General features: G+C 56.5%; 53 protein-coding genes (1 of these 53 running past the window's edge). 27 read left to right on the top strand and 26 right to left on the bottom strand.

All coding sequences use genetic code 11. The features are described from left to right. The 5 genes from lon to bolA all read right to left on the bottom strand — a co-directional run. Positions 1-1,127, bottom strand: partial view of an endopeptidase La gene (gene lon, locus ABLU88_RS13350; protein WP_004099539.1) — the 5' portion only. Its footprint begins 1,228 nt before the window's first position; 1,127 of the gene's 2,355 nt are visible here — the first part of the coding sequence; the start codon lies at positions 1,125-1,127; its stop codon lies beyond the left edge, outside the window. 183 nt (positions 1,128-1,310) lie between these two features. Next, positions 1,311-2,585: an ATP-dependent protease ATP-binding subunit ClpX gene (clpX, locus tag ABLU88_RS13345; RefSeq protein ID WP_004099538.1), complete on the bottom strand. Its 1,275-nt coding sequence runs from the start codon at positions 2,583-2,585 to the stop codon at positions 1,311-1,313. A gap of 132 nt (positions 2,586-2,717) precedes the next feature. After that, positions 2,718-3,341 (bottom strand): ATP-dependent Clp endopeptidase proteolytic subunit ClpP, encoded by a 624-nt coding sequence (clpP, locus tag ABLU88_RS13340; RefSeq protein WP_003021624.1) that lies wholly within the window; start codon positions 3,339-3,341, stop codon positions 2,718-2,720. 315 nt (positions 3,342-3,656) lie between these two features. Beyond that, positions 3,657-4,955, bottom strand: a complete 1,299-nt coding sequence (gene tig, locus ABLU88_RS13335) for a trigger factor (protein ID WP_004848255.1) — start codon at positions 4,953-4,955, stop codon at positions 3,657-3,659. Positions 4,956-5,302: 347 nt separating this feature from the next. Next, positions 5,303-5,620, bottom strand: coding sequence for a transcriptional regulator BolA (bolA, locus tag ABLU88_RS13330; protein WP_004133447.1), 318 nt, complete (start codon positions 5,618-5,620; stop codon positions 5,303-5,305). 305 nt (positions 5,621-5,925) lie between these two features. On the opposite strand from bolA, the gene ABLU88_RS13325 reads away from it, so the two are divergent. The 8 genes from ABLU88_RS13325 (at position 5,926) to ABLU88_RS13290 (ending at position 14,713) form a co-directional block, all read left to right on the top strand. Beyond that, a complete protein-coding gene (locus ABLU88_RS13325; RefSeq protein WP_004848253.1) occupies positions 5,926-6,504 on the top strand; it encodes a lipoprotein in 579 nt (192 codons plus the stop codon). A gap of 45 nt (positions 6,505-6,549) precedes the next feature. Further along, the gene (gene ampG / locus ABLU88_RS13320; protein WP_064357987.1) at positions 6,550-8,025 is read left to right on the top strand and encodes a muropeptide MFS transporter AmpG; all 1,476 of its coding nucleotides are present in this window, start codon (positions 6,550-6,552) and stop codon (positions 8,023-8,025) included. Positions 8,026-8,505: 480 nt separating this feature from the next. Continuing rightward, the gene (gene cyoA, locus ABLU88_RS13315) at positions 8,506-9,453 is read left to right on the top strand and encodes a cytochrome o ubiquinol oxidase subunit II (protein WP_004848249.1); all 948 of its coding nucleotides are present in this window, start codon (positions 8,506-8,508) and stop codon (positions 9,451-9,453) included. A gap of 19 nt (positions 9,454-9,472) precedes the next feature. Then, complete coding sequence (gene cyoB, locus ABLU88_RS13310) at positions 9,473-11,464, top strand: cytochrome o ubiquinol oxidase subunit I (RefSeq protein ID WP_004848247.1); 1,992 nt, start codon at positions 9,473-9,475, stop codon at positions 11,462-11,464. Beyond that, positions 11,454-12,065 (top strand): cytochrome o ubiquinol oxidase subunit III, encoded by a 612-nt coding sequence (locus tag ABLU88_RS13305; RefSeq protein ID WP_004099525.1) that lies wholly within the window; start codon positions 11,454-11,456, stop codon positions 12,063-12,065. The genes cyoB and ABLU88_RS13305 overlap by 11 nt, the downstream gene beginning before the upstream one ends. After that, complete coding sequence (locus ABLU88_RS13300) at positions 12,065-12,394, top strand: cytochrome o ubiquinol oxidase subunit IV (protein ID WP_004099523.1); 330 nt, start codon at positions 12,065-12,067, stop codon at positions 12,392-12,394. The genes ABLU88_RS13305 and ABLU88_RS13300 overlap by 1 nt, the downstream gene beginning before the upstream one ends. An 11-nt stretch (positions 12,395-12,405) precedes the next feature. Next, positions 12,406-13,293, top strand: coding sequence for a heme o synthase (cyoE, locus tag ABLU88_RS13295; protein WP_004129778.1), 888 nt, complete (start codon positions 12,406-12,408; stop codon positions 13,291-13,293). Between the two features lie 1,117 nt (positions 13,294-14,410). Then, positions 14,411-14,713 carry a hypothetical protein gene (locus tag ABLU88_RS13290; protein ID WP_048261420.1) on the top strand — a complete coding sequence of 101 codons (303 nt, stop codon included), beginning with the start codon at positions 14,411-14,413 and terminating at the stop codon, positions 14,711-14,713. Positions 14,714-14,815: 102 nt separating this feature from the next. On the opposite strand, the gene ABLU88_RS13285 is transcribed toward ABLU88_RS13290, so the two are convergent. After that, positions 14,816-15,574: an IclR family transcriptional regulator C-terminal domain-containing protein gene (locus tag ABLU88_RS13285; protein WP_348836705.1), complete on the bottom strand. Its 759-nt coding sequence runs from the start codon at positions 15,572-15,574 to the stop codon at positions 14,816-14,818. 153 nt (positions 15,575-15,727) lie between these two features. Here ABLU88_RS13285 and ABLU88_RS13280 point away from each other — a divergent pair, with 153 nt between their 5' ends. From ABLU88_RS13280 to ABLU88_RS13240, 9 genes are all read left to right on the top strand, one after another. Then, positions 15,728-16,549, top strand: a complete 822-nt coding sequence (locus ABLU88_RS13280) for a shikimate dehydrogenase (protein WP_348836703.1) — start codon at positions 15,728-15,730, stop codon at positions 16,547-16,549. Next, positions 16,546-18,222 (top strand): FAD-dependent oxidoreductase, encoded by a 1,677-nt coding sequence (locus ABLU88_RS13275; protein ID WP_119834563.1) that lies wholly within the window; start codon positions 16,546-16,548, stop codon positions 18,220-18,222. The genes ABLU88_RS13280 and ABLU88_RS13275 overlap by 4 nt, the downstream gene beginning before the upstream one ends. Before the next feature lie 13 nt (positions 18,223-18,235). Then, a complete protein-coding gene (locus ABLU88_RS13270; protein WP_014228174.1) occupies positions 18,236-18,556 on the top strand; it encodes an NIPSNAP family protein in 321 nt (106 codons plus the stop codon). A gap of 10 nt (positions 18,557-18,566) precedes the next feature. Continuing rightward, on the top strand, positions 18,567-20,270 hold the full coding sequence (locus ABLU88_RS13265; protein ID WP_103814802.1) for an FAD-dependent oxidoreductase: 1,704 nt from the start codon (positions 18,567-18,569) through the stop codon (positions 20,268-20,270). Between the two features lie 65 nt (positions 20,271-20,335). Beyond that, a complete protein-coding gene (locus ABLU88_RS13260) occupies positions 20,336-21,154 on the top strand; it encodes a TIM barrel protein (protein WP_025107174.1) in 819 nt (272 codons plus the stop codon). A 10-nt stretch (positions 21,155-21,164) separates the two neighbouring features. Beyond that, positions 21,165-22,529: an aromatic acid/H+ symport family MFS transporter gene (locus ABLU88_RS13255; RefSeq protein WP_128696768.1), complete on the top strand. Its 1,365-nt coding sequence runs from the start codon at positions 21,165-21,167 to the stop codon at positions 22,527-22,529. Positions 22,530-22,936: 407 nt separating this feature from the next. Continuing rightward, the gene (locus ABLU88_RS13250) at positions 22,937-24,337 is read left to right on the top strand and encodes an MFS transporter (protein ID WP_064377631.1); all 1,401 of its coding nucleotides are present in this window, start codon (positions 22,937-22,939) and stop codon (positions 24,335-24,337) included. Between the two features lie 92 nt (positions 24,338-24,429). Continuing rightward, positions 24,430-25,608, top strand: coding sequence for a Gfo/Idh/MocA family oxidoreductase (locus ABLU88_RS13245; RefSeq protein ID WP_047724313.1), 1,179 nt, complete (start codon positions 24,430-24,432; stop codon positions 25,606-25,608). Positions 25,609-25,763: 155 nt separating this feature from the next. Beyond that, entirely contained in the window at positions 25,764-27,128 is a 1,365-nt protein-coding gene (locus ABLU88_RS13240; protein ID WP_341353852.1) for an MFS transporter, read from the top strand. Between the two features lie 103 nt (positions 27,129-27,231). Here the strand turns inward: ABLU88_RS13240 and ABLU88_RS13235 are convergent, their stop codons facing one another. Beyond that, positions 27,232-27,723, bottom strand: coding sequence for a YajQ family cyclic di-GMP-binding protein (locus tag ABLU88_RS13235; RefSeq protein ID WP_004129715.1), 492 nt, complete (start codon positions 27,721-27,723; stop codon positions 27,232-27,234). 142 nt (positions 27,724-27,865) lie between these two features. On the opposite strand from ABLU88_RS13235, the gene panE reads away from it, so the two are divergent. Beyond that, positions 27,866-28,777, top strand: a complete 912-nt coding sequence (gene panE, locus ABLU88_RS13230; RefSeq protein ID WP_004848223.1) for a 2-dehydropantoate 2-reductase — start codon at positions 27,866-27,868, stop codon at positions 28,775-28,777. Next, positions 28,740-29,330, top strand: a complete 591-nt coding sequence (gene yajL / locus ABLU88_RS13225; protein WP_004848222.1) for a protein deglycase YajL — start codon at positions 28,740-28,742, stop codon at positions 29,328-29,330. Before panE ends, yajL begins: the two co-directional genes overlap by 38 nt. Positions 29,331-29,387: 57 nt before the next feature. Here yajL and thiI read toward each other — a convergent pair whose 3' ends face one another. Then, on the bottom strand, positions 29,388-30,836 hold the full coding sequence (thiI, locus tag ABLU88_RS13220) for a tRNA uracil 4-sulfurtransferase ThiI (protein WP_014228166.1): 1,449 nt from the start codon (positions 30,834-30,836) through the stop codon (positions 29,388-29,390). A 198-nt stretch (positions 30,837-31,034) separates the two neighbouring features. Here thiI and xseB point away from each other — a divergent pair, with 198 nt between their 5' ends. The 4 genes from xseB to ABLU88_RS13200 are packed head-to-tail and all read left to right on the top strand — an operon-like array spanning position 31,035 to position 35,093. Beyond that, positions 31,035-31,277 carry an exodeoxyribonuclease VII small subunit gene (gene xseB, locus ABLU88_RS13215; protein ID WP_004099468.1) on the top strand — a complete coding sequence of 81 codons (243 nt, stop codon included), beginning with the start codon at positions 31,035-31,037 and terminating at the stop codon, positions 31,275-31,277. After that, positions 31,278-32,177, top strand: a complete 900-nt coding sequence (gene ispA, locus ABLU88_RS13210) for a (2E,6E)-farnesyl diphosphate synthase (protein ID WP_004848218.1) — start codon at positions 31,278-31,280, stop codon at positions 32,175-32,177. Between the two features lie 18 nt (positions 32,178-32,195). Continuing rightward, positions 32,196-34,058, top strand: coding sequence for a 1-deoxy-D-xylulose-5-phosphate synthase (gene dxs / locus ABLU88_RS13205; RefSeq protein WP_025107179.1), 1,863 nt, complete (start codon positions 32,196-32,198; stop codon positions 34,056-34,058). A gap of 60 nt (positions 34,059-34,118) precedes the next feature. Beyond that, positions 34,119-35,093: an aldo/keto reductase gene (locus ABLU88_RS13200; protein ID WP_014228165.1), complete on the top strand. Its 975-nt coding sequence runs from the start codon at positions 34,119-34,121 to the stop codon at positions 35,091-35,093. 152 nt (positions 35,094-35,245) lie between these two features. Here the strand turns inward: ABLU88_RS13200 and pgpA are convergent, their stop codons facing one another. The 6 genes from pgpA to nrdR form a co-directional block, all read right to left on the bottom strand. After that, positions 35,246-35,752, bottom strand: coding sequence for a phosphatidylglycerophosphatase A (gene pgpA / locus ABLU88_RS13195; RefSeq protein WP_004133926.1), 507 nt, complete (start codon positions 35,750-35,752; stop codon positions 35,246-35,248). After that, a complete protein-coding gene (gene thiL, locus ABLU88_RS13190; RefSeq protein ID WP_047724315.1) occupies positions 35,742-36,716 on the bottom strand; it encodes a thiamine-phosphate kinase in 975 nt (324 codons plus the stop codon). Before thiL ends, pgpA begins: the two co-directional genes overlap by 11 nt. A gap of 75 nt (positions 36,717-36,791) precedes the next feature. Then, positions 36,792-37,211: a transcription antitermination factor NusB gene (gene nusB, locus ABLU88_RS13185; RefSeq protein ID WP_004099457.1), complete on the bottom strand. Its 420-nt coding sequence runs from the start codon at positions 37,209-37,211 to the stop codon at positions 36,792-36,794. Positions 37,212-37,230: 19 nt separating this feature from the next. Then, complete coding sequence (ribE, locus tag ABLU88_RS13180) at positions 37,231-37,701, bottom strand: 6,7-dimethyl-8-ribityllumazine synthase (protein WP_004129690.1); 471 nt, start codon at positions 37,699-37,701, stop codon at positions 37,231-37,233. Between the two features lie 93 nt (positions 37,702-37,794). Next, on the bottom strand, positions 37,795-38,898 hold the full coding sequence (ribD, locus tag ABLU88_RS13175) for a bifunctional diaminohydroxyphosphoribosylaminopyrimidine deaminase/5-amino-6-(5-phosphoribosylamino)uracil reductase RibD (protein WP_025107180.1): 1,104 nt from the start codon (positions 38,896-38,898) through the stop codon (positions 37,795-37,797). Positions 38,899-38,902: 4 nt separating this feature from the next. Continuing rightward, positions 38,903-39,352 (bottom strand): transcriptional regulator NrdR, encoded by a 450-nt coding sequence (gene nrdR / locus ABLU88_RS13170; RefSeq protein ID WP_014228162.1) that lies wholly within the window; start codon positions 39,350-39,352, stop codon positions 38,903-38,905. A 147-nt stretch (positions 39,353-39,499) separates the two neighbouring features. Here nrdR and ABLU88_RS13165 point away from each other — a divergent pair, with 147 nt between their 5' ends. Both ABLU88_RS13165 and ABLU88_RS13160 read left to right on the top strand, forming a co-directional pair. Further along, positions 39,500-40,042, top strand: coding sequence for a DUF3251 domain-containing protein (locus tag ABLU88_RS13165; protein ID WP_004848204.1), 543 nt, complete (start codon positions 39,500-39,502; stop codon positions 40,040-40,042). Positions 40,043-40,338: 296 nt separating this feature from the next. Next, entirely contained in the window at positions 40,339-41,223 is an 885-nt protein-coding gene (locus ABLU88_RS13160; RefSeq protein WP_348836697.1) for a nucleoside-specific channel-forming protein Tsx, read from the top strand. 43 nt (positions 41,224-41,266) lie between these two features. On the opposite strand, the gene ABLU88_RS13155 is transcribed toward ABLU88_RS13160, so the two are convergent. From ABLU88_RS13155 to queA, 8 genes are all read right to left on the bottom strand, one after another. Beyond that, positions 41,267-41,956 carry a YafY family protein gene (locus ABLU88_RS13155; protein ID WP_014228161.1) on the bottom strand — a complete coding sequence of 230 codons (690 nt, stop codon included), beginning with the start codon at positions 41,954-41,956 and terminating at the stop codon, positions 41,267-41,269. Positions 41,957-41,970: 14 nt separating this feature from the next. Beyond that, a complete protein-coding gene (locus ABLU88_RS13150) occupies positions 41,971-42,336 on the bottom strand; it encodes a VOC family protein (protein WP_348836696.1) in 366 nt (121 codons plus the stop codon). Positions 42,337-42,400: 64 nt separating this feature from the next. Next, a complete protein-coding gene (locus ABLU88_RS13145) occupies positions 42,401-43,792 on the bottom strand; it encodes a M24 family metallopeptidase (protein ID WP_048261401.1) in 1,392 nt (463 codons plus the stop codon). Positions 43,793-43,908: 116 nt separating this feature from the next. Next, positions 43,909-44,880 (bottom strand): protein translocase subunit SecF, encoded by a 972-nt coding sequence (gene secF, locus ABLU88_RS13140; RefSeq protein WP_004848195.1) that lies wholly within the window; start codon positions 44,878-44,880, stop codon positions 43,909-43,911. Positions 44,881-44,890: 10 nt separating this feature from the next. Beyond that, a complete protein-coding gene (gene secD, locus ABLU88_RS13135; protein WP_348836694.1) occupies positions 44,891-46,738 on the bottom strand; it encodes a protein translocase subunit SecD in 1,848 nt (615 codons plus the stop codon). Between the two features lie 27 nt (positions 46,739-46,765). Next, positions 46,766-47,098: a preprotein translocase subunit YajC gene (yajC, locus tag ABLU88_RS13130; protein ID WP_004099423.1), complete on the bottom strand. Its 333-nt coding sequence runs from the start codon at positions 47,096-47,098 to the stop codon at positions 46,766-46,768. Between the two features lie 22 nt (positions 47,099-47,120). Then, a complete protein-coding gene (gene tgt / locus ABLU88_RS13125; RefSeq protein ID WP_004129667.1) occupies positions 47,121-48,248 on the bottom strand; it encodes a tRNA guanosine(34) transglycosylase Tgt in 1,128 nt (375 codons plus the stop codon). 109 nt (positions 48,249-48,357) lie between these two features. Then, positions 48,358-49,422 carry a tRNA preQ1(34) S-adenosylmethionine ribosyltransferase-isomerase QueA gene (queA, locus tag ABLU88_RS13120; protein ID WP_032694142.1) on the bottom strand — a complete coding sequence of 355 codons (1,065 nt, stop codon included), beginning with the start codon at positions 49,420-49,422 and terminating at the stop codon, positions 48,358-48,360. 91 nt (positions 49,423-49,513) lie between these two features. Between queA and acpH the strand changes: the two genes are divergently transcribed. Together acpH and ABLU88_RS13110 are read left to right on the top strand one after the other, a co-directional pair. Next, complete coding sequence (gene acpH / locus ABLU88_RS13115) at positions 49,514-50,095, top strand: ACP phosphodiesterase (protein ID WP_014228156.1); 582 nt, start codon at positions 49,514-49,516, stop codon at positions 50,093-50,095. Positions 50,096-50,265: 170 nt separating this feature from the next. Further along, a complete protein-coding gene (locus tag ABLU88_RS13110) occupies positions 50,266-50,868 on the top strand; it encodes a peroxiredoxin (RefSeq protein WP_004099418.1) in 603 nt (200 codons plus the stop codon). Positions 50,869-50,915: 47 nt separating this feature from the next. Here ABLU88_RS13110 and ABLU88_RS13105 read toward each other — a convergent pair whose 3' ends face one another. The 4 genes from ABLU88_RS13105 to ABLU88_RS13090 form a co-directional block, all read right to left on the bottom strand. Further along, entirely contained in the window at positions 50,916-52,310 is a 1,395-nt protein-coding gene (locus tag ABLU88_RS13105; protein WP_348836691.1) for a DUF3999 domain-containing protein, read from the bottom strand. Next, positions 52,307-54,964: a DUF2339 domain-containing protein gene (locus ABLU88_RS13100; protein ID WP_046877007.1), complete on the bottom strand. Its 2,658-nt coding sequence runs from the start codon at positions 54,962-54,964 to the stop codon at positions 52,307-52,309. The genes ABLU88_RS13105 and ABLU88_RS13100 overlap by 4 nt, the downstream gene beginning before the upstream one ends. Positions 54,965-55,100: 136 nt before the next feature. Further along, positions 55,101-56,969 (bottom strand): amidohydrolase, encoded by a 1,869-nt coding sequence (locus ABLU88_RS13095; RefSeq protein WP_014228153.1) that lies wholly within the window; start codon positions 56,967-56,969, stop codon positions 55,101-55,103. Positions 56,970-56,993: 24 nt separating this feature from the next. Continuing rightward, positions 56,994-57,539, bottom strand: a complete 546-nt coding sequence (locus tag ABLU88_RS13090) for an antibiotic biosynthesis monooxygenase (RefSeq protein ID WP_004129650.1) — start codon at positions 57,537-57,539, stop codon at positions 56,994-56,996. Positions 57,540-57,671: the final 132 nt, after the last annotated feature.

Raw genomic sequence — 57,671 nt, 5'->3', positions numbered from 1 at the left:
TTACGTCCGGTGGCTTTGGCGATGGACTGGCCGAGAGAGGTTTTACCGACCCCCGGAGGCCCAACCAGGCACAGGATCGGCCCTTTGAGCTTGTTAACACGGCTCTGCACCGCGAGGTACTCAAGAATACGATCCTTCACGCGCTCGAGGCCGTAGTGGTCGGTGTCGAGGATCTCCTGAGCCTGACGCAGGTCTTTTTTGACCTTGCTGCGGGCGTTCCACGGTACCTGCACCATCCAGTCGATGTAGCCGCGAACGACGGTCGCTTCCGCCGACATCGGGGACATCATTTTCAGCTTCTGCAGTTCCGCTTCGGTTTTCTCTTTTGCCTCTTTCGGCATTTTCGCCGCGTCGATCTTACGCTTCAGCGCTTCGTTCTCGTCCGGGGCGTCGTCCATCTCGCCGAGCTCTTTTTGAATGGCTTTCATTTGCTCATTCAGATAGTACTCGCGCTGAGATTTCTCCATCTGTTTTTTCACGCGGTTGCGAATGCGCTTCTCAACCTGCAGCAGATCGATTTCCGACTCCATCATCGCCATCAGATATTCCAGACGTTCGTTAACGTCGGACATCTCCAGCACGGACTGTTTGTCCGCCAGCTTCAGCGGCATATGCGCAGCGATGGTATCCGCCAGGCGCGCCGGATCGTCAATGCTATTCAGCGACGTCAGCACTTCCGGTGGGATTTTCTTGTTCAGCTTGATGTAGCCTTCAAACTGGCTGATGGCCGTACGAACCAGCACTTCCTGCTCGCGTTCGTCAATGGCCGGCGATTCAAGATATTCAGCCTTCGCCGAAAAATGCTCGCCATTATCAGACAGCGCAGAGATGCGCGCGCGCTGCAAACCTTCGACCAGCACTTTGACAGTACCGTCCGGTAGCTTCAGCATTTGCAAAATAGACGCCACGGTCCCGACGGTGAAAAGATCGTTTACACCCGGCTCATCCGTCGAGGCTTCTTTCTGCGCAACCAGCATGATTTTTTTATCATGATCCATGGCTGCTTCGAGGCAACGGATAGATTTTTCCCGCCCTACAAACAGGGGTATGACCATGTGCGGATAAACCACCACATCGCGCAACGGCAATACGGGGATTTCAATGCGTTCAGAACGCTCAGGATTCATAGAGCTCTCTCTTAGTTTAAAGTCCGCCAGGTAGCCGACGACGCAACTCAACGACGCGTCGCCGTTAATATGTAAACCAGTATATGGGGATGTATTCCATACATTCAACGGCGGGAATGCAGGAAAAATAAAAGGGGAGATAAAATCCCCCCTTTTTGTTAACTGCTTGAGCAAAATGGTTAATTATTCACCAGATGCCTGCTGCGCTTCCGGTTTGCCGTAAATCAGCAGCGGCTTGCTCTGGCCATCGATAACCGAAGCGTCAATGACCACTTTTTCTACGTCTTCCATTGACGGAAGATCGTACATGGTATCAAGCAGCGCGGCTTCAACGATAGAACGCAGACCGCGAGCCCCGGTTTTACGCGCCATCGCTTTCTTAGCGATAGCGTCCAGCGCTTCGTCGCGGAATTCCAGCTCAGCGCCTTCCAGGCTGAACAGCGCCTGATACTGCTTGGTCAGGGCGTTTTTCGGCTCTTTGAGGATCTGAATCAGCGCTTCTTCGCTCAGCTCGCTCAGGGTCGCCACAACCGGCAGACGACCGATGAACTCAGGAATCAGGCCAAACTTGATCAGATCTTCCGGCTCAACCTGAGACAGCAGCTCGCCTTCGCTGGCTTTGTCAGACTTCGCCTTGACCGTCGCGCCGAAACCAATACCTGAACCGGTTTCAACACGGTGGGAAATGACCTTATCCAGACCGGCAAAGGCGCCGCCGCAGATGAACAGGATCTTAGAGGTATCAACCTGCAGGAACTCCTGCTGCGGATGCTTACGCCCGCCCTGCGGCGGAACCGCGGCAACGGTACCTTCAATAAGCTTCAGCAGCGCCTGCTGCACGCCTTCGCCGGAAACATCGCGAGTGATCGACGGGTTATCCGATTTACGGGAAATTTTGTCGATTTCATCAATGTAGACGATACCGCGCTGGGCTTTCTGTACGTCGTAGTCGCACTTCTGCAGCAGCTTCTGGATGATGTTCTCAACGTCTTCACCCACGTAGCCGGCTTCGGTCAGGGTGGTGGCATCCGCCATGGTGAAAGGCACATCCAGCAGGCGCGCGAGCGTTTCCGCCAGCAGCGTTTTACCGGAACCGGTCGGCCCGATCAGCAGAATGTTACTTTTGCCCAGTTCAACGCCGTTGCTGGTGTCGCCATTGCGCAGACGTTTGTAGTGATTGTATACCGCCACCGCCAGCACTTTTTTCGCCGGCTCCTGGCCGATAACGTAATCGTCCAGATGGTGGCGAATTTCGTGCGGCGTCGGCAGCGCGCTGCGCTCGCGATGCGGCGCGACTTCTTTAATTTCTTCGCGAATGATGTCGTTACATAAATCAACGCATTCGTCGCAGATATACACGGATGGCCCGGCGATTAGCTTACGCACTTCATGCTGGCTTTTGCCGCAAAAAGAGCAGTACAACAGTTTGCCCGAACCATCTTTGCGTTTATCTGTCATGAGTCCAAACCTCTTATTAAGTTCTTTGTGCCGCACACGACGACGCAAATGCCATTCTCAGGCGCAAACCGCTGTGAAGCGTTGTGCCGCCCTCTTTCAAACAAGTATAGCGGCACCCTTGCGCCTGGGGCATCAATTACGATGAGTCAAAATAGAGTCAACGAGGCCGTATTCCACTGCTTCTGAGGCAGACAGGAAGCGATCGCGCTCGGTATCGCGCTCGATCTGCTCAAGGGATTGACCCGTATGATGTGCCATCAGTTCATTCATGCGACCTTTCACTTTCAGGATTTCGCGGGCGTGGATTTCGATATCCGTCGCCTGGCCCTGGTAGCCGCCCAGCGGCTGGTGAATCATCACGCGGGAGTTCGGCAGGCAGAAACGCTTGCCTTTCGCCCCGGCGGTCAGCAGGAACGCGCCCATTGAGGCCGCCTGGCCCATACAAATGGTGCTCACGTCAGGCTTGATGAACTGCATGGTGTCATAGATAGACATCCCGGCGGTAATCACCCCGCCCGGAGAGTTAATGTACAGATAGATATCTTTTTCCGGGTTTTCCGCTTCCAGAAACAGCATCTGCGCCACGATCAGGTTAGCCATGTGGTCTTCTACCTGGCCGGTCAGAAAAATGACGCGCTCCTTGAGCAGACGGGAGTAAATATCAAATGAACGTTCGCCGCGTGAGGTCTGTTCAATGACCATCGGCACCAGGGCCATATGGGGTGCAAAGTTGTCTCGTTCGCCACTGTATGACATTTCCGTCTCCTGGATTAATTTGAAAAAAACCGCTGCACTGATTGTAACCTTACGGACGGATTATCAGCCAGAATTTCTGCCGTCGGGCAGAAGTGCATAGATGCACGCTTCATTACGGCGCATGATTATGCCAATGCAGTTACGTCTCCCGGTTATGGGGATGACGTCGCCATAATTCAAGCATAACAATCTTTTGTCGTAACGCTATCACTGAAATCGCCTTTTCGCACTCATCCTAAGGCTATCATTGCAATAAAAAAACCCGCAGCCTTTCGGCAACGGGTTTTTGCTCAAACCTTAAACCTTGGGGCGAAATTACGCCTGCTGGTTCATCAGTTCGCTGAAGGAAGTGGCTTTTTCAGACACTTTAGCTTTCGCCAGCACGGCTTCAACGGCCTGCTCTTCCAGCGCGACGTTGCGCATGTTGTCCATCAGCTCTTTGTTTTTGCTGTAGAACTCAACCACTTCTTTCGGATCTTCGTAAGCAGAAGCCATCTCTTCGATCAGGCCTTTAACGCGATCTTCGTCAGCTTTCAGCTCGTTGGTACGAATCACTTCGCCCAGCAGCAGGCCAACAACAACGCGGCGTTTAGCCTGCTCTTCGAACAGCTCACGCGGCAGCTCCAGAGCCTGTTTCTCGTTACCGCCGAAACGCTGAGCAGCCTGACGACGCAGAACGTCGATTTCACTGTCGATCAGCGCAGCCGGAACGTCGATATCGTTAGCTTTAACCAGACCTTCGATAGCCTGAGATTTAACGCGGTTACGCACGGCGCCTTTCAGCTCGCGCTCCATGTTTTTACGCACTTCAGCGCGCAGCCCGGCTACGGAACCATCTTCAACGCCGAAACGTTTGATGAACTCTTCAGTCAGCTCTGGCAGTTCACGTTCTTCAACTTTCTTCAGGTTGATAACGAACTTGGCCGCTTTACCTTTCAGGTTTTCAGCGTGGTACTCTTCCGGGAAGGTCACGTCGATGGTGAACTCTTCGCCAGCCTTGTGACCTTTGATACCGTCTTCAAAGCCCGGGATCATACGGCCCTGGCCCATCGCCAGTACGAAGTCAGAGGCTTTGCCGCCTTCGAACTCTTCGCCGTCAACGGAACCGGTGAAATCAACGGTAACGCGATCTTCTGCATCAACAGCGCCGTCTTTGTCTTTCCAGTTCGCCTGCTGCTTGCGCAGAGTATCCAGCATGGTGTCAACGTCAGCATCGGTCACTTCAACAACCGGTTTTTCAACTTCGATCGCTTCCAGACCCTGCAGTTCAACTTCCGGATAAACTTCGAACTCTACCGCGTAGGTGAAGTCTTCACCCAGCTTGTATTCGCCCGGAACGTAGTTCGGCGCGCCGGCCGGATTAATTTTTTCTTTGATGATCGCGTCAACGAAGTTACGGCTCATCAGGTCACCCAGCACGTCCTGGCGAACAGATGCGCCATAACGCTGAGCAACAACATTCATCGGCACTTTGCCTTTACGGAAGCCGTCAATGCGAACTTTTTTCGCTACGTTGACCAGCTCGCTTTTGACAGCATTCTCGATGCTGTCAGCGGCGATAGTAATCGTTACACGGCGCCCAAGGCCCTGAGTGGTTTCAACTGAAACTTGCATCTTGTTACCTCAAAAAAATCACAGTGCTCGGTCAACTCTGGAAGCGCGAACAGGTTGCTTCGCAGAACCGGGATGCCCTCTTCAAATCAGAAACACATTCCCTGTCGTCAGAATCATCCCGAAGACATTCATAATAAAAGACGCGGCATTATAGCGGCATCACTTTTGTGAGTCGAGAACGGTTGTCGCCCACTGCTGCGGCTTTTTTCACATTTCCCGAGCAAATTTGCCTGTAAATATGCGTGAATTGCACATTTTTCAGGCAAAACAAAACGGCCCGCAGGCCGTTTTCTCATAAATCTTCACGCAACATACTGGAAAAGCTCCAGCGGTTGCAAATGCGATTTCTACGCGATACTTCCAGCCCCGCGACAAGGAGGAGAAGCAAAGACGGTATCCTGTAGCCCTTCCCACTCTTTGATTGTATAGGTATGCAACGCCAGAGCGTGCACGGTGCTTGATAGTTCCTCAGTCAACGTTCCGTAAATCATACGGTGACGATTAAGAAAACGCTCGCCAAGGAAGCGATCGCTCACCAACACCACTTTAAAATGACTTTCAGAGCCCGCAGGAACGTTGTGGCGATAGCTTTCATCCACGACTTCAAGATACACCGGGTCGAACGCTGCCCTAAGTTTTGCTTCGATCTGTTCACGTATCATCATGAATTTTCTCCTCCGACAACGCTGTATTGCCGCCATTCCCTTTAAATGTTAGCCGCTTTTACCGCTTCCATTGGGCGAAAACAACAAAAAATTAGCATTCCTCTGATATTTTCATGCAAAAGTATCGGCTTTAGTGGTTCGGTGTCCTGAAAGCCCTGCCTGCGTTGCGATAAGAGATGCAGTCAGGACAGAAAACGCACAAGGCGATGAATTTACATGCGTTGCCACTTCCCCTTGCCGTTGGCGATGTTATGATGGCGGGAATTTTCCTCATTACCACTCCACCATGCGTTGAGACCCTGAACATGTTTAAGAAAATTCTTTTTCCTTTGGTCGCGCTGTTTATGCTGGCCGGATGCGCCACTCCGCCGACCACCATTGATGTTTCACCGAAAATCACCCTGCCGCAGCAGGATCCCAGCCTGATGGGCGTGACCGTCAGCATTAACGGCGCCGATCAGCGTCCGGATCAGGCGCTGGCGAAAGTCACCCGCGATAACCAACAGGTTACGCTCACCGCCTCCCGCGACCTGCGCTTCCTGTTGCAGGAAGTGCTCGAGAAACAGATGACCTCGCGTGGCTATATGATTGGCCCGAACGGCGCCGTGGATCTGCAAATCATTGTGAATAAACTGTACGCCGACGTTTCTCAGGGCAACGTGCGTTACAACATTGCGACTAAAGCCGATATTGCGATCGTTGCCACTGCCGCTAACGGCAATAAGATGACGAAAAACTATCGTGCCAGCTACTCTGTTGAAGGCGCCTTCCAGGCCTCGAATAAAAATATCGCCGATGCGGTTAATAGCGTCATGACCGATACCATTAGCGATATGGCGCAGGACACCAGCATTCACGATTTCATCAAGCAAAACGCGCGTTAATTTAAGTCGCAGACCCGGCCTCGCGCCGGGTCTGCACGACATGCCATGTCTAATCATTACTTACGCATTTTCACGCAGCCAAAATCAGCTATCCTGCTGATCCTCGGTTTTGCCTCGGGATTACCGCTCGCCCTCACCTCCGGTACGCTGCAGGCGTGGATGACCGTTGAAAACATCGATCTGAAAACTATCGGTTTTTTCTCGCTCGTCGGCCAGGCCTACGTCTTTAAGTTCCTCTGGTCGCCGGTGATGGACCGCTATACGCCGCCGTTTCTCGGCCGTCGTCGCGGCTGGCTGCTGGCGACCCAGTTTCTGCTCCTTATCGCCATTGCGGCGATGGGTTTCCTTGAACCGTCCACGCAGCTGCGCTGGATGGCGGCGCTGGCGGTGGTCATCGCCTTTTGTTCCGCCTCTCAGGATATCGTATTTGACGCGTGGAAAACTGACGTGCTGGCCGCGGAAGAGCGAGGCACCGGAGCGGCAATCAGCGTGCTGGGCTATCGTCTGGGGATGCTGGTCTCCGGCGGGCTGGCGCTCTGGCTGGCCGATCGCTGGCTGGGTTGGCAGGGGATGTACTGGCTGATGGCCGCGCTGCTGATCCCCTGCATTATCGCCACGCTGCTGGCGCCGGAACCCAGCGACGTTATTCCGGTGCCGAAGACGCTGGAGCAGGCCGTCGCCGCACCGCTGCGCGACTTCTTCTGCCGCAATAATGCCTGGCTTATTCTGCTGCTGATCGTCCTTTATAAGCTTGGCGACGCGTTTGCCATGAGCCTGACCACCACGTTCCTGATTCGCGGCGTCGGTTTCGATGCGGGTGAAGTGGGAATGGTGAATAAAACGCTCGGCCTGTTCGCCACGATTATCGGCGCGCTTTACGGCGGCGTGCTCATGCAGCGCCTGACGTTGTTCCGCGCGCTGCTGATTTTCGGCCTGTTGCAGGGGGTATCCAACGCCGGATACTGGCTGCTCTCAATTACCGATAAACACCTTTTCTCCATGGCGACGGCGGTGTTTTTCGAAAATCTGTGCGGCGGGATGGGCACCGCGGCGTTCGTCGCGCTGCTGATGACGCTGTGCAATAAATCGTTTTCAGCCACCCAGTTTGCCCTGCTCTCAGCGCTCTCTGCCGTTGGGCGCGTGTACGTTGGGCCTATCGCCGGCTGGTTTGTTGAAGCCCACGGCTGGCCTACCTTCTATCTCTTTTCCGTCGTCGCCGCGGTGCCGGGGATTTTGCTGCTGTTAATTTGCCGGCGTACGCTGGAACACACTCAGCGCTCAGAAAGCTTTATGCCGCGCACGCGCTTTCCGCAGACCTACGGGCTGGCATTAATTATTCTGGCTGCTGGCTGCCTGATGCTGGCGATTTGGCTGCTGCTGCTGGCGCTCAACGCGCTGGATTACACCAACTTCTCCTTCCTTGCCGGCCTGCTTGAGATCGCCGTACTCACCGCCGTCGCGGGTATTTTACTCGGCGCCTTCCTTGACTATCTGGCATTACGTAAAACCGAGCTGATTTAAATCAGCGCAGAAACGTACGTGGACGTTGTAATTACTAAACGTAATTATAACGTCTTATTAACGATTTTATATTCATCGTAGCCGATTTGTTGTTTTGTGCGTTTTAGATTTCTGGAAATTATTGACAATTTTCATGCGAATCTTTAAATAATTTAACCGATTCAGCTCTGCAGGTTTTATTTTCCGCTTTTACGATGTCTTTTATTTGATAATTAATTGTTAATTATTTGTGTTGTTTTGCGGGTAGTTATGCTCATTCTCTTATAAAGCCTTTCGTTCTTATCCCTTTCGTTATCAATCCCGCCTAAATCAAGGTTTGCAAGCGATAATGTCACACTCCGTAACATATGTGACAGGGCAAGCAGAAGCCGCTAACATAGAGCAGACACAGCTCCAACTATGTTTACAGTAATGCAACCTTCCCGTAAAATGCCCGTACACTTTAAGCGCCACCAGATTCCGTGGAATTGAGGTCGTTCAATGAGACTTAGGAAATACAATAAAAGTTTGGGATGGATGTCATTAATCGCAGGCACTGTATTACTCAGTGGTTGTGATTCTGCACTCCTCGACCCAAAAGGACAGATTGGACTGGAGCAACGCTCTCTGATTCTGACGGCCTTCGGCCTGATGATGATCGTCGTTATACCAGCCGTCTTGATGGCAGTAGGATTTGCCTGGAAGTATCGTGCGAGCAATAAAGATGCGAAGTATAGCCCGAACTGGTCACACTCCAACAAAGTGGAAGCTGTGGTCTGGACGGTTCCTATCCTGATCATCCTGTTCCTGGCCGTTCTGACCTGGAAAACCACTCACGCATTAGAGCCGAGCAAACCGCTTGCTCACGATGAAAAACCTATCACTATCGAAGTCGTTTCGATGGACTGGAAATGGTTCTTCATCTATCCGGAACAAGGCATTGCTACCGTCAACGAAATCGCCTTCCCGGCGAACGTACCGGTACACTTCAAAGTGACCTCCAACTCCGTGATGAACTCGTTCTTTATCCCACGTTTAGGTAGCCAGATTTACGCAATGGCCGGGATGCAGACTCAGCTGCACCTCATCGCGAACGAAGCTGGTACTTACGACGGTATCTCCGCCAGCTATAGCGGCCCGGGCTTCTCAGGAATGAAGTTCAAAGCTATCGCCACGCCGGATCGTGCAACCTTCGATCAGTGGGTAGCGAAAGCCAAACAGTCTGCGAACGCCATGGACTCCATGGAAACGTTCGACAAACTGGCTGCGCCTAGCGAATACAACAAAGTGGAATACTTCTCTAACGTGAAACCAGATTTGTTTAAAGATGTTGTTAACAAATTTATGTCTCACGGTAAGAGCATGGATATGACCCAGCCTGAGGGCGAGCACGCAGCGCACGAAGGAATGGAAGGCATGGACATGAGCCACGCGGAAACCGCTCACTAAGGGGCCGAGGAAGAAAACGATGTTCGGAAAACTTACACTGGATGCAGTGCCCTACCATGAACCCATTATTGTGGTTACGGTGGCTGCAATTATCATTGGGGGACTGGCGCTTCTGGCGGCCATCACTTACTTCGGTAAGTGGTCCTACCTTTGGAATGAGTGGCTGACTTCGGTTGACCACAAACGTCTCGGTATCATGTACGTTATCGTAGCAATCGTCATGTTGCTGCGTGGCTTCGCTGACGCCGTTATGATGCGTAGCCAGCAGGTGCTGGCCTCGGCCGGGGAAGCAGGCTTCCTGCCGCCTCACCACTACGATCAGATCTTTACCGCCCACGGCGTTATCATGATCTTCTTCGTAGCGATGCCGTTTGTTATCGGTCTGATGAACCTGGTGGTTCCGCTGCAGATCGGCGCGCGCGACGTTGCCTTCCCATTCCTTAACAACCTGAGCTTCTGGTTCACCGTTGTGGGCGTGATTCTGGTTAACCTCTCTCTGGGCGTCGGTGAATTCGCGCAGACCGGTTGGCTGGCCTATCCGCCGCTCTCGGGAATTGAGTACAGTCCGGGCGTCGGGGTCGATTACTGGATCTGGGCTCTCCAGCTATCCGGTATTGGTACAACGCTCACCGGTATTAACTTCTTCGTAACGATTATCAAGATGCGTGCCCCTGGCATGACCATGTTCAAGATGCCGGTGTTTAGCTGGGCATCTCTGTGCGCCAACATCCTGATTATCGCCTCCTTCCCAATTCTGACCGTCACCGTCGCGCTGCTGACCCTGGACCGCTACCTGGGCACCCATTTCTTTACCAACGATATGGGTGGCAACATGATGATGTACATCAACCTGATTTGGGCCTGGGGTCACCCGGAAGTGTACATTCTGGTTCTGCCGGTATTCGGTGTCTTCTCCGAAATCGCCGCAACCTTCTCGCGTAAGCGTCTGTTTGGCTACACCTCGCTGGTATGGGCAACAGTGTGTATTACCGTTCTGTCGTTCATCGTTTGGCTGCACCACTTCTTTACTATGGGTGCGGGCGCGAACGTAAACGCCTTCTTCGGTATTACGACCATGATTATCGCTATCCCGACCGGGGTTAAGATCTTCAACTGGCTGTTTACCATGTACCAGGGCCGTATCGTCTTCAACTCAGCAATGCTGTGGACGATTGGCTTTATCGTAACCTTCTCCGTAGGGGGTATGACCGGCGTACTGCTGGCGGTACCGGGCGCAGACTTCGTGCTGCACAACAGCCTGTTCCTGATCGCGCACTTCCATAACGTCATCATCGGCGGCGTGGTGTTCGGTTGCTTCGCAGGTCTGACCTACTGGTGGCCGAAAGCCTTTGGCTTCACCCTGAACGAAACCTGGGGCAAACGCGCTTTCTGGTTCTGGATCATCGGCTTCTTCGTCGCGTTTATGCCGCTGTACGTACTGGGCTTCATGGGCATGACCCGTCGCCTGAGCCAGCAGATTGACCCGCAGTTCCACCCGATGCTGGTTGTTGCAGCCTGCGGTGCGGCGCTGATCGCTTGCGGTATTCTCTGCCAGCTGATTCAGTTCTACGTGTCTATCCGCGATCGCGAGCAGAACCGTGACCTGACCGGCGACCCTTGGGGCGGCCGTACGCTGGAGTGGGCAACCTCTTCTCCTCCGCCGTTCTACAACTTTGCTATCGTTCCTGTCGTTCACGAGCGTGACGCGTTCTGGGAAATGAAAGAAAAAGGCGACGCGTATAAGAAACCGGCTGGCTATGAAGAGATTCATATGCCGAAAAACAGCGGCGCGGGCATCGTGATTGCTGCTTTCGCAACGGTGTTTGGTTTCGCAATGATCTGGCATATCTGGTGGATGGCGATTGCAAGCTTCGTCGGTATCCTGGTGACCTGGATTATTAAGAGCTTTGACGAGGACGTGGATTACTACGTGCCGGTTGCAGTAGTCGAAAAACTGGAAAATCAGCATTTCGATGAGATTAACAAAGCAGGGCTGAAAAATGGCAACTGATACTCTTGCGCATAACGCCCACGCGCACGAACACGGGCACCATGATACAGGACCGATGAAGGTATTCGGTTTCTGGATCTACCTGATGAGCGACTGCATTATCTTCGCCACTCTGTTCGCTACCTATGCCGTTCTGGTGAACGGCACGGCGGGCGGTCCGACCGGTAAAGATATTTTTGAACTGCCGTTCGTTCTGGTTGAAACCGCGCTGCTGCTGTTCAGCTCCATCACCTACGGCATGGCGGCTATCGCCATGTACAAAAACAACAAGAGCCAGGTGGTTTCCTGGCTGGCGCTGACCTTCCTCTTCGGGGCTGGGTTCATCGCGATGGAACTCTATGAATTCCATCACCTGATTGTTGAAGGTATGGGCCCGGATCGCAGCGGCTTCCTGTCAGCGTTCTTCGCGCTGGTCGGCACCCACGGTCTGCACGTGACCTCTGGTCTGATCTGGATGGCGGTGCTGATGGTTCAGGTTTCTCGTCGCGGCCTGACCAGCACGAACCGCACCCGTATCATGTGCCTGAGCCTGTTCTGGCACTTCCTGGACGTCGTGTGGATCTGCGTGTTCTCTGTTGTTTATCTGATGGGGGCGATGTAATGAGTCATTCTACCGATCATAGCGGCGCTTCTCACGGCAGCGTGAAGAGCTACATGACAGGTTTCATCCTGTCGATCATTCTGACGGTTATCCCGTTTGCAATGGTGATGAGTGGATCTGCATCGCATGCGGCTATTCTGGGAACCATCCTGGTCACTGCGGTTGTGCAGATTGTGGTACACCTCGTGTACTTCCTGCACATGAACAGTAAATCGGACGAAGGTTGGAACCTGACCGCATTTATCTTCACCGTAATCATCATTGCTATCGTAGTTGTCGGCTCCATCTGGATTATGTGGAACCTGAACTACAACATGATGATGCACTAAGAGCGGCGAGTATGTTTAAGCAATACCTGCAAGTAACGAAACCAGGCATTATTTTTGGCAACCTGATCTCCGTGATTGGCGGTTTCCTGCTGGCCTCCAAGGGCCACATCGACTATCCGCTTTTTATCTGGACGCTCCTCGGAGTATCCCTGGTGGTCGCCTCGGGTTGTGTTTTCAACAACTATATCGACCGTGATATCGATCGTAAGATGGAACGGACGAAAAACCGGGTGCTGGTCAAAGGGCTGATCTCGCCAGAAGCTTCGCTGGTATACGCCACCCTGCTGGGTATTGCTGGCTTCATGCTCCTGTGGTTTGGCGCGAATCCCCTGGCCTGCTGGCTGGGGGTGATGGGGTTCGTGGTTTATGTCGGCGTTTACAGCCTGTACATGAAGCGCCACTCCGTCTACGGCACGCTGATTGGTTCTCTCTCCGGCGCTGCGCCGCCGGTGATTGGCTACTGCGCGGTTACCGGTGATTTTGACAGCGGTGCCGCGATTCTGCTGGCGATTTTCAGCCTGTGGCAGATGCCTCACTCTTACGCTATCGCGATTTTCCGCTTCAAGGATTATCAGGCAGCGAACATTCCGGTACTGCCGGTAGTGAAAGGCATTTCGGTAGCGAAAAACCATATCACCGTTTACATCATCGCTTTCGCCGTTGCCACGCTGATGCTCTCCCTGGGCGGCTACGCTGGATATAAATATCTGGTTGTCGCTGCGGCGGTGAGCGTCTGGTGGCTCGGAATGGCGCTGCGCGGTTATAAAGTGGCGGATGATAAAGTCTGGGCGCGTAAGCTGTTCGTCTTTTCCATCGTAGCCATTACCGCGCTGTCGGTGATGATGTCCGTCGACTTTATGGTGCCGGATTCACACAACCTGCTGACCATGGTCAGATAGTGTCTCTCAATGGCGTATCGCACGATACGCCATTACTTATTTCCCCCTGTTAATCTCGCATCGCCGATGGTTGTAAATCATTCTCCCCACCCTATTATTCTGAGATTGTGCCCTCAACCCTCTCAACGCTTTCTCTGCCCCTGGCTAAATTCCGCTTCAGCGTCCTCGATCAAAGACGCCCCCCGTACATGCCTTTCTCCGCTTACTGCCGGAACGCGTTTAGCCATACTGATGCGATAATAGTCACGCAGTACTGCCAATTCGTTTCGACAAATAGCCGCATCAGATTCATCAGCAGCAATTCATTATCCTGCAGCCATCGTTTATTTAGATGAATTAAAATTGGTTTTAACGCTGGTACTGTCAATAAAATGAGCACTATATACCGGCTAATGATTCCGTTGTTTAACGAATCATCGCTAAGCACGGTTTTCCCACTGCGGTCGGCAATGGTATCTTTGAGATATGAATCCCGCCGCCGCGCTACCCCGTACGGCGCCGAGTGGTTTAGCTGCATATATACGGTAAATAAATTTATTGTGCGCAAAATAGTATAAGAGATATATCGCGAAATTTTTGTTTCGTCGAACGCTGACGTCATTCGGGTTAGCAAACCATAGACAGGCTCTCGTTCATTCAGCGGGCTGCGCTTCCTTCATTCCCGGTGGGCGAATGTGAAATCGAAAATTAACATATTAACGTGAGGTATGGTGCCAGGGTGATGTTCTCATGCCCTCCCCTCCTCCGCACGAACAGGCGGTCTTTTGCCATGAATATTTTTCTCTCCGGTTCATATAGCATCTCTATTGAACAATAGTAAAGTTTTCAATGAAAAAAAAGCTGTCCGTCTTATTTCCGCCTGCAACCACTTTCAGCGCGTTTTTCTTTATAAGGCCCTCATGCAATTTCACATTAAAGCCAGATGTGCCGAATAAAAAATTCATACTCATGGCTTACGCCGTTATCTCTGAAGAAAACTTCATTTTATTAAATTTGTATGAAATTGAATATTTCACATATTAATACTCTGGATTAACATAATTTAAGAGTGTTAGTATTTCTTCCGTGGGTAAGAGACCCACTAATAAAAATTAATCAAACTTAACAAGGAATACCAATGAAAGAATTAACTATTGGCGAAATGGAATCTATTTCTGGTGGTTTTAATGTGTTCGGCAGCATTGCTAACAGCATTTCCAGCATTATTAATAATACAGCAAGCCATCTGAGCGATTTTATTACCTCCGCAGGTGCTACCATCGCCAATGCCATCGTTAACGATACCATTGCGTTCGGTGATTACCTGAGCGGCACATCTACGTGGCAGGATTTCGTTGCCTCAAGCAACGAAAACTGGAGCAATTCTGTGCACGACCTGTCGGGCGAGTGGAACACTTTCACTAACAGCATCACCGCCTAATATCGGTTCGTCATTCTCAGGGCAGGATTCTTCCTGCCCTTTTTTTTGCCTACCGTAAGCTCTCTCGGCACGAGGATGAGTGAATCGTCTGCGCCTTTGGTTTTAACCCACCAGCATCGCCTGAGCGCTATAGAGCAAATCCAGATGATCGCGGCATAGTGCCTCAATCGAGGTTCTTGACTGATGGCTGGTTAAACTCAGCGCTCCCCAGTAAAGCCCTTCCCGATCTGACAGCGGCACGGCCAGGACCAGCATGCCAATTTCAAACTCCTGCTCAATCGCGGCGTATCCCTGGCGACGAACCTGAGCGATCTTTTCCATTAACGCCGCCACGTCCGTCACCGTATAGGGCGTACGCTGCTCGCGGCGGATCCGCTGCAAAACGGTTTCACACTCGGTTTCCACTAAGGAAGCCAGCCATAGTCGCCCTCCGGCGGTACAGTAAATCGGCACTCTCTCCCCCAGACGCACTGAAGTCGAGTTAAACGGCGTGTGTTTACTGCGGGCGATATACACCAGCTCGTCATCATCTATCACGCCGACCGAAGCGTGCTCTTCCGTCCGACTGGCGATGTACTCCACGATCGGTCGTACCATGCGTGGGAACTGCGCCGAATCGACATACGCCTGCCCCAGCCTTAACGCTTTAGGCGTTAGCCAGTAATGACGTCCGTCGGTTTGCAGATAGCGCTCGTGCAGCAGGGTAAGGAAAAAGCGCCGCGCGGCGCTTTGCGTCAGGCCGCTCATTTTCGCCGCCTGCGGCACGGTGAGCCGGGGGAACTCTTTTGAAAATAGCTGGATCAGCGCCAGCCCTTTTTGCAGGCCGACGATCAGATCGCGGGTATGAATCTGGTTTTGCATACTTGTTCACACTTTCGCAACAATACAATCAGTTTAGCGCGATTATCGCAGTGGTAGTGCGATTAACAACCAGTATGGCCGAATTCTGCGTTGTCGCTCTCAGCTTCCGCTGAAATACTTTCACAACATTCATTTAACAAAATGAGGTTTGAAATGGTCAGTGGATTCACTCAGGTCGTCGCCGTCATCGGCCACCCGATTACCCAGGTTAAGTCGCCGGAGAATTTCAACCGCTTCTTTGCTGACCAGCAGTTGGACAGCGTGATGATCCCGGTTGATATCGCCCCCGAAGCCGTTGCTGACTTTCTGCAGGCCCTGCGCGGCTGGCACAACATGAGCGGCGTCCTGGTCACCGTTCCGCACAAACAGCGGGCCGCCGCCCTGGTCGACGAGTTAACCCCGCGAGCTCAGCACCTCAATGCCATTAACGTCATCCGTAAGCTGGCCGATGGCCGTTTACAGGGCGATATGCTAGACGGCGTCGGTTTTCAGCTTGCCGCAGAGGCGCACGGCTTTAGCGCCGCCGGTAAAAAGGGGCTGCTCTCCGGCTGCGGCGGTGTGGGCAGCGCTATCGCGTGGGGGCTTTGCGAAGCGGGTATCCGCCAGCTGGCCCTTTATGATCAGAATCCCGCCCCCCTTCAGCTGCTGCATAACCGGCTGGCCACCCATTTTCCGCACGTTCATCTCGTCGACCTGCCCGCTACGCTTGCCGGCCTGGATTTGCTGGTGAATGGTTCCCCGGCGGGAATGGCCGGTTTCGAGCCGTTGCCGCTGCCGCAGACGCTGCTGGAAACCCTTCCGCTATCCACGCATGTCGCTGACGTGGTGACCGCCCCGATCATCACCCCGCTCCTCGCCTTCGCCCGGGATCGCGGCTGCGCGATCCAGACCGGGCCGGAGATGGCGCTGGCGCAGATGAAACTGATGGGGCAATTCATCGGCGCCATTGCGCTGGAACAAGGAGCGGCGGCATGAAAGGCTGGGATGTCATCGTTATCGGCAGCGGCGCCGCAGGCTTTGCCGCGGCGGTGACCGCCAGCTGTAAGGGACTGTCGGTACTGATGCTGGAAAAAGCCCCGCAGTTTGGCGGCACCTCCGCCATTTCCGGCGGCGCGGTGTGGATCCACGATAGCGATCAGGCGCGGAAAATGGCCGTGGGCGGCAGCCCGCAGGCTATCGAAACCTATCTGCGGACGATTATCGGTGAGCCTCATTATCGTCAGGATCTGGTGGATGCCTTTATCGCTTCAGGGCGTGAGGCGCTGGCGTTTCTTGAAAAAGAGGGCGCGGTGAAATATAGCCTGCGCCCGCTCTCTCCGGATTATTACCCGGATGAGCCCGGCGCCGTCGATGTCGGGCGGGCGCTGGAGGTGGTGGAGTTTGACGGACGGGAACTGGGTGCGCATTTTCGCGACCTCCGCTCTCCCCCACCGGGAATGCTGTTGTTTGGCGGGATGATGGTTAACCGGGTTGATATCCAGCACTTTCTCGATATGCGCCGCTCCCCGCGCTCGTTCGCGCACTGCTGCAGACTGCTGCTGCGCTTCGGTCGCGATCGCCTGCGGTACCCTCGCGGTACCCGCCTGGCGATGGGCAACGCGCTGATCGCCCGCATGGCGACGCTCGCCTTTCGCAAAGGTATGCAGCTCAGGCTCAACGTCAACGTGCTTTCGCTGAGCGAACGCAATGGCGAGGTGACCGGTGTAGTAATTGAGCGCGAGGGTCAAAAGCAGGCTCTTGAAGCCCGCTGCGGGGTGGTACTGGCAGCGGGTGGTTTTGCCGCAGGTAGGCTGGCTGAACGCTATCGCCCCCAGACCCGCGAGCACTACACCATGTCCCCCGCCGCCAACGACGGCGCCGCGCTGCGCCTTGCCGCCGCGGTCAATGCCCGGGAAGGGGCTGACCTGCCGTCTAACTTTTTCTGGGCGCCGGTCTCGGTTTTACAGCATCCCGACGGCACGCAAGAGCGCTTCCCTCACCTGGTCACCGATCGCGCCAAACCCGGGGTGATTGCCGTCAACCAGCGCGCGGTGCGCTTCGTGAACGAATCTAACTCTTATCACCACTTCGCCAGCGCCATGCAAAGCCGGGCAGAAAATGCGCCCTGCTTTCTGATTTGCGACGCCCTGGCCATGAAGCGCTACGGCCTCGGCCTGGCGCGCCCTGCCCCGGTCAATAACGACGCGCTGGTGAAAGCGGGCTATCTGCATAAGGCCGATACGCTGCCTGAACTGGCGCAGCGGCTCGGCCTGGATCCGCAGACGCTCGCTGACACGGTGGCACGCTACAACCGCGATGCCGCTCAGGGCCTCGATCCGGCGTTCACCAAAGGCGGCAACAGCTATAACCGCGCGATGGGCGACCCCGGCCACCGGCCAAACGCCTGTAACGCTCCGCTGACCCGCGCGCCGTTTTATGCCGTCACCCTCTATACCGGCGATCTCGGTACCTCGCGCGGCCTGGTCACTACCGCCGATGCTCAGGTCATTAACCAGCACGGTGAGCCGATCAAAGGCCTCTATGCCGTGGGTAATGATATGGATTCGATGATGGCCGGAACCTACCCCGGCCCAGGTATTACGCTCGGTCCGGCGCTCACCTTCGGCTATCTCTCAGCCAGCCATATGGCGCAACAACACGCACTATAAACAGGAGAAAATCATGATCTATGAAAAACGCACCTACACCATCAATCCGCTGAAAATGGCCGACTGGCTGGCGCTGTACAAAAGCGATGCTTACGCCGTGCAAACCGAGCACCTCGGTAAGCTCATCGGCTTCTTCTTTACCGAAATTGGCGTGGTCAATCAGGTGGTGCATATCTGGGCCTATGAAAGTCTGGACGATCGCCTGGCGCGTCGGGCGCGCATGACGCAGGACGAACGCTGGCTGACGTTCTCGCGCAAAAACCGCGAGCTGGCCGCCGTCGAGCGCCTGGAGTCGGTGCTTCTGCGCCCCACTGATTTTTCACCACTGCAATAAGGAGAGGGTCATGAGCGGGCAGATGAACGTGGATGTTCTGGTCGTCGGCTCCGGCGCGGCGGGGCTCTCTGCCGCCGTCACCGCCGCGCTCGGCGGCGCCAGCGTACTGGTTGCGGAGAAAGAGTCGGTCATTGGCGGCACCAGCGCCTGGTCCGGCGGCTGGCTGTGGATCCCGCGTAACCCGCTGGCTCGTGAAGAAGGGATTGAAGAAGAGCCCGGCGCGCCGCTCGCTTATTTACGCCATGAAATGGACGGTGAGCCTGCCGATGCGCGTCTGCTTGCCTTCTTACAGTACGGACCGGAGATGATCGACTTTTTCCGCCGCCGTACCGCCGTGCAGTTTCTTTCCGGCAGCAAAATGCCCGATTTTCACGCTTCACCGGGCGCTGCGCTGGGCGGCCGCTCGGTCACGGCGCAGCCTTTTGACGGACGGCTGCTGGGCGACTGGCTGCATCGCCTGCGGCCTCCGCTGGAGACCATCAGCCTTGCGGGTATGGGCATTGCCGGCGGCACGGACATGGCGCACTTTTTCAACGCGACCCGCTCACCGGGCTCGGCGCTGTATGCGACCCGCCGCCTGCTGCGTCACGGCTGGCAGCGGCTGCGCGCCGGTCGCGGACAGCATCTGGTTAACGGCAACGCGCTGGTCGCTCGCCTGCTGCGTTCGGCGCTGGATGCGGGGGTTAATTTTCAGCTTAACGCGCCGGTAGAACGTCTGCTTGCCGACAACAACGGCGTTGCAGGCGCGATATTACGCAGCGACGGCGGCGCGCTGGAGGTTCGCGCCGGCGCGGTGATCCTCGCCTGCGGAGGCTTTCCTCACGACAGGCAGCGTCTGGCCGAAAATGTGCCGCACGCCGCCAGCGGCTACGGCCACTTCTCCGCCGCGCCCCCGGGCAATCAGGGGGATGGCATTCGGCTCGGCGAAACGGTCGGCGGCCAGTTTGATACCTCACTCAGGCACGCCATGGCCTGGGCGCCGGTGTCGCGCGTTACCCTCGCCAGCGGACTGCAGCTGCCGTTCCCGCATCTGGTTGAGCGCGCCAAGCCCGGCTTTATTGCCGTGTTGCCCAACGGTAAACGCTTCACCAATGAAGCCGACTCTTATCATGATTTTATTGCCGCGCTGCTGGACGCGACGCCGCCGGACGAAACGCCGCAGGCGTGGCTAATTGCCGACGGCCGTGCGCTGCGGCGCTACGGATTGGGCCATGCTCGCCCCTTCCCGTTTACCCCCGAGGCCTGGCGACGGACCGGCTATCTGTACGTCGGTGAGACGCCGGAAGCGCTGGCGAAAACATGCGCCATCAATCCGCAGCAGCTAACGGAAACGATCGCCCGGTTTAACGGCTTTGTAGACCAGGGAGAGGATAAGGATTTTCAGCGCGGCGCCTCGGCCTATAACCGCGCGCAGGGTGACGCCAGCCGCTCGCCCCACCCCACGCTCGGGAAACTCAGCCATGGGCCTTTTTATGCGGTACGTATATTGCCCGGCTCGCTGGGTTCCTTCAGTGGACTAATCACCGATGAAAATGCCCGTGTTCTCAACGCGCAGCGGCAGCCGATCCAGGGGCTTTTCGCCATCGGCAACGATATGTCGAGCGTGATGCGGGGATTCTATCCCAGCGGCGGTATCACGCTGGGTCCGGCCATGACTTTTGGCTATCTGGTCGGAAAAAACCTGGCAGAAAATCTCAATAAAACAACGCAGTAAAAGCATTCCACCAGGGACGGCAATACGCATAACAACAATCACCTGCAACTGTACTGGAGTCCTTTATGAACATGCGAACCCTCTCACTCGCCGCGCTTACCCTCCTCGACGTTCCGCCGCCGGAACAGGTACGCATTGCGGCCCAGACCGGATTCACCCACGTTGGTCTGCGCCTGCTTCCCGCAACCCCGTCAGATCCGGATTACGACATGCTCGGCGACACCGCCGCCGTACGCGATACCCTGGCGGCGCTGATGGAAACCGGCGTTCGCGTTTCGGACGTTGAGATCGTCCGCCTGACGCCCGATTTTTCAGTGGACGCTCGTTTGCAGCTTTTTCTTACTACCGCCGCGCGCCTTGGCGCAAAGCAGGTTTTAGTGGCAGGAAACGATGATAACCGCGCGCGCAGCGCGGGAAATCTCGCCCGGCTTGCCGAAGCCGGCCAGGAGCATGGATTAACCATGAACCTGGAGCCCATGCCCTGGACCCACCTGCGCACCATTGCCGAAGCCCGGGCGCTCATCACCGCCAGCGGCCGCAGCGATATCGGTATTTTGATTGACGCTATTCACTTCTGGCGGGCCGGCGAATCCCTGTCCACGATCGCGGCGCTACCGCAAAATTGCCTCAACTATATGCAGCTTTGCGATGCCTCACCGCAACCCCCCGCTGACGAGCAGGAGCTGATTTACCAGGCCCGCGCCGCGCGCCAGGTCCCCGGCGAAGGCGGACTCGACCTGCACGGTCTGATGGCGGCGCTTCCGGCCACGCTGCCGGTATCCATCGAGGTCCCGCTAAGCGGCGATCGGGGTGCGCTGCCGCCGCTCGCTCGCGCTCAGCTGCTGTTTAACGCCGCGCAGTCCTACCTGCGCCCTTGCGCATAAGGAGAGTCCCATGACACAGACTCAACGCCTGGACGTCAGGGAGTTAATCAACGCCAATCCGCTAAGCCGCTTTCAGAAGCTGGTGGTGTTTTTAGGCTTCTGCGTTATCGCGCTGGACGGCTTTGATATCGCCATCATGGGATTTATCGCCCCGACGCTGAAGCAGGAATGGGGAGTAAGCAATCACCAACTCGGTTTTGTCATCAGCGCCGCGCTGATAGGCCTGGCGCTGGGGGCCATTTTCTCCGGGCCGCTCGCCGACTGGCTGGGACGGAAAAAAATTATCATTAATAGCGTCTTCTTCTTCGGCTTCTGGACCATCGCCACCGCCCTTTCACAAAATATTGAGCAGATGATGGTTTTCCGCTTCCTGACCGGGCTGGGATTAGGCGCCGCCATGCCGAATATCGGCACCCTGGTGTCAGAGTATGCGCCGGAGCGCCAGCGCTCGTTCCTGATTACGATTATTTTTTGCGGCTTCACCTTTGGCGCGGCGGCGGGCGGTTTCTCCGCATCCTGGCTAATCCCGCAGTTTGGCTGGCACTCGCTGATGCTGCTTGGCGGGATCCTCCCGCTGCTGTTCGCTCCGGTCCTGATCTGGCTGTTACCGGAATCGGTGCGTTTTCTGGTCGTTAAGCGCGCGCCTGCCGAACGTATTCGGCGGATTATGCAACGCCTCTATCCGGGACAAATCCCCGATGAGGCCGAGTTCAGCCTCCCGGCCCAGCCCGTCCAGGCAAATGCCATGCGCATCGTTCTCTCCCGCCAGTATCGCTTCGGTTCGATGATGCTCTGGCTGGTTTACTTTATGGGGCTTTTTTTGGTTTACCTCCTCGGCAGCTGGCTACCGACGCTGGTAAAAGAGGTGGGCTTAACGGTCGGCCAGGCGGCGGTAATGACCGCAATGTACCAGGCTGGGGGAACCCTTGGCTCGCTGTTTGCGGGCTGGCTAATGGACCGGATCAACCCACATCGGGCGCTCGGGCTGATTTACGCGGTTGGCGGCCTGTTTACGATGGCGATGGGCTATGCCGCGGCAAGCTTTGCGCTCATCTGCCTGCTGGCGTTTATCAGCGGAGCCTGCTTAAACGGCGCCAATACCGGCATGAACGCGCTCTCCGCCCGCTACTATCCTACCGAAGCACGGGCTACCGGCTCCAGCTGGATGCACGGCGTTGGCCGCATGGGCGCGATCCTGAGCGCCTTTGCCGGGGCGGAGATGCTGGCGCTGAATATCAGCTTCGAAAGCGTTTTCCTGATCCTTGGCATTCCCGCCGCGATAACCGTCGCCGGGCTGGCGGCCAAAGGTATTTTCGCGGCTGTCCCGTCGGCAAGGGCCACCGCGTCAACCGCGCCCGTCAGAAGTACATTTTAAACGTTGACGCTAAGGCAGGCGTGTTTCAAAAACACGCCTGCCCAAAAAAGAAAAATTAATTTCATTTAAATGAATAATGAAAAAGAAAAATGCCATGCAGTATCGATTCACTTCACAAAACCACAGTGCAAAATCATTAAATACATACAAGAAACAAATCAAACGTCGCCCAGAAAAACACTTAATAACCTTATCAATCAGAATGGCTTGATAGCTGTAACCAAAAAATTTACGGCTCAATTTTTACGGTTTTTCGATCCGCCTCGCATATACAGAAATTAAATTCCAAACAAACATTGAAATGAAATAAATATTTCCTTATGTTCTGGCTGATATTCAGGATAAGGTCGTGCCGGTGGAACTGGCGCAGAGGTCCTGACTTGTCCTTCCAGACAAAGGAATTGACCATGAGTGAACAGCAGATTCTTCTCTCTCCCGCGGCAGCACGCGGCGATAAGCTAAGCTGGGCTACCCGAATCGCTTACGGCGGCGGCGATACCGCTTGTAACGTCGTGTTCGGCATGATCGGCACGGTTTTAACCCTGTTTTATACCGACTATGTCGGCATCAGCATCGCCACCGTTGGCCTGGTGATGCTGATCTCACGTCTGTTTGACGGCGTTTCCGATGTCATCATGGGCCTGATGGTGGAACGCACGAACTCTCGCTGGGGTAAATCACGCCCCTGGCTGCTGTGGATGAGCGTGCCCTACGCCGTATCGGCAATTTTACTGTTCACCGTCCCGCAGACCACCGGCACGCTGCAGTTTCTCTATCTGCTGGTCGCCTATAACTTCTGCACCACCGTGTGCTATACCGCCATCAACCTCCCCTACGGCAGCCTCTCTGCGATGATGACCCGCGCCTCCTGGGAAAGGGATATGCTCAGCATCACCCGAATGTCGATGTCGCCTTTTGGTCGTATTCTCGCCGTTGCCTGCACTTTGCCGCTGGTGAAGTACTTTGGCGACGATCAGGCCGCGTGGATCAAAACCATGTCTATTTGGGCTTTTCTGGCGCTGCTGCTGTTGCTGTTTTGCTTTTATAAATGTGAAGAGAAGGTGGTCATCAAAGCGCGAGAGAAACAGGGAAACGTACCGGTAAAAACCCAGCTTTCCGCGCTTTTTCGTAACCAGTACTTCTGGGCCAGCGCCCTCCTGTGGACCGCGCAAAGCGTGTACTATACCGTGGTAGGGATCGCGCTGCCTTACTACTGCCGCTACGTGCTCGGCGACGATACCTTCTATAGCTCCATTTTCGTTGCCGAAACCGCCTGCATTATTATTTTCACCTTCCTGAGCTCCGTGCCCATCCGCAAATACGGTAAACGCAACGTTGCCCTCTGCGGTATCGTGCTGGCGACCATCGGCCAGGTGCTGTTTATGTTTAACTCTGATGATTACCACTGGGCGCTGGCAAACGCGATTATTCGCGGTATTGGCTTCGCCCCGCTGAACGCCGTGCTGTTCGGCTTCTGCGGCGATGCCGTCGAATTCGGCCAGTGGAAAACGCGCGTCAGACAGGAAGGGATGATCTTCTCCGCCGGTTCCGTTGGGACGAAACTCGGCGCAGGTATTGCCGCCGCGGTTATCTCCGGCCTGCTGAGCATGGCGGGTTACGTCAGCTCCAGCAGCGGATCCGGCGTTCAGCCGCAAAGCGCTATCGACATGATTAACCACGTTTATCTCTACGGCTCTTTCTTCCTGTGGATCGTGGTCATTATCACCCTGCTGTTTTATCGCCTGGATAAGCAATACCCGCAGATCATGCATGACCTGAAAGAACGCGAAGCCCGTGGCGAGATGTAAAACCTTAGAACCAGGCCCGCGCTCGGCGAGCGCGGGTACACAGAAGAACATCTGAAATCCGTAGGATCTCTATCATTGAGGAGTGCACCATCATGTTAAACGGCATGAAACCCTTATCCCGCTCCCTGCGCTGGGGCATGGTCGGCGGCGGCGGCACCAGCCAGATTGGCTACAGCCACCGCTGTGCGGCGCTTCGCGACAACGTCTTTACTCTGCTCGCCGGCGCGCTTGATATCGATGCCGAGCGCGGTCGTCAATTCGGCGAGCAGCTCGGCATCGCTCCTGAACGCTGCTACGCCGATTACCAAACGCTGTTCGCGGAGGAGGCCAAACGCCCTGACGGCATTGAAGCCGTATCGGTAACGACGCCGAACAATACTCACTTCGCTATCACTAAAGCGGCGCTTGAAGCCGGGCTGCACGTGATTTGCGAAAAACCGCTGTGCTTTACCGCCGACGAAGCGCGCGAGCTGCTGGCGCTAAGCAAAAAGCAGAATAAAATTATCGGCGTCACGTACGGCTATGCCGGGCACCAGATGATCCAGCAGGCGCGACAGATGATAGCGGAAGGGATGCTCGGCGAGATCCGCATTATTAATATGCAGTTCGCCCACGGTTTTCATAATGAAGCCGTTGAGCTGCAGGCTGAATCCACCCGCTGGCGGGTAACGCCCAAATATGCCGGCCCTAGCTATGTGCTGGGGGATCTGGCGACCCATCCGCTATTTATTGCCGAGACGATGGTGCCGAACCTGAACATCACCCGCCTGATGTGCGCGCGTCAAAGCTTCGTCAAATCTCGCGCGCCGCTGGAAGATAACGCCTTTGTGCTGATGGAATATAACAACGGCGCCGTTGGCTCACTATGGACCAGCGCGGTCAACAGCGGCGCGATGCACTCGCAAAAAGTCCGCGTCATTGGCGAAAAAGCCAGCATCGAATGGTGGGATGAGCGTCCAAATCAGCTCAGCTATGAGGTACAGGGCGAACCGGCCCGCGTCCTCGAGCGCGGGATGCCCTATCTCAGCCAGCAGGCGCTGGCGGACGACCGCATTGGCGGCGGTCACCCTGAAGGGCTGTTCGAGGCGTGGGCCAACCTCTATCGCCGCTACGCTATCGCCATCGACGCGATGGATCGCGGGGACCAGGCGTTCCTGGAGACCTTCTGGTATCCGGACGTCGAAGCCGGTCTTCACGGCGTTTACTGGGTTGAGCAGTGCGTCAAATCCGCCGACGCAGGCGGCCAGTGGGTTGACTTTAACTGCCAATAACCGCTGAACACCAGTGGAGGCCCCTCCACTGGTTTTTTCTTTCTACCGTACTCACCTCATCATGCAACACAGTCGTAATATCTGTTAAACAAACATTTATTTACGCTTCTGTTTCCCCCCACTACACTATGCGCAGTTTTTATATTGAGGTGGTAATGAACGATAATAAAATGACGCCAGGCGAACTGCGTGCGACCTGGGGTTTGGGGACCGTATTCTCTTTGCGCATGCTCGGCATGTTTATGGTCCTGCCGGTTCTGACCACTTACGGCATGGCGTTACAGGGCGCAAGCGAAGCCCTTATCGGACTGGCAATTGGTATTTACGGGCTGGCCCAGGCGCTATTCCAGATACCTTTAGGGCTGCTTTCTGACCGCATTGGCCGTAAGCCGCTGATCGTCGGCGGCCTGTTAATCTTCGTTCTCGGCAGCGTTATCGCCGCGCTTTCTGACTCTATCTGGGGCATTATTCTTGGCCGCGCGCTGCAGGGTTCCGGGGCGATTGCCGCCGCGGTCATGGCGCTGCTTTCCGATTTAACCCGCGAGCAAAACCGCACTAAAGCCATGGCGTTTATCGGCGTCAGCTTTGGCGTCACCTTTGCTATTGCTATGGTTCTCGGGCCTGTCGTTACCCACCAGCTCGGCCTGCACGCCCTGTTCTGGATGATTGCTGTCCTGGCGACGCTCGGCATCCTGCTGACGCTATGGGTGGTGCCGAACAGCCAGAATCACGTGCTGAACCGCGAGTCCGGTATGGTGAAAGGCTGCTTCAGCAAAGTTCTTGCCGAGCCAAAACTCCTGAAGCTCAATTTCGGCATTATGTGCCTGCATATCATGCTGATGTCCACGTTTGTCGCCCTGCCGGGCCAGCTTGAGGCCGCCGGTTTCCCCGCCGCCGAGCACTGGAAAATCTATCTGGTCACCATGCTGGTCTCATTTGTCGCGGTGGTGCCGTTTATTATCTACGCCGAAGTGAAGCGCAAAATGAAGCGCGTCTTTCTGCTGTGCGTCGCCATCCTGCTGATTGCTGAAATCGTACTCTGGGGTGCCGGAGGCTATTTCTGGGAGCTGGTCGCCGGCGTTCAGCTATTTTTCCTCGCGTTTAACCTGTTGGAAGCGCTGCTGCCGTCGTTGATCAGCAAAGAATCACCGGCCGGATATAAAGGCACCGCGATGGGCATTTACTCCACCAGCCAGTTCCTTGGCGTGGCCATCGGCGGAGCGCTCGGCGGCTGGGTGGATGGCTTTTTTGATTCGCAAACCGTCTTCCTGCTCGGCGCCCTGCTGGCGATGCTGTGGCTGCTGGTGGCCAGCACCATGAGCGAGCCGCCGTACGTTAGCAGCCTGCGGGTCGAGATCCCGGAGGATATCGCCGCGGACAAAATGCTCGAAGCGCGCTTACGGGCTAAAGAGGGCGTCAAAGAGGTGCTGGTGATTAGCGAAGAGCGTTCGGTGTATATCAAAATCGACAGCAAGATCACTAACCGCTTTGAAATTGAGCAGGCAATCAAAGGGATATAAAAACGAGCACCTTTGTTCAGGCAGGCAAAAACGGTTCTGAGCGGAGCTTTGTGTCCTGCCGGGCGGCGGCTAACGCCGTGCCCGGCCGACAGACGGGACTCTTTTAATCGCGGAAGTTTTTGAACTGGAACGGCTGGCCTAAATCACCGCCGCGCACCAGCGCCATAACCGCCTGCAGGTCGTCGCGAGATTTACCGGTAACGCGAATCTCTTCGCCCTGGATCTGCGCCTGTACTTTCAGCTTGCTGTCTTTAATCAGCTTGACGATTTTTTTCTGCGTCGCGCTCTCAATGCCCTGCTTCAGCTTCGCATCGACAAACCAGGTTTTACCGCTGTGCACGAACTCGTCCGGCACTTCGATAGAACTGCCCTCAATTCCGCGTTTCAGCAGCTTGGCGCGCAGAATATCCAACAGCTGGTTAATCTGGAAATCAGACTCGCTGAGGACCTTGATGGTCTCGTTTTTTTCGTTCAGCTCAAAGCTCGCTTCGACGTTACGGAAATCAAAACGCGATTCAACTTCGCGGGTCGCGTTCTCTACGGCGTTTCGAACTTCCTGAAGATCGACTTCAGAGACAATATCGAAAGATGGCATCTTTTCCTCTCCTTCAGTTTCTTTTGCGTTGCATAATACCCGCAACGCGACATAACTCAACTTGTTATCCCGAAAGGATAACTGATAACGCTATACTTTAGCCATGAGCACCTGATGCAGCACTCACAGGTGAGGAGGAATAATGAAAGTAACCGTACTCGGATGCGGTGCACTGGGACAGTTATGGCTAACTGCGCTGTACAAACACGGACATGAAGTCCAGGGCTGGTTACGCGTCCCACAGCCATTCTGTAGCGTCAATGTGATTGAAACCGACGGCAGCGTGTTTAATGAATCGTTTACCGCTAACGATCCTGATTTTCTCGCCAGCAGCGACCTGCTGCTGGTCACCCTCAAAGCCTGGCAGGTCTCTAACGCGGTAAAAAACCTGAGCGCCATCCTGCCGTCGTCAGTACCTGTTCTGCTCATGCACAACGGTATGGGTACCGTTGACGAGCTTAAGAGCCTCAAACAGCCGCTGCTTCTGGCTTCGACAACGCAGGCGGCCCGCCGCGACGGCAACGTAATCGTCCACGTCGCCAACGGCACCAGCCATATTGGCCCAGCGAAAGCCTACCCTGAGGATTATAGCTATCTCGCTGATGTACTGCAGAGCGTGCTGCCCGACGTCGCCTGGCATAACAATATCTACCCCGCGACCTGGAGCAAGCTGGCGGTAAACTGTGTGATTAACCCGCTGACGGCGTTAAAAAACTGTCAGAACGGCGATTTACGCGAATACCCGCAGGAGGTCGCCGCGATTTGTTATGAAGTTGCGGCGGTGATGGATCGCGAGGGGATGCATACCTCGCCGGAAAACCTGTTATTCTATGTACATCAGGTTATTGAAAGTACGGCAGAAAATACCTCCTCCATGCTGCAGGATATTCTCGCCCAGCGCCATACGGAAATCGACTATATCACCGGTTATCTGTTAAAACGCGCCCGAGCCCACGGTATCGCCGTACCTGAGAATACCCGCCTGTTTGAACTGGTAAAGCGTAAGGAGAATGAATATGAGCGCGTCGGCACTGATTTGCCTCGCCCCTGGTAGCGAAGAGACCGAAGCGGTCACCACCATTGATTTACTCGTTCGCGGAGGAGTAAAGGTCACGACCGCCAGCGTTGCCAGCGATGGCAGCCTGACCATTGTCTGCTCGCGCGGCGTTAAGCTACTGGCCGATGCGCCGCTGGTCGAAGTGGCCGATGGCGACTTCGATATCCTTGTTCTGCCCGGCGGCATTAAGGGTGCGGAGTGCTTTCGCGACAGCCCGCTGCTGGTTGAAACAGTACGTCAATTCCATCTTTCCGGGCGCATCGTTGCGGCGATTTGCGCCGCGGCGCCGACCGTGCTGGTGCCGCACAACCTTTTCCCCATCGGCAATATGACCGGCTTTCCGGCGCTGAAAGAACGCATCCCCGCCGAGCAGTGGCAGGATAAGCGCGTCGTCTGGGACGCTCGCGTTAAGCTGCTCACCAGCCAGGGGCCGGGAACCTCAATTGATTTCGCCTTGAAGATGATCGACCTGCTGGTTGGACGCGAAAAAGCGCACGAAGTCGCTTCACAGCTGGTGATGGCGGCAGGAATTTATAACTACTACGAATAAACGCAAAACGGCAACCCAGGGTTGCCGTTTTCATGATTGCGCCTTGCTCCTGCAGAACTAGGGGCGATATACCTTCACGTTTTCAAAGCCCTGCTCGCGCAGATACAGCGCCTGCAGGCGGCTCATCACCCCACGCTCGCACCACAGCAGCCAGGTTTTACTCTGGTCGAGATCGCCAAATTTGGTGCTCAGCTTATAGAACGGCAGAGAAACCACGTCCACGCCTTCCACCTTCAGCGGCTTATCGTCCTGCTCGTCGATAGAGCGGATATCGAGGATCGCGTCGTCAGGGCCAAAACCGCTGACGGTTTCCACTTCCACTACATCCTGCTCGGTCTGCTGAGCGATATCGCGGATATCAATGTTGCTCGCTTCCGCCACCACTTTCTCGAGGATGCTGAAATCGAAGTGCTCTTCTTCCGCCTCGATCTTCGCCTTCACCGCTTTCACGGTGGGGCTCTTCGAGATAACGCCGCAGTATTCCGGCATGGTGCGGGCAAAATCTTCAGTGCCGATTTCACGCGCGAGGTCAATAATGTGCTCTTTATCGTGCGAAATCAGCGGACGCAGAATCAGCGTATCCGAGACGTTGTCGATCAGGCGCAGGTTGGTCAGCGTCTGGCTGGAAACCTGGCCTAACGCCTCGCCGGTGACCAGCGCCTGGACGCCGTAGCGCTCGGCGACTTTTGACGCCGCGCGCACCATCATGCGCTTGAGCACCACGCCCATCTGACCGTCGTCGACTTTCTCCAGGATCTCACCCACCACCGGCTCGAAGTTAATCGCCACGAAGCGCACGCGGTGTGAGCTGCCGAAGCGGTTCCACAGATAGTGCGCGACCTGACGCACGCCGATTTCATGGGCCGCGCCGCCGAGGTTAAAGAAGCAGTAATGCACGCGGCAGCCGCGGCGCATCAGCATATAGCTGGAAACGCCGGAGTCGAAACCGCCGGAAATGAGCGACAGCACGTCTTCCTGGGTGCCGATCGGGAAACCGCCGATACCTTCGTAGCGCCCTTTAACCAGCAGCAGGCGATCGTTTTCGATCTCGAGGTTAACCGTCACATCGGGATCGGTCAGCTTCACTCGCGCCGTTTCAATATGCTGGTTCAAACCGCCGCCGACGTAGCGCTCCACTTCGATTGAGGTAAACTCATGCTTACCGCGACGCTTAACGCGCACGCAGAACGTTTTACCTTCCAGCGCGTCACGCCACAGCGGCAGCGTCTGCTCGAAAATATCGTGCAGAGAGGTATAAGGAACGTCTTCGACTTCCAGAATATGGTGGATACCGGGGATACGGGTCAGGGCATCGCGAATAGCCGGACGCTGGTTTTCATCCTTCGCCCGGACCTCGATATGATCCCAGTGACGAACGACGGCAAGCGTCTCATCATAGTTTTTGAGAACGTTACGAATGTTCCCGGTTAAAATTTTAATGAAGCGCAATCGCACAGATTGGCTTTTGATGGTGATTTCCGGGAACAATTTAATGATAAACTTCATGGCGACACTATTCGTTGGCAAGCCCGACGGGGCTTTAAGCATAAAAAGTTGTACAGGCGCGACTGGCGTCTGCATCCAGGGCGCGGAGTATACCACTATTGGACGCTTTTCACCTGGCATTGCGCGTTATTTGATTAACCGCGCGACTTCGTTACCATATTGATAGCCATCGAGACATTACAAGAGTCTATATTCACTATGCCAAAGAAAAATGAGGCCCCGGCCAGCTTTGAAACCGCCCTGGGCGAGCTGGAGCAAATTGTTAATCGTCTGGAAAGCGGCTCGCTGCCGTTAGAAGAAGCGCTCGGCGAATTCGAGCGCGGGATCCAGCTGGCGCGCCAGGGGCAGGCAAAGCTGCAGCAGGCCGAACAGCGCGTACAAATTCTGCTGGCGGATAGCGAAGACGCGCCGCTTACCCCTTTTACGCCGGACGCTGAATAAATGGACTTCCCGCAACAGCTACAGGCGTGCGTCGAGCAGGCTAACGAAGCGCTGCGCCGTTTTATCGCTCCGCAGCCCTTTCAGAACACTCCGCTGGTCGAAGCCATGCAGTATGGCGCACTATTAGGCGGCAAACGCCTGCGCCCGTTCCTGGTTTACGCGACCGGCGATATGTTTGGCGTTAGCCGCGCTACGCTGGATGCCCCTGCCGCCGCCGTCGAATGCATCCATGCCTATTCGCTGATGCACGATGATCTCCCGGCGATGGACGATGACGATTTACGCCGCGGCCAGCCGACCTGCCATATAAAATTCGGCGAAGCGAACGCAATTCTTGCCGGAGACGCCCTACAAACGCTGGCGTTTTCTATACTGAGTGATGCGCCGATGCCGGAAGTGCCGGATCGCGATCGCCTGGCGATGATTTCTGAGCTGGCCCAGGCCAGCGGCATCGCGGGTATGTGCGGCGGTCAGGCGCTGGATCTGGAAGCGGAAGGCCATCAGGTTGATCTGACGTCGCTGGAGCGAATTCACCGCCATAAGACCGGCGCGTTGATTCGCGCCGCGGTACGAATGGGCGCGCTGAGCGCAGGTGAAGCCGGACGCAGGGCGCTACCCGCTCTCGATCGATACGCCGAGAACATCGGTCTCGCCTTCCAGGTCCAGGATGACATTCTCGACGTGGTAGGGGATACTGCCACACTTGGCAAACGTCAGGGAGCCGACCAGCAGCTGGGCAAAAGTACCTACCCCGCCCTTTTGGGACTCGAGCAAGCCCGGAAAAAGGCCTTTGACCTGATTACCGACGCCCGCCGGTCGTTAACTGAGCTGGCCGCGCAATCTCTGGATACCACGGCACTGGAAGCGCTCGCGAATTACATAATTCAGCGTGATAAATAAACAATAAATGAGTCTCTGATGAGTTTTGATATTGCCAAATACCCGACCCTGGCGCTGGTGGATTCCACCCAGGAGTTGCGTTTGTTGCCGAAAGATAGCCTGCCGAAACTGTGCGACGAACTGCGGCGTTATCTGCTGGACAGCGTCAGCCGCTCCAGCGGACACTTTGCCTCCGGGCTCGGTACGGTAGAACTAACCGTGGCGCTGCATTACGTCTACAACACGCCTTTCGATCGCCTGATCTGGGACGTCGGCCACCAGGCTTACCCGCATAAAATTCTGACCGGACGCCGCGATCGGATTGGCACCATCCGCCAGAAAGGCGGGCTGCACCCCTTCCCGTGGCGCGGAGAAAGCGAGTATGACGTCCTGAGCGTCGGCCACTCGTCGACCTCCATCTCTGCCGGAATCGGCATAGCTATCGCCGCAGCCAAAGAGGATAAGCAGCGCCGCGCGGTTTGCGTAATCGGCGACGGGGCGATAACCGCCGGCATGGCGTTTGAAGCGATGAACCACGCTGGCGATATCAAACCCGATCTGCTGGTGGTGCTCAACGACAACGAAATGTCGATCTCCGAGAACGTCGGTGCGCTAAACAATCATCTGGCGCAGCTGCTCTCCGGCAAACTCTACTCCACGCTGCGCGAAGGCGGCAAAAAGGTCTTCTCTGGCGTGCCGCCGATTAAAGAGCTGCTCAAACGCACCGAGGAACATATCAAAGGGATGGTGGTTCCGGGGACCCTGTTTGAAGAGCTGGGCTTTAACTACATTGGGCCGGTGGACGGTCATGATGTTATCGGTCTGGTAAATACGCTGAAGAATATGCGCGACCTGAAAGGGCCGCAGTTCCTGCATATTATGACCAAAAAAGGCCGCGGCTATGAGCCCGCCGAAAAAGACCCGATCACCTTCCACGCGGTGCCAAAATTCGATCACACCAGCGGCGTGCTGCCGAAAAGCAGCGGCGGCCTGCCCTCTTACTCGAAAATCTTTGGCGACTGGCTGTGCGAAACCGCCGCGAAAGATGACAAGCTGATGGCCGTCACGCCAGCGATGCGCGAAGGTTCCGGGATGGTCGAGTTCTCGAAAAAATACCCCGACCAGTATTTCGACGTGGCCATTGCCGAGCAGCACGCGGTGACCTTTGCCGCCGGCCTGGCGATCGGCGGCTATAAGCCGGTGGTGGCGATCTACTCCACCTTCCTGCAGCGCGCCTACGATCAGGTGATTCACGATGTCGCCATCCAGAAGCTGCCGGTGCTGTTCGCTATCGACCGTGCGGGTATCGTCGGCGCCGATGGGCAAACCCATCAGGGCGCGTTTGATATCTCCTTCCTGCGCTGCATTCCTGACATGGTCATCATGACCCCCAGCGATGAGAACGAGTGCCGCCAGATGCTGTATACCGGTTATCACTACAACGACGGCCCGAGCGCGGTGCGCTATCCGCGCGGCTCCGGTACCGGCGCGGCCTTTGAACCGCTGGCCTCGCTGCCTATCGGTAAAGGCGTAGTGAAACGCGAAGGTGAAAAAATCGCGATTCTGAACTTCGGCACGCTGCTGCCGCAGGCGGCAAAAGTCGCGGAAAAGCTTAACGCCACCCTGGTGGATATGCGCTTTGCCAAACCGCTGGATGAAGCGCTGGTGCTACAGCTGGCCGCAGAACACGAAGTGCTGGTCACCCTGGAAGAGAATGCCATTATGGGCGGTGCGGGCAGCGGCGTGAATGAGCTGCTGATGTCCCGCCGCCGCGCGATTCCTGTGCTCAATCTCGGCCTGCCTGATTTCTTTATCCCGCAGGGAACCCAGGAAGAAGCGCACGCCGACCTCGGCCTGGACGCCGCCGGAATAGAAGCCAAAATCCACGCCTGGCTGGCATAATTGCCGCCACCGCTCCTGCTATGCTTAAAGGATACCCTTTACCCGTAGCAGGAGCGCACTATGCACTATATCCCTCTTGGCGATACCGATCTCCGCGTTTCCCGACTCTGCCTCGGCTGTATGACCTTTGGCGAACCGGACCGCGGTAACCATGCATGGACCTTACCGGAAGAGAGCAGCCGCCCGCTGATAAAATACGCCCTCGAGGGCGGCATTAACTTCTTCGACACCTCGAATAACTACTCTGACGGCAGCAGCGAAGAGATCCTCGGGCGCGCGCTGCGTGAGTATGCTCGTCGCGATTCCGTGATCGTCGCCACCAAGGTTTACCATCAGGTGGGCGATCTGCCGCAGGGACTGTCGCGCGCGCAGATCCTGCGCTCCATTGACGACAGCCTGCGCCGCCTCGGCATGGAGTATGTCGATTTGCTGCAAATCCATCGCTGGGATTACACCACGCCCATTGAAGAAACTCTCGAAGCGCTAAACGACGTCGTCAAGGCGGGTAAAGCCCGCTATATCGGCGCATCCTCAATGCATGCCCGTCAGTTTGCCCAGGCGTTAGCGCTACAGCGGCAGAATAACTGGGCCCGCTTCGTCACCATGCAGGATCACTACAATCTGATTTATCGTGAAGAAGAAAACGAAATGCTGCCACTGTGCAGCCGTGAAGGCGTCGCGGTGATGCCGTGGAGTCCGCTGGCGCGCGGTCGCCTGACCCGTCCGTGGGGGGAAACCACCGCCCGTCTGGTATCCGATGAAGTCGGTAAGGCGCTTTACAATGCCACTGATGAGAATGATGAACTGATCGCGACAAACCTGGCCGAAGTCGCGGAAGAGCTTGACGCCAACCGCGCGCAGGTGGCGCTGGCCTGGCTATTGAGCAAGCCGGGCGTGGCCGCGCCGATTATCGGCGCCTCAAGGCAGGAGCAGCTGGATGAGCTGCTGCATGCGGTCGATTTAACGCTGACGCCGGATCAGATTGAAAAGCTGGAGACGCCGTATAAACCGCACCCGATTGTGGGGTTCAAGTAACGCGCGGTTCCCTGCCGATTCCCGGCTCGCGCTGCGCTTAGCCGGGCTACAGGTTCACCAGCATCTGCTGACGACGAGTTCACCACCGCCTCCGGGAAAAGCCTGCCAGCTCGATTTCCCAGAGGCGCCAGGCCAGCCGCGCCGGACCGGGTTTAGAAAAGACCAATCGGCCAGTGGTGGCCAATCACGTACAGCACCCCGGCGGAAATCACCCCGGCGACAATATCGTCCACCATGATCCCCATCCCGCCGTGGATATTGCGGTCGAACCAGCGGATGGGCCACGGCTTCCACATATCAAAGAGGCGGAAAATCACAAATCCAGCGGCGACCCACTGCCAGTCCATCGTCGGTAGAGCCATCAGGGTGATCCACATCCCGACAAACTCATCCCAGACAATGCTGCCATGATCGTGGGTACCCATATCTTTCGCCGTACGGTGGCAAATATAGACGCCAATGCAGATGCTCATCATCACCGCCAGCGAATAGAGCTGCCAGGGGAGTAAGGTCAGCAAATACCAGAAGGGGATCGACGCCAGCGATCCCATAGTGCCGGGAACCACGGGGCTAAGGCCGCTGCCAAATCCCGTTGCCAGCAGATGCCAGGGGTTGCTCATCTTCAGGCGGCTTTTCGCCACATCTCTACTACGCGCCAAAATGATCGTATCCCTTAAAATCGAACGTGACGGGCTTACCTTCGCGTATGAACTGCAGACCTTCCGATTCCGGCAGGATCTGCCCAATGCAGGTAAAACGCGCGCCGAGGTTGGCAAGGGCCACGTCCAGCGCCCCGCGATTGAGTTCAGGTACGGTAAAGCACAGCTCGTAATCTTCACCGCCGGAGAGCGCCCAGCGCAGCGCCTGCTCAGGCTCAACCTGGCGCAGCATCGCATCCGAGAACGGCATCGCATCAAGATCGACGCGCGCGCCGCAGCCGCTGGCCTTGAGAATATGCCCCAGGTCAGAAATCAGGCCGTCGGAGAGATCGATGGCGGCGTTCGCCAAATCGCGCAGCGCCTGCCCCTGCAGAACCCGCGGCAGCGGACGCAGATGGCGCGCCAGGAGATAATCCGCGTCGGCGTCATCTTCAACCTGCAGCCGATCCTGCAAAATCGCCAGACCCGCGGCGCTGTCTCCCGGCGTGCCGGTGACGTAAATCCAGTCGCCATGCTTTGCCCCGGAGCGCTTCAAAGCGCGTCCCGTCGGCACATAGCCGTGAATACCCAGCGTCATCGACAGCGGTCCGCGCGTGGTATCGCCGCCAATGAGCTGCATATCGTAATAATTAAGCTGCACGAACAGGCTGTCGCTAAAGGCCTCAAGCCAGGCTTCGTCCGCTTCCGGCAGGGTCAGGGCCAGGGTTAGCCACGCCGGTTCAGCGCCCATTGCCGCCAGGTCGCTCAGGTTGACCGCCAGCGCTTTATAGGCGAGGTCGGCAGGGTCGATATCGGGTAAAAAATGGTTTCCCGCCACCAGGGTGTCGGTGCTGATTGCCAGCGTTTTTTTCTCGGGGATGTTCAGGAGCGCGCAGTCGTCGCCAATGCCGGTTTCAACATCAAGACGTGCGCTTTTTACGCGATCAAAATAACGGGCAATCAGGGAGAATTCGCCGCATGCCATACGTTATGCCTCAGAAAAAGAAAAGAATAAGGCCGGTTTGCAGAAGTGAGACTCTGCAAAAACCGGCCCTGGAATTTACTTTTTGTTGGGACGAATTACCGGGGCAGCTTTGTCCAGCACGCCGTTGACAAACTTATGGCTATCTTCAGCGCCAAAGGTTTTCGCCAGTTCGATGGCTTCGTTAATCGCAACTTTGTACGGTACATCGCTACGCTTTGACAGCTCAAACAGTGCGATACGCAGCACCGCTTTTTCCACCTGACCCAGCTCGTCCAGCAGACGAGAAAGATACGGCTTCATCAGGCCGTCGAGATACGCGCTGTTAGTCGCCACTCCGGACAGCAGTTCGCGGAAATACAGAACGTCTACATCTTTCACATCCTGTTCCGCCAGGAACTGGTATTCGACATCAGCGATGTCGTTTTTGGACAACTGCCAGGAGTAAAGCGCCTGGACAGCACACTCACGGGCGCGGCGACGAGCAGCAGGTTTCACGGAATTCCCCTTACAAAAATCAGGCCTTGATGGCTTTCAATACGTTAATCATTTCCAGCGCGGTCAACGCGGCTTCAGCGCCTTTGTTACCGGCTTTGGTGCCAGCGCGTTCGATGGCTTGTTCAATACTTTCTGTGGTCAGAACACCGAAGGCTACCGGGATTCCGCTGTCCTGAGCGACGTGCGCCAGGCCATTGCTTGCACCGCCAGCCACATATTCAAAGTGCGCGGTGCCGCCACGGATAACGGTACCCAACGCGATCACTGCGTCATACTTACCGGTTTTCGCCAGTGCGTCAGCCGCCAGCGGCAGCTCATACGCGCCTGGAACCCAAACCACGGTAATGTTTTCATCTTTGACCTGGCCAATACGCTTCAGGGCGTCAATCGCGCCATCCAGCAGGCTGTCGTTGATAAAGTTGTTGAAACGCGCGATGGTGATGGCGACGCGAGCGTCCGGGGTAGCAACGTTAGCTTCAATAATGTTCATACTCTTCCTTCGGGTTCAGTTCATTTGGCCCCGCAAGGGGGGCGGATTCTATCATAATAATCGGCGCACTGCTTTCCCTTTTGTCCGGGGAAATCAAGCGTTCACTAAATGCAGGCAAATATCCGGGCCTACATGACGTATTTCATTGAATTTGAAATGGGGTGCTTGCTCAAGTTTCTCAAGCCCCGGCAGTACACATAATCCGCGCGCATCGCTGCCTAACAGTTTAGGCGCAATATAGACGATAAGCTCGTCCACCAGCCCGGCCTCCAGCAGCGCGCCGGCAAGGGTGGGGCCTGCTTCCACCCAGATCGAGTTAATTTGCTGTTTGCCCAGCAGCATCATCAGGACCACCAGATCCAGGCGACCGTTATGCTCCGGCACCAGCAGCGTGCGTACGTTCTCCGGCCACTGGCGTTCATCTGCACGGGTACGGGCAAACAGCGTTTCACCCGCCTGCTCCACGATACGATGCTGCGGCGTGACGCGATTCTGACTATCGATAACGATGCGCAAAGGCTGGCGCAGGTTTTCCTGCGGGTACAGCGCCTGGGTGTCGGCGTTGAGCTCGTCCCAGCGTACGGTTAGCGCCGGGTCATCCGCCAGCACCGTCGCGCTGCTGGTCAGGATGGCGTGGCTTTGCGCGCGCAGGCGCTGCACATCGCGCCGCGCCTGCGGTGAGGTGATCCACTGGCTCTCTCCGCTGGCCATCGCCGTGCGCCCATCCAGCGATGCGCCCATTTTTAACTGAATCCAGGGAAAACCGGTGCGCATCCGCTTAAGAAAACCTTTATTCAGCGCCTCGGCTTCGTTCATCATCAGCCCGTGACTGACGTCAACCCCTTCCTGCTGCAAACGGTACAAACCGCGACCCGCGACCTGCGGGTTCGGGTCCTGCATCGCCGCAACCACGCGGGTCACCCCTGCGGCAATCAGCGCCTCGCAGCACGGCGGCGTGCGCCCGTGATGGCTACAGGGCTCCAGCGTGACGTACGCCGTCGCGCCTTTCGCTTTTTCGCCCGCCATGCGCAGCGCGTGCACTTCCGCGTGCGGTTCACCGGCGCGATAGTGAAAACCTTCGCCGACGATCTGGCCATCTTTAACGATCACGCAGCCGACATTCGGGTTTGGGTGCGTGGTGAAGCGTCCGCGCGCGGCCAGCTTCAGCGCTCGCGCCATGTATATTTCATCCTGCATCGGCTCAGTCCTGTAAGCGGGCGATCTCTTCGCCAAACTCTTTGATATCTTCGAAGCTGCGATAGACGGAAGCAAAGCGGATGTAGGCGACTTTATCGAGCTTTTTCAGCTGCTCCATCACCAGGTTGCCGATCATTTTGCTCGGCACTTCCCGCTCGCCGGTCCCGCGCAGGTGGGTTTTTATATGGTTAACCGCCATTTCGACATCGTCTGAGCTGACCGGACGCTTCTCCAGCGCTTTCAGCATACCGCTGCGCAGTTTGTCCTCATTAAAAGGCTCGCGCACGTCGTTGCTTTTTACGACTCGCGGCATCACCAGTTCCGCCACTTCAAACGTCGTAAAACGTTCATTACAGACCAGACACTGACGACGACGACGCACGGAAGAGCCCTCGCCCACCAGACGAGAGTCGATAACTTTGGTATCTACGGCGAAACAGAAAGGGCAATGCATGGCGCGTCCTGACATGTAGTTAAACTAACGGGTAGTTTACCGCGAAGCGACCCGACAACAAAGAAAGAGCTTTTGAGACAAAGGATCTATAGTGCGATTATCCGATCGGTCTACCATTAAGCATCCTCTGTTAACGGAATCCCAACTATGACAAGACGTTATTTAAAGCTGGCCATTGTGGGTAGCATTTTCACCCTCAGCGCCTGCGCGCAGCAAAGCGAAATCCGCCAGATGAACCAGAGCGTGAGCACCCTGAGCAAAGAGATGACCCAGCTCAACCAGCAAACGGTCAAAATTACCCAGCAAAACGTGCTGAATGCGAAATCGAGCAGCGGCGTATACCTGCTGCCGGAGGCGAAAACGCCGGCCCGTCTCAAAAGTCAGATTGGTACTCTGCGCATGTCGCTGCTCAATATCGCGCCGGATGGCGACGGTACCCGCCTGACCCTGCGTATCCAGGGTGAATCAAACGATCCGCTGCCGGCCTTTAGCGCGACGGTCGCCTCCGGGCAGATCAGCGGCACCACCGATAGCTATCAGGAAGTTAACGTACAAAATCAGCTGATTAGCGCGCCGGCAAGCGTTCTGGCGCCGAGCGACGTCGATATTCCGCTACGCCTGAATGGCGTAACGCCCGAGCAGGTTGGCTTTGTCCGCATCCACGATATCCAGCCCGCAAACACGCCGTAACGCCCTCAGCCGGATGCCCTGAACATCCGGCTCCCCTCCCCTCATGCTAATCCACTTACAGATTTTCCATTCAGTTCACTAAAAATTGCCAGAATTTATGAATTTCGGTGGCATTCCCGCAAGAAATGCATAAAATCGTGAACGCAATCGATTACGCATATGTTCGTTATGTGAAACAACACATATTTTTGTGAGCAATGATTCCTATAATAGACGCCACAGAAATACGAAATATTTAGAAACGCTTCGGCGCTTCTTTTAACGCCTTCAGGCTTAATTTAAACAGTGGCATCATTATGAAAAAAACATTACTGGCAGCCGGCACAGCTCTGGCGCTCTCCGCATCTTTCTCTGCCAGCGCGGCAGAAAACGACAAACCGCAATACCTGTCTGATTGGTGGCACCAGAGTGTAAACGTGGTGGGTAGCTACCACACTCGTTTTGGGCCGCAGATCCGTAACGATACTTATCTGGAATATGAAGCGTTCGCCAAGAAAGACTGGTTTGATTTCTATGGCTATATGGATGCGCCGGTATTCTTCGGTGGTAACACCAACGCGAAAGGTATCTGGAACCACGGTTCTCCGCTGTTTATGGAAATTGAGCCGCGCTTCTCCATCGACAAACTGACCGGTACCGACCTCAGCTTCGGCCCGTTCAAAGAGTGGTATTTCGCTAACAACTATATCTACGACATGGGCCGCAACAAGTCCGGTCGTCAGAGCACCTGGTATATGGGTCTGGGTACCGATATCGATACCGGCCTGCCGATGAGCCTCTCGCTCAACGTCTATGCGAAATATCAGTGGCAAAACTATGGCGCATCAAACGAGAACGAGTGGGACGGCTACCGCTTCAAAGTGAAATACTTCGTGCCGCTGACCGACCTGTGGGGCGGTTCACTGAGCTATATCGGCTTCACCAACTTTGACTGGGGCTCCGATCTGGGCGATGACAACGCTTATGATTTGAACGGTAAGCATTCACGCACCAGCAACTCCATCGCGTCCAGCCATATCCTGGCGCTGAACTACGATCACTGGCACTACTCCGTCGTGGCGCGTTACTTCCACAACGGCGGCCAGTGGGCGGATGACGCGAAGCTGAACTTCGGCGACGGCGACTTTAACGTCCGCTCTACCGGCTGGGGTGGTTACTTCGTGGTCGGCTACAACTTCTAATCGGCTCGATGATCCCCGGCAACTACGCCGGGGATCATAAAAGCTAACGCTCTTCGCATCTCACCTTACGCAAGAAATCACTCAATGAGCGATCGGCTCGTTCGCTGAAATGACGCCCGGTGGCGGAAATCTCCAGACAGCGGTCGAGGCGAAAACAGCGATAATCTTCCCGCAGTTCGCACCAGGTCACCAGCAGCCAGCGCTCGCCCCAGAAAAAAAGCCCCAGCGGCAGTACGTCACGCTGCGACACGTTTCCCGCTTCATCGCGATAGCGCAGCCCCAGCGCCTGCTGGGCGGAGACTGCCCGATGCACTATATCAAACTGATCTTTACTATAGCCCTGTGCACCAAAGTCCGGTGCGAACACGCGCGACTGCTCCGCCTTACGCCGGCTCTCGGCAGGCAAAATGGCCAGCACTTTTTCCTGCGCCGACTCCAGCGCCTGGGACAGCGAGGCGCCGCCCCAGGTTTGCAGCAGCCGTATAGCGGCCATCAGCGCTTCCGATTCCTGAGTTGTCAGCATCAGCGGCGGTAGGTCATAGCCCGCCAGCAGCCGGTAGCCGCTCCCTGCTTCCCCCTCAACCGGGACGCCGGAGAGCGAGAGGTCGCGAATATCACGGTAGATGGTGCGCTCTGACACGCCGAGCCGCTCGGCCAGCAGCCCGGCGGTGGTTAATCTCCTCCCGCGCAGGATCTGGACGATTTGAAAAAGACGGTCGGCGCGTCGGCTCATTTCTGTTTTCTCATTTACGCGGGTTGGTGAAGGCCAATCCGATTACCCTCACTGTCGATAAACAGGGCAATCGTGCCGATATCGTCCGCCAGATCAAGGGGGCCAAACGCGCAGCTTCCGCCCGCCGAGTTGACGCGATCGAGCGTGGCCGCCAGATTGTCAGTATGCAGATAGATAATACATCCCTGATCGGAGGGCTTAACGCCATCGAACTTTGCCAGCGCGCCGCCGGGAGCCGGATCCTCATGCGGGAAAACGGCCATCTCGATGCAATCCATTTTTTCCCGACGCAGCGTCACCTGCATCACCGGCTCGTAAAACGCCACGGCACGATCCATCTCCGCAACCGGGATCTCAAACCAGTTAATTACGTTGTTCATACATCCTCCTGTCCATTGTTTGGGTTCAGGAGGAGTGTAAGACAGGCCTACTGACAGCATTGTGTCAGTATGGTGCGCACACCAGCGCGCGCTCGGGACTCAGCAGCCACGGACGCAGGTATCCCACGGTACTGGAAAATGGCAGCACCTCTTCAGGAAGCACAATGCCAAGCTGCTCGCCGATATACAAGCGCCGGGCGACAATACGCTGCCAGAGTTCGGGATAGCGCTGCGCCAGCTCCCGACGCAACGCGCTATCGGCAAGCGCCACGGTATCTTCAATGCTTGCGCCGCCGTAGCCCGGGCGGGAAGGAATGATGTCGATTTGCAGTATCATCCCGCTTTGCAGGCAGGCGGTTGAATGGGGGCCAATGGGCGAACAGAGCCACTCCTCATCCGCGACCAGATGCCCCGGATTCAGGTGCCAGTGATATTCCGCCTTCGGCAACGCCTGCTCTATCAGCGCATACATATCGCCGCCGCGCATGCCGATGCGCAGATTTTCCAGCCAGTTCACCACCGCGTTGAAATAGGGCTTCGCCACGACCTCAAGATAATCAGCCACCTCGGGCGCCAGTTCGCTCTCATCGGCCACCACGTAGGCGGCGCGGCTGCTCAGGCCGCCTTTGAAGCCGGTGGTCAGCGAGAATTTATCTCCGCGCTGAATCACCTTATCGCCCGGATAAAGATTCGCCCAGGCGAAGCGCTCGCCGGTAGCGGCAATCATCACCACGCTATTAGGCTGCCCTTCCGCCGCCAGCAGCGCGCCGATTTGCTTTTCCGTTTTACCCGGCGCAACGGCGTTAAGCGCGGTGAGAATCGCGGTGGAAGCCAGATTTGCGCCGTACTCATAGTGCGCCAGCTCGTTGGCATTATTGGTGACTCGCGCTCCGCTTGCCGGGTCGATAAAAATGCCGGTGGCGTTAGTTAATCTTGCCTGCGGGCCGGCGGCCTGGCGAATAGCGTCCACGATAAAGGCAGGCAGATCGAACATCTGCGCGCGGTCATCCGCCGCGCCGGTAAAGAGCTTCCAGCCCGCCAGGCCGATTCGGTTTTCCGCCGCAACGCCTGCCTCCTGAAGCCGCTGAGCCAGCGTTTTACCGGTTTCCATCGGCTGATTGGGCAGCGAAAACCACGGGGCGTGAATCACACGGTTTTCCAGCCGGGCATGGCCTGCCAGCTTGAGATTCTCGTTACCCAGCACCAGCACCGCTTCACCGTCCCGATGCAGCACCAGCAGCGCCTCTTCGAAACGGGGAATAAAGCCGGTGAGATACTCAAAGTTGCCGCCGTGCTCTTTGTCGGCATAGACGATAAGCGTGTCTACGCCGGACTGACGCATATTTGCCAGCACCCTGGACTTGCGCAGCCGCAGCGTGTCGTCGTTAAGCGTAACGGAAGGCACATCGTGCCAGAGCGGGGGTTGAGGAACGGTGGAAAGCGTTACGACAGCCATCGGCATTTCTCCATGTCATTGCGTGCTGATACGGGAGAGTAACCAAAATCCGGGCGGCTGTAATAAAAAAATCCCGGCCTTGCGACCGGGATTCGTTTTATCGCTACGCGATTGCCTTACGGCAGAATTGACGGCTGATCCGCCCCTTCTTTCTCGACTTTCTGCTGCAGCATGTGCTCGCGCTTCATGCCCAGCTTCAGCGCCAGCGCGGACGCGACGTAGATAGAAGAAGCCGTACCGATGGAGACACCGATGAGCATGGTCAGCGAGAAGCCTTCCAGAATCGGACCGCCGAAGAGGTACAGCATCAGGATAACCATCAAGGTTGTCCCGGAGGTGATCAAGGTACGGTGCAGCGTTTGCGTCAACGACACGTTAAAGATTTCGTACGGCGTACCGCGGCGAATCTTGCGGAAGTTTTCACGAATACGGTCGGATACCACGATACTGTCGTTCAGCGAGTAGCCGATAACCGACATCAACGAGGCCACAATGGTCAGGTCGATCTCGATATGCAGTAGCGACAGCACGCCCATGGTGATCACCACGTCGTGCGCCAGCGCGATAACCACCCCTGCCGCCAGACGCCACTCAAAGCGGAAGCCGACGTAGATCAGGATACATACCAGCGCAGCTATCAGCGCCAGCGCGCCGGTCTGCGCAAGGTCCGCGCCAACGCTCGGCCCCACAAACTCAATACGTTTGACCGTCGCGTTCTGGCTGGTCGAGTCGTTAATCACGCTAACGACCTTGCTGCCCAGCTCCTGGCTGCCGTTGGCGTCATGCACCGGCGGCATACGCACCATGATGTCGCGGCTGCTGCCGAAGTTTTGCAGCTGCGGCTCTTCAAAGCCCGCCTTCTGCAGCGACTGACGCACCTGGTCCATATCGACAGGTTTTTCGAGGGTGATCTCAATCACCGTACCGCCGGTGAAATCCAGACCCCAGTTAAACCCGCGCACGCCAATAATAGCGATGGACAAAATCAGCAGAAAACCTGAAATGCCGAAAGCCCAGTAGTCCCAGCGCATAAAGTCCCAGACTTTACGGCCGTGGTTCAATTGTTCAACAGTATATTCCTGTGCCACAACGCACTCCTCAGATAGACAGCTTTTTAACGCGCTTGCCGCCGTACAGCAGGTTCACGATGGCACGGGTGCCGACGATAGCGGTAAACATTGAGGTCGCAATACCGATACCGGTGGTAATCGCAAACCCTTTAATGGCACCGGTACCGACCGCGTACAGGATAATGACTTTGATAAGCGTCGTAATGTTGGCATCAAAGATGGAGCTGAACGCGCCGCGATAACCTTCGTCAATCGCCTGCTGCACGGAGCGCCCGTTGCTCAGCTCTTCTTTAATACGTTCGTTAATCAGAACGTTCGCATCGACCGCCACCGCAAGGGTTAACACGATCCCCGCAATCCCCGGCATGGTCAGCGTCGCCCCCGGAATCAGGGACATAATGCCGACAATCAGCACCAGGTTAGCCACCAGCGCAGAGGTCGCAATCAGGCCGAACTTCTTGTAGAAGAAGATCATAAACAGGATGGAGACCACCAGACCGGCCAGACACGCTTCCAGGCCCTGCTTGATGTTCTGCATACCGAGGGTTGGACCGATGGTCCGTTCTTCAACAATCTGAATCGGCGCAATCAGCGCGCCTGCACGCAGCAGCAGGGAGAGCTGGCGCGCTTCGGTCGGGTTGCTGATGCCGGTAATACGGAAGCTGTTACCCAGACGAGACTGGATGTTGGCGATGTTAATCACCTCTTCCTCTTTCGCCAGAATCGCGCGCCCGTTGGCATCTTTCTTCCCGCTGTCTTTGTACTCCACAAACAGGGTCGCCATCGGTTTACCGATGTTGTCCTTGGTGAAGTTAGACATGATGTTGCCGCCAGCGCTATCCAGGGAGATGTTAACCTGCGCCTGGTTGTACTCATCCATGCTCGACGTCGAGTCGGTGATGTGGTCACCGGTGAGGATGACGCGCTTGTACAGCACAACCGGCTGGCCTTCGCGGGTATATTTCACTTCAGAGTCGCCCGGAACGCGACCGGCGGCCGCCGCGGCGCTATCAACGTTAGTGTTAACCAGACGGAATTCCAGGGTCGCGGTCGCGCCGAGGATCTCTTTCGCACGCGCGGTGTCCTGGATACCCGGCAGTTCAACCACAATACGGTCGGCGCCCTGACGCTGAACCAGAGGTTCGGCAACGCCCAGCTGGTTTACACGGTTACGCAGGATATTGATGTTCTGCTGAACGGCATATTCGCGGGCTTCTTTCAGACGGTCGTCGGTCATCACGGCTTTCAGGCCAGTGCTGCCCTGAGTGGAGATAACCAGATCGCGGTGACGAGGGCTAAGGTATAAGATAGCCTGGTCGCGCGCGGCGCTGTCGCGGAAAGCGATGCTCAGGCCGTAGTTGTCTTCTTTACGCACGGTCGCGTAAGGAATGCCTTTATCACGCAGTTCGCTGCGCAGGCTGTCGATATTTTGTTCCTGCAGTTTGCCCAGCGCGGTATCCATGTCGACTTCCATCAGGAAGTGCACGCCGCCGCGCAGATCAAGACCCAGCTTCATCGGCTCGGCATACAGGGCCGCCAGCCAGCGCGGGGTTGCCGGAGCAAGGTTAAGCGCCACGACGTATTTGTCACCCAGCACGCCCATCAGCGCTTCGCGCGCGCGCAGCTGGATATCAGTGGTGTCGAAGCGCGCAAGAATTGCGCCCTCTTCCAGTGCCACAGACTTCGCGGTAATTTTTTCTTCTTGTAGTGTTTTCTGGACCTGGATCAGCGTTTGCTCACTGGCGGCGACGCCGCGCGCGCCAGTGATTTGAACGGCCGGATCCTCACCATACAGGTTGGGAAGCGCATACACTAAGCCGACGACAATGACGACGACCAGCATGACGTACTTCCACAAAGGATAACGGTTTAACACGGCAGTTCCCTTAGGGAAAATGGGTAATTACAGCGCCTTCATGGTGCCTTTCGGCAGAACGGCAGCTACGAAGTCACGTTTGATAACCACTTCAGTGGTATCGTTCAGCGCGATAGCGATGTAGCCGCTTTCCGCGACTTTAGTGACGCGCCCAACCAGGCCACCGTTGGTCAGTACTTCATCGCCTTTGGCAATGGAGTTCATCAGGTTTTTATGTTCCTTGGTGCGTTTCTGCTGTGGGCGCAGGATCATGAAGTAAAAAATCAGACCAAACACCACCAGCATCAGGATCAGAGACATCGGGCTGCCCTGCGCCGCGCCACCGGTTGCTGCTACCGCATCAGAAATAAAAAAGCTCATTGAAATTCCCTCATTATTAAAATTAGTCAACGTTCAAAGGTGGAACGGTTCGACCCTGACGTTGGTAAAAATCGGTCACGAAGCTCTCTAATTTACCCTCTTCAATAGCCTTGCGTAAACCAGCCATTAAGCGCTGATAGTATCGCAGGTTATGAATGGTATTGAGTCGCGCGCCCAATATTTCGTTGCAACGGTCAAGATGATGCAAGTAAGCGCGTGAATAGTTGCGACAGGTGTAGCAATCACATTCTGCATCCAGCGGCGAAGTATCGCTCTTGTGCTTCGCGTTACGGATTTTCACCACGCCGTCGGTGACGAACAGGTGGCCGTTGCGCGCATTGCGCGTCGGCATGACGCAGTCGAACATATCGATCCCGCGACGCACCCCTTCAACCAGATCTTCCGGCTTACCGACGCCCATCAGGTATCGCGGCTTGTCGGCCGGGATCTGCGGGCAGACGTGCTCCAGAATACGGTGCATATCTTCCTTCGGCTCGCCGACAGCCAAACCGCCGACAGCGTAGCCATCAAAGCCAATCTCTACCAGACCTTTAACAGAGATATCACGTAAATCTTCGTAAACGCTGCCCTGAATGATGCCAAACAGCGCGTTTTTGTTGCCCAGACCGTCAAACCGATCGCGGCTGCGCTTCGCCCAGCGCAGGGACATTTCCATCGAGCGCTTAGCGTAATCCCAGTCCGCCGGATACGGCGTACATTCGTCAAAGATCATCACAATATCGGAACCGAGATCGTACTGAATCTCCATGGATTTTTCCGGATCGAGGAAAATCGGATCGCCGTTGATCGGGTTGCGGAAGTGCACGCCCTGCTCGGTGATTTTGCGAATATCGCCGAGGCTGAAGACCTGGAAGCCGCCGGAGTCGGTGAGGATCGGTCCTTTCCACTGCATAAAGTCGTGCAGATCGCCGTGCAGCTTCATGATCTCCTGACCAGGACGCAGCCACAGATGGAAGGTGTTGCCGAGGATGATTTGCGCGCCGGTCGCTTCAACTTCTTCCGGCGTCATCCCTTTTACGGTGCCATAGGTGCCAACCGGCATAAAGGCTGGCGTTTCAACGACGCCGCGCTCAAACACAAGACGGCCGCGGCGCGCGCGACCATCGGTGGTATCTAACTCAAATTTCATTATCACTCCCGCGTCAGAAAAACAGTCTGACGTTTAACGACTCGCTACGAAATGATTCCATAGCTAATAAATTCCTGAAGGCGTCAAAATAACCAGCGCGACAGCCTTCTTATGGGCGCTCAAAAATAGCCTGCGGATTGTACGTGATAAACATCGCGTCCCCGTAGCTAAAAAAGCGATATTTTTGTTCTACCGCAGCCTTATAGGCGTTCATGGTGTGCTGATAGCCGGCAAATGCGGAAACCAGCATAATCAGCGTGGATTCAGGCAGATGGAAGTTGGTCACCAGCGCATCAATGACTTTGTACTGATAGCCCGGGTAGATGAAAATCTGCGTATCGCCGAAGAAAGGCTCAATCAGGTCGTTTTTCGCCGCCTGCGCCGCGCTTTCCAGCGAACGCACCGAGGTCGTGCCCACCGCAATCACCCGGCTGCCGCGCGCTTTTGCCGCCAGCACCGCATCGACCACCTCCTGCGGCACTTCCGCATATTCAGAGTGCATAATATGCTCTTCAATGCTGTCTACGCGTACCGGCTGGAAGGTTCCTGCCCCCACGTGCAGCGTGACGAACGCCATCTCAACGCCCTTTTCGCGAAGCTTCGCCAGCATCGGCTCATCAAAGTGCAGGCCGGCGGTTGGCGCCGCAACGGCGCCCGGTTTTTCGCTGTATACGGTCTGATACAGCTCGCGGTCGGCGTCTTCGTCAGGACGATCGATGTACGGCGGCAGCGGCATATGGCCGATAGCGTTGAGAATGTCCAGCACGCTGCGCGCGTCGTCGAACTCAACTTCAAACAGCGCGTCGTGGCGCGCAACCATGGTCGCTTTAATGCTTTCATCGTCGCCGAGCAGCAGCGCCGCGCCCGGTTTCGGCGCTTTAGACGCGCGAATATGTGCCAGAATACGTTTATCATCGAGCATGCGCTCGACCAGCACCTCAATCTTGCCGCCGCTGGCTTTACGGCCAAACAGGCGGGCCGGGATCACGCGGGTATTATTAAAAACCAGCAGATCGCCAGGGTTGAGCTTGTCGAGTAAATCGGTGAAAGTACCGTGCGTCAGCGCGCCCGTCGGCCCGTCTAATGACAGCAAGCGGCAGCTGCTGCGCTCGGGCATGGGATAGTGGGCAATCAGGGATTCGGGTAATTCAAAGGAGAAATCGGCGACGCGCATGGCATATACTCATGACTTAAAAACAGGCGGCTTAGTCTAGTGCTCACACCTCTTCGCTGCAACAACTAGCCGTATCCGGATAACGAATCGCATGAATTTTCTCGCACACCTGCACCTCGCCCATCTCGCTGACAGCTCCCTTTCCGGTAATTTACTGGCCGATTTCGTTCGCGGCGACCCCGCCGGCGAGTGGCCCGCTGACGTCGTGGAGGGCATTTTTATGCACCGCCGGATCGATGTACTGACGGATAACCTGCCCGAAGTCACCGAAGCCAAAGGGTGGTTTCGTCCCGAAACGCGCCGGGTCGCGCCGATTACGCTGGATGTGATGTGGGACCATTTCTTGTCACGCCACTGGACGCAGCTGTCGCCCGAGCTGCCGCTGCCGGAGTTTGTCCGCTACGCCCACGCCCAGGTCTCGTTTATTTTGCCCGATTCCCCGCCGCGTTTTGTCAATCTCAACGAATACCTGTGGTCAGAGCGCTGGCTTGAACGCTATCGGGATATGGCGTTTATTCAGCGGGTTCTGAACGGTATGGCCAGCCGCCGTCCGCGGCTGGACGCCCTGCGCGACTCCTGGCAGGATCTGGATACCCATTACGATCGTCTTGAGCAGCAGTTCTGGCGCTTCTACCCGCAGATGATGGCGCAGGCGAAAAAAGGTGAACTGTAAAAGATTGCGCTTTTTTGGCAAAAGACTATTCTGAATAGCCGTTTCAAATAACGATTGATAGGCAAAACCTATATCATCGATTGTCAGCGTCACGTTGAGTTCGCCGGCGCCTCTCCCTATACTTGCCCGCGTTGCGTTCCAATTAACCTTAGTATTAACAGGAGAATCATATGGTTCTGGTTACTCGTCAGGCTCCGGACTTCACCGCGGCAGCGGTTTTAGGTAACGGCGAAATCGTTGAGAAATTCAACTTCAAACAGCACACCAGCGGTAAAGCCACCGTTCTGTTCTTCTGGCCGATGGACTTCACCTTCGTTTGCCCGTCTGAACTGATCGCGTTCGACAAGCGCTACGAAGAATTCCAGAAACGCGGCGTAGAAGTGGTTGGCGTTTCTTTTGACTCCGAGTTCGTCCACAACGCGTGGCGTAACACCCCGGTAGACCAGGGCGGCATCGGCCCGGTTAAATACGCCATGGTTGCTGACATCAAACGCGAAATCCAGAAAGCGTACGGTATTGAGCACCCGGACGAAGGCGTTGCCCTGCGTGGTTCCTTCCTGATCGACGCCAACGGCGTTGTTCGTCACCAGGTGGTTAACGACCTGCCGCTGGGCCGTAACATCGACGAAATGCTGCGTATGGTTGACGCGCTGCAGTTCCACGAAGAGCACGGCGAAGTTTGTCCGGCGCAGTGGGAAAAAGGAAAAGAAGGTATGGCCGCTTCTCCGGAAGGCGTCGCTAAATACCTGACCGAGAACGTATCCAGCCTGTAATCGGCGTACGTTCGGCAAAAGGCTCGCAGATGCGAGCCTTTTTTGTTTTATACGGAGCCGCTTTTTTTCACTTCGCGCCAGATTCGCCACGCCATCAGCGCCAGCACCAGGACGCCCACTATTAGCGCTCCCCACACCAGCAGCGTTTTCCAGCCGCTCTGCTGCTCGGTAGCCGACGTCGCCGTCAACCGCGCTTCACCGCCGAGGGTGACGCTCTCCTGCGCGACGGCCAGCGGTAGATCGCTTACAGCCTGCGTTTTGCGCAGCGACGCCGGTATCAGCATGTCCATGGCGACATCTGCCTTTGGCGCCGCCCGGTTGCCCCAGGCCAGCATATAAGGCCCTTTTCCCTGGGTATTAAAAATCAGCTGGTATTTGTCTCGCGCACCGCTTATCGCGGGCAGCGACGTCGGTAATCGGGCGTTAATCGTTGTGATCCGCACCGCTTCAACCGGCTGGCCTGAAAGTTGAATATCCTCCGAACGCTTGCCGTCCAGTCGATACAGCACGATTTTGGTCAGCGGCTGCCAGGCTTCTTTTTCGCCGCTGCGCCAGGAGAGCGCGACCGGCAGAACCCCTTCGCTGGCCATCGATATCCTGAGCGAAGTCAGCGGCTGAGGCCGGGCCCAGCGCCAAACGGCTTCCTCATCTGAAATCTTGTTCGCCTGCGCATCAAGCTCAATGCGCGTAGACTCGGGCTCTCTGCGTTCGGCCAGGGCCGTCACGCTATTTAACACGACCGCCTTGCTTTGCGAATCGAGGATCACCAGCAGGTAACGATTCCCGTCCGCGGAGAGCGTCAGGTCAGCGCTAATGGTATCCATTTTCAAACGATCGCTATCGCGCGCCAGATCCATAAGGGGCGCATCCTCCTGGACAGGGCGCCAGTACTTCAAATCCCGACTGGAATAGACCGACGCTTTCCCCTGCCAGCTGCCCGCCAGCGCCGCCCAGTTCAGCCGCAGCTGAGCCAGCGCAAACGCGTCCGTTTTCTCCGCCGGTAGCGTCAGTAAGTAGCTCTGCCCGAGCGCCTTCGCATCATCGGTTTCCAGATGAATTTCGATCCCCGTTGTTGAACGCAGAACCAGCGATTCTCCGCCGCGTCGCCCCTCTTCGCGCGGCGGAACCGGCGACATCTCCAGAGGGAAAAGCCGCAGCGTCATCGCTTCAGGCGTAACGGGCTGCGCCTTCTGCACCTGCAGCGCGAACGGTACGGTCTCTCCCTGATGGTTAAATACCCGCACATCGCGCAGGTCAGGCCACGCCGTCCCCTGATAGAGCAGCGGGGAAAGCTCGACGCGATACCAGGGCGACGCGCCGGTGGTTTCCAGCATCACCCCCTGCATATAGTCCAGTGGTTTTTCTCGCGCTTCATCGCCGCTGACAGCCGCGCCCGTCACGCCCAGCAGTACGCTGCATAACACCGCTTTCATCCATTTCATTTTTCTTCTCCTGCTTTGGGCGGTAACGGGGAAAAATACCCGACGATCAGCACCAAAATAGCCACGCCGATAAACGCGACAGCGCGCGCCAGCCCGCCGCCGCGCGCGCTGTCCACCAGCATGAGTTTCACAATGACAACGCCTAACAACGCCGCGCCGCACAGCCATTCGCGGCGGGAGTGTCGCCGCGTCGCACGCAGCATGACCGCCAGCGCCGCCAGCGTCCAGACCAGAGCGAAAGTGGTCTGAATTAAGCGCGAATGCCACAGCGCCTCTATATTCCAGGCCACCTCGCCGTACCAGGCCAGGGCGCGCAGCAGCAGGCCATTCAGCCACCAGAAGCCGAGCGCCAGCAGCGCGACCGCGGGCCAGGGGCGGCATACCGATAGCTGCAGCGGAAAATAACGCCGCGAAACGCGATAAAATATCGTCAGCCCAAGCAGCGCGAAAGCGGCGCCCTCTTCCAGCGGGTTAATCAACGGCAAATAGGTCTGACCGTAGACCGTACCATCCTGCACGTTCGTCAGCGTTAGCAGGCATCCCAGCGCAACCGCCACCGGTATCATGGCCTGAGAGGCATACAGCCCAGGCCATACCCGGAATGGCCATATTTGCCGATGAACGGCTTCAGAGACAAGGAAGATCAGCCCCCCGCCTGCCGCCATCATTAATCCACTCGCCCAGGCCGACATCCCCCACGGCAAATCCCGGGTAAACCAAAACAGCTCCATCGCCAGCGCCAGCAACACCATCCAGAACAGCGACAGGTGGGCGAGCCTGTTTATGCGCGGCGGGAGCGAAGGCCCATCACGCCAGAGCAGCGCCACCGCCGCGGGCAGCGCCGCGCACCAGGCCAGATTTTGCCAGCCAGCAGCGAAAATCTGCTGTTGGGATAGCTGATAAAACAGCACTATCAGCATCATTGGCCACAACAACCATTTGCTGGCATCCAGCTCTTGCCAGACTAAACGCGCAGCGACCGCGCGCCAGCACCATACCGACGCGGCCAGCGTCGCCAGCACGCCAAATATAATCTGCGAGTCTTTACTCAACGCCAGCTGCGATGCGCCGACAAGCGCCACCACCCAGAACAGTAGCCCGCCCAAAAGCAGTCCTCCACTGGCGTGCACTTCAATGCTTCGCCACAGCCAGGCGGCGACCAGCCAGCTAAGACTGAGTACAGCGAAAATCAGCAGCAAAGAAAGCGGCGTGGCGTCATTTGCCTGCGCCCAGAGCGCGCTGCCAACCGCCAAAAAGAGTAGCGCAGTCCCACTATAGCTCATACGCCGCTGCTGCTGTTGCACGCCCAGCCAGAGGATCCCGAGCCCCTCCAGCGACCAGGCCATCGCGGTCCAGCGAGCCGAAAGCGCAAGGGGAATAGCAAGGGTGGTAAATGCGCCGCCGAGCGCCAGCGCGGCCAGTACCAGCGGCTTCCCTAAAGAGGGGTAGCGACGCAGTGCCAGCCAGGCTAAAGCCAGATAGAAGCCACCGTAGCCCAGCGCGCTGAGCGCCGGACCGTATTCCATATGCCGGGTGATAGCGTACTGCATACCAAAGCCGACCAGCGGCGGTGCAAACAGCAGAACGCCGTCAATAATCTGCTTACCCTTTTCCTGCGCCCGCAGCGACAGCGCCACGCTCAACACGCCAAAAATAATCGTATTGGCGATTAAGAACAGCTGGCAGCTCAGGTAATACTCTGGCCGATAATCATTCAGCCCCCACAGGCCACCGACGCCAAAGGTAAACAGCAGGCCAAGCAGATTAAGCTCCCGCCAGTGCTGGCGGATGCTGATGGTAAGAATGCCCACCGACAGCAGAAGATAAAATGAGAACAACGCCACATGACTGCCGCCGCCGGTAGAGAGCAGCAGCGGCGCAAGATAACCGCCAAGACTCGCCAGCATGGCCAGGCTGAGCGCTTTTTGCACAATCGCCAGCCCTACGCTCGCCGCGCAAATCACCACCAGCAGCGCAAACGCCAGGGTCATCGGCAGCATCTGCCACAGGCGAAAGGCGCCAAAAACGGTGAGATAGAGCGCCCCCGTTGCCCCACCCTGTAAGATCAGGGCGTACATCGGTTGCTTATGCCGCAACCGCCATCCGACAGCCAGCAGGACAATGGCGAACAACGACGCCGCGACCAGACGCAACTCGAGGGGGAAAAGAGCGTGTTCCACGGTATAGCGCAGCAGAAAGGAGAGGCCAAGAAACAGCAGCAGGATCCCGAGCTTCGCCAGCGGGTTACCCTGCATAAACCAACGAACCAATGACGATACCATCCCGCCAAACGCGGAAGGTTGTTCGGTTTCAGGAGCCGATTTCGCCATCTGCTCCGGCTTCGGCGTTGGCTTCGGCTGCGAAAGCCATGGGTCAACGGCTTCCGCCACGGGCGCCGGTGATGGCTCGTGTTCTACCAGCGCTGTTGCGTCAACAGAGGCAACGACTTCCGGAGCAGTCGGCACGACGCCACTTGCCTCCGCCACCGGTGCCTGCGCAACGCCGCGCAGCTCAAGCTCCTCAACCCGACGCTGCAAAGCCGCCAGTTCCACACGGACCGCCGCGCTGCGCCTGAGCGCGGCAATCGCCACGAGCGGCCCAACCACCAGCCCGCAGAATAAAATCACAGCGCCAAAGATCAGTAGATCATCCATGTTCTCACCTTCACTGTTTGAAGAGGGAGCAGAATGACACACATTGTCTTATCAGCGCTATCCGAGAAAATGAAAAAGGCCAATGAGGGCGTGAACGCTCTCATTGGCCTACCGGTACTAATAAGCGTCCGTCGCGCTAAAAAGCAAAGCAGGAGCAGCCGAGTACGCCCCAGAACGCCTGCTCATCGGCAACCGGAATCGCCGATTTGCGCGCAATATCATGCTGATGCCCATGTACGCCGCAGCTGCCGCAGCACTGGTGCATCTGAACTATCGCGCCGATATTCGCGGCCGTCGGCGGCGCGGAACGGTAATGGCCCGGAACTTTCACCACCGGCGACCACTCGGGCAGCACCGGAATGGGCGGCGGCGCCAGCGGCGAAAAGTGTCCCGCCGCGTACACCACCTTGCCGTCCACCACCGTCAGCACCGACTCGATCCCCTTGATTTCCTCTTCCGCGACGCTGAAGTAGTCTTTCGACAGCACCACAAGGTCGGCAAGCTGGCCTTGCTCAATGCGCCCTTTCTTGCCCTGCTCGCTGGAAAACCACGCGCTTCCCGCCGTCCACAGCTCCAGCGCCACGTCGCGCGGCAGGCGGTTGCTGTCGTCGTACATCGCCATCCCGCCGACGGTACGCCCTGATACCAGCCAGTAAAGCGCGGTCCACGGATTGTAGCTCGCCACGCGGGTGGCATCCGTCCCCAGACCCACCGGAACCTCCAGTTCGAGCATTTTCGCGACCGGCGGTGTATGTTTGACCGCGTCTTTACCGTAGCGGTCGACAAAATATTCGCCCTGGAAAGCCATACGGTGCTGTACGGCAATGCCGCCGCCCAGCGCTTTAACGCGTTCGATATTGCGCTCGGTGATGGTTTCCGCATGATCGAAGAACCAGTGCAGCCCGTTGAACGGAATATCGCGATTCACCTTCTCGAAGACGTCGAGCATCCGGCTGATGGATTCATCATAGGTGGCGTGCAGGCGGAACGGCCAGCGGTGTTCAACCAGATGGCGCACCACCCGCTCCAGCTCATCTTCCATCCCTTCCGGCAGATCCGGACGCGGCTGGAGGAAGTCTTCGAAATCCGCCGCCGAGAAAACCAGCATCTCCCCGGCGCCGTTGGCGCGGTAAAAATCGGTGCCCTGTCCCGGCTTGAGCATATCGGTCCAGCGCTCAAAATCTTCCAGCTCCTGCTTAGGCCGCTGGGTAAACAGGTTATAGGCGATACGTACGGTCATCTGCTCTTTGGCGTGCAGCTGTTCAATAATTTCATAATCTTCCGGGTAGTTCTGGAAACCGCCCCCGGCATCAATAGCGCTGGTCAGCCCCAGACGATTAAGCTCGCGCATAAACTGCCGCGTTGAGTTGACCTGAAGTTCCAGCGGCAGCTTCGGCCCTTTGGCCAGCGTCGAGTAGAGGATCATCGCATTGGGTTTGGCGATCAGCATCCCGGTCGGGTTGCCGTTACCGTCGCGAACGATCTCGCCGCCCGCCGGATCCGGGGTCTCTTTGGTGTAGCCCACCGCCTTCAGCGCCGCGCGGTTCAGCAATGCGCGATCGTACAGATGCAGGACAAATACCGGCGTATCCGGCGCCGCATCGTTAAGCTCCTCCAGCGTCGGCATCCGCCGTTCGGCGAACTGGAACTCGCTCCAGCCGCCGACCACCCGCACCCACTGCGGCGACGGCGTGCGATCGGCCTGATCTTTTAGCATCCGCAGCGCGTCCGCCAGCGAGGGAACCCCCTCCCAGCGCAGCTCCAGATTGTAGTTCAGGCCGCCGCGGATCAGGTGCAGGTGGGAGTCGTTCAGGCCGGGGATCGCCGTATGGCCTTTGAGATCGATAATTTGCGTCCCGTCCGCGGCAAAGCTCATGATCCGATCGTGGCTACCGACGGCGAGAATTTTACCGTCAGCGATCGCCACCGCATCGGCCAGGGGATTTTGACGATCGAGAGTATGAACCCGACCGTGGGTCAGGATCAGTGTGGCAGTTTGCGACATAACGCACTCCTTCAGGAGACTGGCTCAGTTTTTCTTTAACCAGCCAGCAAACAGACGGGTCACGATGGGCATCCAGAACCAGACCACCAGCGCGACCACACAGGCATCATTGATCAGATGCAGCAACAGGCTTCCCTTCAGCGAGGGCAACAGTATTCCGGTTATTGATGGCACCAGGTTTGTACTGGGGAAAATCACCAGCAGGGTGATTAAAAATTGCTTCCAGCGTCGCGGCTGGCGCACGTTCGCCGCGGGCGGCGTAAACCAGAAGGCCGGTTCAGTCCGGACTTCGGTACGATCGCCTTCGCTCAGCAGCGGCGCAATTTCCGCCACCAGCTGGCGGCGGGTCTCCGACTGGGTCCAGGCGTAAAGATGCTCAATGGTGTCGAAGCGAATAATCACGCTCCATAAATTCTGCCCGGGGGCCGGACGAATGACGTTTGCGCCAAGATGGCCGGGAAACTCTGCCGCAATCGGCATAATTTTGCCCAGCCACGCTTCATACCGCTGGCCATGCTCCGGGTCGAGCACATGGCTGATCACCAGGGTCACCGATTTCTGTTGCGCCATTAAGAGTTCCTTGCTTCAGGGAATGGCGGGTTGTCCGCCGCCATTCGCTATACATGACCATACACAAAATCATTCACGCTGCGTCGAGGCGGCAAGGTTGTTCGTCCCCGGGAGCTGACATGAGTCAGTGAC

The organism is Klebsiella sp. GW_Kp182, from assembly GCF_040062275.1.
GTDB lineage: Bacteria > Pseudomonadota > Gammaproteobacteria > Enterobacterales > Enterobacteriaceae > Klebsiella > Klebsiella michiganensis.
This window is presented reverse-complemented; position numbering and strand designations above follow the sequence as displayed.

Bases quoted from the DNA above. Each gene is read 5' to 3' on its own strand.
- clpX (WP_004099538.1), bottom strand. From the start codon at position 2,585: ATGACAGATAAACGCAAAGATGGTTCGGGCAAACTGTTGTACTGCTCT.
- clpP (WP_003021624.1), bottom strand. From the start codon at position 3,341: ATGTCATACAGTGGCGAACGAGACAACTTTGCACCCCATATGGCCCTG.
- tig (WP_004848255.1), bottom strand. From the start codon at position 4,955: ATGCAAGTTTCAGTTGAAACCACTCAGGGCCTTGGGCGCCGTGTAACG.
- bolA (WP_004133447.1), bottom strand. From the start codon at position 5,620: ATGATGATACGTGAACAGATCGAAGCAAAACTTAGGGCAGCGTTCGAC.
- ABLU88_RS13325 (WP_004848253.1), top strand. From the start codon at position 5,926: ATGTTTAAGAAAATTCTTTTTCCTTTGGTCGCGCTGTTTATGCTGGCC.
- ampG (WP_064357987.1), top strand. From the start codon at position 6,550: ATGTCTAATCATTACTTACGCATTTTCACGCAGCCAAAATCAGCTATC.
- cyoA (WP_004848249.1), top strand. From the start codon at position 8,506: ATGAGACTTAGGAAATACAATAAAAGTTTGGGATGGATGTCATTAATC.
- cyoB (WP_004848247.1), top strand. From the start codon at position 9,473: ATGTTCGGAAAACTTACACTGGATGCAGTGCCCTACCATGAACCCATT.
- ABLU88_RS13305 (WP_004099525.1), top strand. From the start codon at position 11,454: ATGGCAACTGATACTCTTGCGCATAACGCCCACGCGCACGAACACGGG.
- ABLU88_RS13300 (WP_004099523.1), top strand. From the start codon at position 12,065: ATGAGTCATTCTACCGATCATAGCGGCGCTTCTCACGGCAGCGTGAAG.
- cyoE (WP_004129778.1), top strand. From the start codon at position 12,406: ATGTTTAAGCAATACCTGCAAGTAACGAAACCAGGCATTATTTTTGGC.
- ABLU88_RS13290 (WP_048261420.1), top strand. From the start codon at position 14,411: ATGAAAGAATTAACTATTGGCGAAATGGAATCTATTTCTGGTGGTTTT.
- ABLU88_RS13285 (WP_348836705.1), bottom strand. From the start codon at position 15,574: ATGCAAAACCAGATTCATACCCGCGATCTGATCGTCGGCCTGCAAAAA.
- ABLU88_RS13280 (WP_348836703.1), top strand. From the start codon at position 15,728: ATGGTCAGTGGATTCACTCAGGTCGTCGCCGTCATCGGCCACCCGATT.
- ABLU88_RS13275 (WP_119834563.1), top strand. From the start codon at position 16,546: ATGAAAGGCTGGGATGTCATCGTTATCGGCAGCGGCGCCGCAGGCTTT.
- ABLU88_RS13270 (WP_014228174.1), top strand. From the start codon at position 18,236: ATGATCTATGAAAAACGCACCTACACCATCAATCCGCTGAAAATGGCC.
- ABLU88_RS13265 (WP_103814802.1), top strand. From the start codon at position 18,567: ATGAGCGGGCAGATGAACGTGGATGTTCTGGTCGTCGGCTCCGGCGCG.
- ABLU88_RS13260 (WP_025107174.1), top strand. From the start codon at position 20,336: ATGAACATGCGAACCCTCTCACTCGCCGCGCTTACCCTCCTCGACGTT.
- ABLU88_RS13255 (WP_128696768.1), top strand. From the start codon at position 21,165: ATGACACAGACTCAACGCCTGGACGTCAGGGAGTTAATCAACGCCAAT.
- ABLU88_RS13250 (WP_064377631.1), top strand. From the start codon at position 22,937: ATGAGTGAACAGCAGATTCTTCTCTCTCCCGCGGCAGCACGCGGCGAT.
- ABLU88_RS13245 (WP_047724313.1), top strand. From the start codon at position 24,430: ATGTTAAACGGCATGAAACCCTTATCCCGCTCCCTGCGCTGGGGCATG.
- ABLU88_RS13240 (WP_341353852.1), top strand. From the start codon at position 25,764: ATGAACGATAATAAAATGACGCCAGGCGAACTGCGTGCGACCTGGGGT.
- ABLU88_RS13235 (WP_004129715.1), bottom strand. From the start codon at position 27,723: ATGCCATCTTTCGATATTGTCTCTGAAGTCGATCTTCAGGAAGTTCGA.
- panE (WP_004848223.1), top strand. From the start codon at position 27,866: ATGAAAGTAACCGTACTCGGATGCGGTGCACTGGGACAGTTATGGCTA.
- yajL (WP_004848222.1), top strand. From the start codon at position 28,740: ATGAGCGCGTCGGCACTGATTTGCCTCGCCCCTGGTAGCGAAGAGACC.
- thiI (WP_014228166.1), bottom strand. From the start codon at position 30,836: ATGAAGTTTATCATTAAATTGTTCCCGGAAATCACCATCAAAAGCCAA.
- xseB (WP_004099468.1), top strand. From the start codon at position 31,035: ATGCCAAAGAAAAATGAGGCCCCGGCCAGCTTTGAAACCGCCCTGGGC.
- ispA (WP_004848218.1), top strand. From the start codon at position 31,278: ATGGACTTCCCGCAACAGCTACAGGCGTGCGTCGAGCAGGCTAACGAA.
- dxs (WP_025107179.1), top strand. From the start codon at position 32,196: ATGAGTTTTGATATTGCCAAATACCCGACCCTGGCGCTGGTGGATTCC.
- ABLU88_RS13200 (WP_014228165.1), top strand. From the start codon at position 34,119: ATGCACTATATCCCTCTTGGCGATACCGATCTCCGCGTTTCCCGACTC.
- thiL (WP_047724315.1), bottom strand. From the start codon at position 36,716: ATGGCATGCGGCGAATTCTCCCTGATTGCCCGTTATTTTGATCGCGTA.
- ribE (WP_004129690.1), bottom strand. From the start codon at position 37,701: ATGAACATTATTGAAGCTAACGTTGCTACCCCGGACGCTCGCGTCGCC.
- ribD (WP_025107180.1), bottom strand. From the start codon at position 38,898: ATGCAGGATGAAATATACATGGCGCGAGCGCTGAAGCTGGCCGCGCGC.
- nrdR (WP_014228162.1), bottom strand. From the start codon at position 39,352: ATGCATTGCCCTTTCTGTTTCGCCGTAGATACCAAAGTTATCGACTCT.
- ABLU88_RS13165 (WP_004848204.1), top strand. From the start codon at position 39,500: ATGACAAGACGTTATTTAAAGCTGGCCATTGTGGGTAGCATTTTCACC.
- ABLU88_RS13160 (WP_348836697.1), top strand. From the start codon at position 40,339: ATGAAAAAAACATTACTGGCAGCCGGCACAGCTCTGGCGCTCTCCGCA.
- ABLU88_RS13155 (WP_014228161.1), bottom strand. From the start codon at position 41,956: ATGAGCCGACGCGCCGACCGTCTTTTTCAAATCGTCCAGATCCTGCGC.
- ABLU88_RS13150 (WP_348836696.1), bottom strand. From the start codon at position 42,336: ATGAACAACGTAATTAACTGGTTTGAGATCCCGGTTGCGGAGATGGAT.
- ABLU88_RS13145 (WP_048261401.1), bottom strand. From the start codon at position 43,792: ATGGCTGTCGTAACGCTTTCCACCGTTCCTCAACCCCCGCTCTGGCAC.
- yajC (WP_004099423.1), bottom strand. From the start codon at position 47,098: ATGAGCTTTTTTATTTCTGATGCGGTAGCAGCAACCGGTGGCGCGGCG.
- tgt (WP_004129667.1), bottom strand. From the start codon at position 48,248: ATGAAATTTGAGTTAGATACCACCGATGGTCGCGCGCGCCGCGGCCGT.
- queA (WP_032694142.1), bottom strand. From the start codon at position 49,422: ATGCGCGTCGCCGATTTCTCCTTTGAATTACCCGAATCCCTGATTGCC.
- acpH (WP_014228156.1), top strand. From the start codon at position 49,514: ATGAATTTTCTCGCACACCTGCACCTCGCCCATCTCGCTGACAGCTCC.
- ABLU88_RS13110 (WP_004099418.1), top strand. From the start codon at position 50,266: ATGGTTCTGGTTACTCGTCAGGCTCCGGACTTCACCGCGGCAGCGGTT.
- ABLU88_RS13105 (WP_348836691.1), bottom strand. From the start codon at position 52,310: ATGAAATGGATGAAAGCGGTGTTATGCAGCGTACTGCTGGGCGTGACG.
- ABLU88_RS13100 (WP_046877007.1), bottom strand. From the start codon at position 54,964: ATGGATGATCTACTGATCTTTGGCGCTGTGATTTTATTCTGCGGGCTG.
- ABLU88_RS13095 (WP_014228153.1), bottom strand. From the start codon at position 56,969: ATGTCGCAAACTGCCACACTGATCCTGACCCACGGTCGGGTTCATACT.
- ABLU88_RS13090 (WP_004129650.1), bottom strand. From the start codon at position 57,539: ATGGCGCAACAGAAATCGGTGACCCTGGTGATCAGCCATGTGCTCGAC.